General features: G+C 40.6%; 40 protein-coding genes, 1 tRNA gene, 1 rRNA gene, 2 pseudogenes and 2 riboswitches (1 of these 46 cut by a window edge). Of the genes and pseudogenes, 35 read left to right on the top strand and 9 right to left on the bottom strand.

Translation table 11 applies throughout. The annotated features are described in order from the left end of the window. Nucleotides 1-196: 196 nt before the first annotated feature. The 9 genes from rrf (at nucleotide 197) to M3180_RS18340 (ending at nucleotide 9,219) form a co-directional block, all read left to right on the top strand. A 5S ribosomal RNA gene (gene rrf, locus M3180_RS18380) occupies nucleotides 197-313 on the top strand. A 242-nt stretch (nucleotides 314-555) separates the two neighbouring features. After that, nucleotides 556-1,749, top strand: coding sequence for a GNAT family N-acetyltransferase (locus tag M3180_RS18375; RefSeq protein WP_251670190.1), 1,194 nt, complete (start codon nucleotides 556-558; stop codon nucleotides 1,747-1,749). Between the two features lie 142 nt (nucleotides 1,750-1,891). Then, nucleotides 1,892-3,349: an IMP dehydrogenase gene (gene guaB, locus M3180_RS18370; protein ID WP_251670188.1), complete on the top strand. Its 1,458-nt coding sequence runs from the start codon at nucleotides 1,892-1,894 to the stop codon at nucleotides 3,347-3,349. Between the two features lie 118 nt (nucleotides 3,350-3,467). Continuing rightward, the gene (locus M3180_RS18365) at nucleotides 3,468-4,841 is read left to right on the top strand and encodes a D-alanyl-D-alanine carboxypeptidase family protein (RefSeq protein WP_251670186.1); all 1,374 of its coding nucleotides are present in this window, start codon (nucleotides 3,468-3,470) and stop codon (nucleotides 4,839-4,841) included. Between the two features lie 121 nt (nucleotides 4,842-4,962). Continuing rightward, nucleotides 4,963-5,844, top strand: coding sequence for a pyridoxal 5'-phosphate synthase lyase subunit PdxS (gene pdxS, locus M3180_RS18360; protein WP_251670184.1), 882 nt, complete (start codon nucleotides 4,963-4,965; stop codon nucleotides 5,842-5,844). Between the two features lie 87 nt (nucleotides 5,845-5,931). After that, on the top strand, nucleotides 5,932-6,516 hold the full coding sequence (pdxT, locus tag M3180_RS18355; protein ID WP_251670181.1) for a pyridoxal 5'-phosphate synthase glutaminase subunit PdxT: 585 nt from the start codon (nucleotides 5,932-5,934) through the stop codon (nucleotides 6,514-6,516). A 51-nt stretch (nucleotides 6,517-6,567) separates the two neighbouring features. Further along, nucleotides 6,568-7,848 carry a serine--tRNA ligase gene (gene serS, locus M3180_RS18350; RefSeq protein WP_251670179.1) on the top strand — a complete coding sequence of 427 codons (1,281 nt, stop codon included), beginning with the start codon at nucleotides 6,568-6,570 and terminating at the stop codon, nucleotides 7,846-7,848. A gap of 86 nt (nucleotides 7,849-7,934) precedes the next feature. Then, nucleotides 7,935-8,023: transfer RNA gene (locus tag M3180_RS18345), tRNA-Ser, on the top strand. A 134-nt stretch (nucleotides 8,024-8,157) separates the two neighbouring features. Beyond that, nucleotides 8,158-9,219 carry a tyrosine-type recombinase/integrase gene (locus M3180_RS18340; RefSeq protein ID WP_251670177.1) on the top strand — a complete coding sequence of 354 codons (1,062 nt, stop codon included), beginning with the start codon at nucleotides 8,158-8,160 and terminating at the stop codon, nucleotides 9,217-9,219. Nucleotides 9,220-9,445: 226 nt separating this feature from the next. On the opposite strand, the gene M3180_RS18335 is transcribed toward M3180_RS18340, so the two are convergent. The 3 genes from M3180_RS18335 to M3180_RS18325 form a co-directional block, all read right to left on the bottom strand. Next, nucleotides 9,446-9,943, bottom strand: a complete 498-nt coding sequence (locus tag M3180_RS18335; protein ID WP_251670175.1) for a hypothetical protein — start codon at nucleotides 9,941-9,943, stop codon at nucleotides 9,446-9,448. A gap of 110 nt (nucleotides 9,944-10,053) precedes the next feature. Then, nucleotides 10,054-10,587: a hypothetical protein gene (locus M3180_RS18330; RefSeq protein ID WP_251670173.1), complete on the bottom strand. Its 534-nt coding sequence runs from the start codon at nucleotides 10,585-10,587 to the stop codon at nucleotides 10,054-10,056. A 417-nt stretch (nucleotides 10,588-11,004) separates the two neighbouring features. Continuing rightward, nucleotides 11,005-12,297 carry a hypothetical protein gene (locus M3180_RS18325; protein WP_251670171.1) on the bottom strand — a complete coding sequence of 431 codons (1,293 nt, stop codon included), beginning with the start codon at nucleotides 12,295-12,297 and terminating at the stop codon, nucleotides 11,005-11,007. Nucleotides 12,298-13,015: 718 nt separating this feature from the next. Here M3180_RS18325 and M3180_RS18320 point away from each other — a divergent pair. Continuing rightward, nucleotides 13,016-13,600, top strand: coding sequence for a recombinase family protein (locus M3180_RS18320; RefSeq protein ID WP_251670170.1), 585 nt, complete (start codon nucleotides 13,016-13,018; stop codon nucleotides 13,598-13,600). 122 nt (nucleotides 13,601-13,722) lie between these two features. Here M3180_RS18320 and M3180_RS18315 read toward each other — a convergent pair whose 3' ends face one another. Further along, nucleotides 13,723-15,435 (bottom strand): ATP-dependent nuclease, encoded by a 1,713-nt coding sequence (locus M3180_RS18315; protein WP_251670168.1) that lies wholly within the window; start codon nucleotides 15,433-15,435, stop codon nucleotides 13,723-13,725. Between the two features lie 169 nt (nucleotides 15,436-15,604). On the opposite strand from M3180_RS18315, the pseudogene M3180_RS22960 reads away from it, so the two are divergent. The 4 genes and pseudogenes from M3180_RS22960 to M3180_RS18300 all read left to right on the top strand — a co-directional run. After that, nucleotides 15,605-15,711, top strand: a pseudogene (locus tag M3180_RS22960) (GMP synthase (glutamine-hydrolyzing)); the annotation flags it as partial. 319 nt (nucleotides 15,712-16,030) lie between these two features. Beyond that, nucleotides 16,031-17,206, top strand: a complete 1,176-nt coding sequence (locus M3180_RS18310) for a DUF262 domain-containing protein (RefSeq protein WP_251670166.1) — start codon at nucleotides 16,031-16,033, stop codon at nucleotides 17,204-17,206. A 430-nt stretch (nucleotides 17,207-17,636) separates the two neighbouring features. Next, the gene (locus tag M3180_RS18305) at nucleotides 17,637-18,443 is read left to right on the top strand and encodes a hypothetical protein (RefSeq protein ID WP_251670164.1); all 807 of its coding nucleotides are present in this window, start codon (nucleotides 17,637-17,639) and stop codon (nucleotides 18,441-18,443) included. A gap of 247 nt (nucleotides 18,444-18,690) precedes the next feature. Beyond that, nucleotides 18,691-18,786: pseudogene (locus M3180_RS18300) on the top strand (sporulation initiation factor Spo0A C-terminal domain-containing protein); the annotation flags it as partial. Between the two features lie 321 nt (nucleotides 18,787-19,107). Here M3180_RS18300 and M3180_RS18295 read toward each other — a convergent pair. Next, the gene (locus M3180_RS18295; protein WP_251670162.1) at nucleotides 19,108-19,461 is read right to left on the bottom strand and encodes a DUF4870 domain-containing protein; all 354 of its coding nucleotides are present in this window, start codon (nucleotides 19,459-19,461) and stop codon (nucleotides 19,108-19,110) included. Nucleotides 19,462-19,861: 400 nt separating this feature from the next. On the opposite strand from M3180_RS18295, the gene M3180_RS18290 reads away from it, so the two are divergent. Beyond that, complete coding sequence (locus M3180_RS18290; protein ID WP_251670159.1) at nucleotides 19,862-20,065, top strand: aspartyl-phosphate phosphatase Spo0E family protein; 204 nt, start codon at nucleotides 19,862-19,864, stop codon at nucleotides 20,063-20,065. On the opposite strand, the gene tadA is transcribed toward M3180_RS18290, so the two are convergent. Continuing rightward, on the bottom strand, nucleotides 20,062-20,541 hold the full coding sequence (gene tadA / locus M3180_RS18285) for a tRNA adenosine(34) deaminase TadA (protein ID WP_251670157.1): 480 nt from the start codon (nucleotides 20,539-20,541) through the stop codon (nucleotides 20,062-20,064). The two genes, M3180_RS18290 and tadA, sit on opposite strands and share 4 nt — an antisense overlap. Nucleotides 20,542-20,780: 239 nt before the next feature. Between tadA and M3180_RS18280 the strand changes: the two genes are divergently transcribed. The 3 genes from M3180_RS18280 to rluF are packed head-to-tail and all read left to right on the top strand — an operon-like array spanning nucleotide 20,781 to nucleotide 23,954. Then, the gene (locus tag M3180_RS18280) at nucleotides 20,781-22,541 is read left to right on the top strand and encodes an ATP-binding protein (RefSeq protein ID WP_251670156.1); all 1,761 of its coding nucleotides are present in this window, start codon (nucleotides 20,781-20,783) and stop codon (nucleotides 22,539-22,541) included. Nucleotides 22,542-22,563: 22 nt separating this feature from the next. Next, the gene (locus tag M3180_RS18275; protein ID WP_251670154.1) at nucleotides 22,564-23,232 is read left to right on the top strand and encodes an NAD(P)H-binding protein; all 669 of its coding nucleotides are present in this window, start codon (nucleotides 22,564-22,566) and stop codon (nucleotides 23,230-23,232) included. 17 nt (nucleotides 23,233-23,249) lie between these two features. Further along, nucleotides 23,250-23,954, top strand: a complete 705-nt coding sequence (rluF, locus tag M3180_RS18270) for a 23S rRNA pseudouridine(2604) synthase RluF (RefSeq protein ID WP_251670153.1) — start codon at nucleotides 23,250-23,252, stop codon at nucleotides 23,952-23,954. A gap of 100 nt (nucleotides 23,955-24,054) precedes the next feature. On the opposite strand, the gene motB is transcribed toward rluF, so the two are convergent. After that, nucleotides 24,055-24,888, bottom strand: coding sequence for a flagellar motor protein MotB (gene motB, locus M3180_RS18265; RefSeq protein ID WP_251670151.1), 834 nt, complete (start codon nucleotides 24,886-24,888; stop codon nucleotides 24,055-24,057). Beyond that, nucleotides 24,872-25,672: a flagellar motor stator protein MotA gene (gene motA, locus M3180_RS18260; RefSeq protein WP_251670149.1), complete on the bottom strand. Its 801-nt coding sequence runs from the start codon at nucleotides 25,670-25,672 to the stop codon at nucleotides 24,872-24,874. Before motA ends, motB begins: the two co-directional genes overlap by 17 nt. Nucleotides 25,673-25,923: 251 nt before the next feature. Here motA and M3180_RS18255 point away from each other — a divergent pair, with 251 nt between their 5' ends. Together M3180_RS18255 and M3180_RS18250 are read left to right on the top strand one after the other, a co-directional pair. After that, nucleotides 25,924-26,217 (top strand): hypothetical protein, encoded by a 294-nt coding sequence (locus M3180_RS18255; protein WP_251670147.1) that lies wholly within the window; start codon nucleotides 25,924-25,926, stop codon nucleotides 26,215-26,217. A gap of 52 nt (nucleotides 26,218-26,269) precedes the next feature. Then, complete coding sequence (locus M3180_RS18250) at nucleotides 26,270-27,475, top strand: MFS transporter (protein WP_251670145.1); 1,206 nt, start codon at nucleotides 26,270-26,272, stop codon at nucleotides 27,473-27,475. Nucleotides 27,476-27,734: 259 nt separating this feature from the next. Here M3180_RS18250 and M3180_RS18245 read toward each other — a convergent pair whose 3' ends face one another. Next, nucleotides 27,735-28,217 carry a C40 family peptidase gene (locus M3180_RS18245; protein WP_251670143.1) on the bottom strand — a complete coding sequence of 161 codons (483 nt, stop codon included), beginning with the start codon at nucleotides 28,215-28,217 and terminating at the stop codon, nucleotides 27,735-27,737. A gap of 7 nt (nucleotides 28,218-28,224) precedes the next feature. Next, nucleotides 28,225-28,380: riboswitch (cyclic di-AMP (ydaO/yuaA leader) on the bottom strand. Nucleotides 28,381-28,631: 251 nt separating this feature from the next. Between M3180_RS18245 and M3180_RS18240 the strand changes: the two genes are divergently transcribed. The 15 genes from M3180_RS18240 to M3180_RS18170 form a co-directional block, all read left to right on the top strand. After that, the gene (locus tag M3180_RS18240; RefSeq protein ID WP_251670141.1) at nucleotides 28,632-30,305 is read left to right on the top strand and encodes a glutamine--tRNA ligase/YqeY domain fusion protein; all 1,674 of its coding nucleotides are present in this window, start codon (nucleotides 28,632-28,634) and stop codon (nucleotides 30,303-30,305) included. Between the two features lie 78 nt (nucleotides 30,306-30,383). Then, nucleotides 30,384-31,442, top strand: coding sequence for a histidinol-phosphate transaminase (gene hisC / locus M3180_RS18235; RefSeq protein ID WP_251670139.1), 1,059 nt, complete (start codon nucleotides 30,384-30,386; stop codon nucleotides 31,440-31,442). 202 nt (nucleotides 31,443-31,644) lie between these two features. Beyond that, a complete protein-coding gene (locus tag M3180_RS18230; protein WP_251670137.1) occupies nucleotides 31,645-32,061 on the top strand; it encodes an RrF2 family transcriptional regulator in 417 nt (138 codons plus the stop codon). 67 nt (nucleotides 32,062-32,128) lie between these two features. Beyond that, complete coding sequence (gene trxA, locus M3180_RS18225) at nucleotides 32,129-32,437, top strand: thioredoxin (protein WP_251670135.1); 309 nt, start codon at nucleotides 32,129-32,131, stop codon at nucleotides 32,435-32,437. A 385-nt stretch (nucleotides 32,438-32,822) separates the two neighbouring features. Further along, nucleotides 32,823-33,923: a redox-regulated ATPase YchF gene (gene ychF, locus M3180_RS18220; protein WP_251670133.1), complete on the top strand. Its 1,101-nt coding sequence runs from the start codon at nucleotides 32,823-32,825 to the stop codon at nucleotides 33,921-33,923. Nucleotides 33,924-34,199: 276 nt separating this feature from the next. Further along, the gene (gene prfA / locus M3180_RS18215; RefSeq protein ID WP_251670204.1) at nucleotides 34,200-35,276 is read left to right on the top strand and encodes a peptide chain release factor 1; all 1,077 of its coding nucleotides are present in this window, start codon (nucleotides 34,200-34,202) and stop codon (nucleotides 35,274-35,276) included. Between the two features lie 133 nt (nucleotides 35,277-35,409). Then, a complete protein-coding gene (prmC, locus tag M3180_RS18210; RefSeq protein WP_251670131.1) occupies nucleotides 35,410-36,333 on the top strand; it encodes a peptide chain release factor N(5)-glutamine methyltransferase in 924 nt (307 codons plus the stop codon). Nucleotides 36,334-36,739: 406 nt separating this feature from the next. Continuing rightward, on the top strand, nucleotides 36,740-37,423 hold the full coding sequence (gene spoIIR / locus M3180_RS18205; protein WP_251670129.1) for a stage II sporulation protein R: 684 nt from the start codon (nucleotides 36,740-36,742) through the stop codon (nucleotides 37,421-37,423). Nucleotides 37,424-37,496: 73 nt separating this feature from the next. Then, the gene (locus tag M3180_RS18200) at nucleotides 37,497-38,561 is read left to right on the top strand and encodes an L-threonylcarbamoyladenylate synthase (RefSeq protein WP_349774494.1); all 1,065 of its coding nucleotides are present in this window, start codon (nucleotides 37,497-37,499) and stop codon (nucleotides 38,559-38,561) included. A gap of 365 nt (nucleotides 38,562-38,926) precedes the next feature. Next, the gene (locus M3180_RS18195; protein WP_251670127.1) at nucleotides 38,927-39,484 is read left to right on the top strand and encodes a manganese efflux pump MntP; all 558 of its coding nucleotides are present in this window, start codon (nucleotides 38,927-38,929) and stop codon (nucleotides 39,482-39,484) included. A gap of 23 nt (nucleotides 39,485-39,507) precedes the next feature. Continuing rightward, a complete protein-coding gene (locus M3180_RS18190) occupies nucleotides 39,508-40,098 on the top strand; it encodes a low molecular weight protein arginine phosphatase (protein WP_285855792.1) in 591 nt (196 codons plus the stop codon). Between the two features lie 98 nt (nucleotides 40,099-40,196). Then, a riboswitch (ZMP/ZTP riboswitch) is annotated at nucleotides 40,197-40,277 on the top strand. Nucleotides 40,278-40,472: 195 nt separating this feature from the next. Next, nucleotides 40,473-40,931 (top strand): ribose 5-phosphate isomerase B, encoded by a 459-nt coding sequence (gene rpiB / locus M3180_RS18185; RefSeq protein WP_251670125.1) that lies wholly within the window; start codon nucleotides 40,473-40,475, stop codon nucleotides 40,929-40,931. A 4-nt stretch (nucleotides 40,932-40,935) separates the two neighbouring features. Further along, nucleotides 40,936-41,484 (top strand): TIGR01440 family protein, encoded by a 549-nt coding sequence (locus tag M3180_RS18180; protein WP_251670123.1) that lies wholly within the window; start codon nucleotides 40,936-40,938, stop codon nucleotides 41,482-41,484. A 27-nt stretch (nucleotides 41,485-41,511) separates the two neighbouring features. After that, nucleotides 41,512-42,759 carry a serine hydroxymethyltransferase gene (gene glyA / locus M3180_RS18175; protein WP_251670121.1) on the top strand — a complete coding sequence of 416 codons (1,248 nt, stop codon included), beginning with the start codon at nucleotides 41,512-41,514 and terminating at the stop codon, nucleotides 42,757-42,759. Between the two features lie 555 nt (nucleotides 42,760-43,314). Beyond that, a protein-coding gene (locus tag M3180_RS18170) for a peptide ABC transporter substrate-binding protein (RefSeq protein ID WP_251670119.1) crosses the window boundary here: on the top strand, nucleotides 43,315-43,557 show its 5' end (the start). 1,404 nt of this gene lie beyond the right edge of the window; 243 of the gene's 1,647 nt are visible here — the first part of the coding sequence; it begins with the start codon at nucleotides 43,315-43,317; its stop codon lies off the right edge, out of view.

Here is a 43,557-nt window from a genome sequence, read left to right as displayed (position 1 = left end):
GTGGAAGTGCAGCAATGCATGGAGCTGACCAGTACTAATCGGTCGAGGGCTTATCCTACAGACTTTGAATACGGAGCGCAAGCGAAGGTTCACAAGTCACATCGGAAGCATATGCTTCTGCTTGATTCACTTTGGAGATTCACAACTTTCATATCCAGTTTTGAGGGTGCAAGCCACTTCGGAAGCATCTACAACGTTTGGTGACGATGGCGAAAGGGAACCACGCGTACCCATCTCGAACACGACCGTTAAGCCTTTCAGCGCCGATGGTACTTGGACCGCAGGGTCCTGGGAGAGTAGGACGTTGCCAAGCACGAAGGAAGCCTATTGCGTATGCAGTAGGCTTTTTTTGTTGTGCGGAGGAAGTCATTGCAGTAATTCAAGAGAGTATTTGAATCTGATTGAGTATATTCGATGATGAGGCAGCGATATGTATGCTGATGGTGAGAATTCAACAAGTATGGCTTTTTAGCATGCTATAAGAAGATTAGACAGTATTGCCAAGTCGTAATCGTTCTTGTATAATCTGCTAAACTATAATCAGGGGGTATTACGATGAACGGTCCGAATCTACGAACGCTAACGACAGCTGATTTTGAAGAGAGCATGAAGCTTTCGTCCTTTGCATTTCAATATCCACTTACAGCTGAGCAGCTAGAAGAAAGACGTGCAAGCTTTTTAACGGACGATGTATATCGAGTTGGCGTTTTTCAACATGAACAGTTGTGCGCACAGGCAACGCTATTGCATTTGAATGTGTATGTGAACGGGGAATTATTCAGCATGGGCGGAATCGCTGGTGTGTCTACTTGGCCGGAGCACCGGAGACATGGATATGTTGCACGTATACTTAAAGAGCTTTTAGTGAAGATGAAGGAGAATAGCCAATCCATTTCTATGCTTCATCCATTTTCGTTCTCGTTTTATCGTAAGTATGGCTGGGAAACCTATATTGAGTATAAACAATACGAAATGAGCGCTGACCACTTATCATCACTGCGTAATAAGCTCAGCGGCAAGCATCTTGGTACTGTGAAGCGAGTAGAGGATTGGCAGATGCTCCAAACTACATATGATCGTTATGCGAAACGTTATAACGGCATGCTCCAACGTGGTGATAAGTGGTGGAAGGAAAGCATTACGAAGAGAAAGCCTGGAACTTACGCTGGTGCATACAATGATCAAGGTGAGCTAGATGGATATATGATTTACGAGGTAGCTAACCGTATAATGACGATTCATGAATTTATAACATTAACAGCAGCAGCTCAGCAGCAGCTAATGCTGTATATCGCTCAGCATGATTCCATGATTGATCGCTTGAGATGGACAGCACCGTCAGATGATTGCTTTGCTTACGGACTTGACAATCCAAGGATCAAACAAGAGCTCATTCCATACTTTATGGCTCGGATCGTTGATGTTGAACCGTTTATCGCGCAATATCCATTTGAGCCTTCAGACCAGGAAGAAATATTCACTTTACAAATTAGCGATGAACATGCACCATGGAATAATGGACATTTTGAGCTACGAATAGCATCCAGTGGAAAGGCTACACTAACCAAAGTAGAGCTAGCATCACCTCAGGTCATCATCTCCATCGGTGCTTTAACATCATGGCTGCTTAATTACCAGAAGTGGCAAGTACTAAAGCACGTTGAACAGCTCGAAGGTAGTGAACAAGCTATGAAACGCTTACAATTACGAATTAGGGAACATACGACCTATTTGACTGATTTTTTCTAATTTATTGAACATTTCGCCTATTTACAAACTATGATTTTGCAGCAGTTATGCGCATTGACAGCCCCTAACTCAAGTGATAATATTGCAATAATATACGTTCAGAGAGAAGAAAACTAAGGGAAAATAAGGGAGGAACATACTCGTGTGGGAAAATAAATTCGCTAAAGAAGGGCTAACGTTTGACGACGTATTGCTTATTCCTCGCAAATCAGAAATTCTACCAAGATCTGTTGATGTATCTGTTCGATTGAGCGATACAGTCAAGCTAAACATTCCTTTGATTAGTGCAGGAATGGATACCGTAACGGAGTCTGCATTGGCGATCGCTATAGCTCGTGAAGGTGGAATGGGTATTATCCACAAAAACATGACTATTGCACAACAGGCAGAAGAAGTGGATCGTGTTAAGCGTTCGGAAAGTGGAGTTATTACGAATCCATTCTCATTGACGCCTGATCATCATGTATATGACGCGGAAGAATTGATGGGCAAGTACCGTATCTCTGGTGTGCCTATTGTTGATGAAAATAAAAAATTAGTCGGTATCCTAACAAACCGTGATCTACGCTTTGTTCATGACTATTCAATTAAAATTAAAGAAGTCATGACACATGAGCAGCTTGTAACTGCACCAGTTGGAACGACGCTGCAGCAAGCAGAAGGAATACTGCAGCAGCATAAAATTGAAAAGCTGCCAATCGTCGATGAAGATAACACATTAAAAGGTCTTATTACGATTAAGGATATTGAAAAAGCGATTCAATTCCCGAACGCAGCAAAAGACAGCCAAGGCCGACTATTATGTGGAGCTGCAATTGGTATCTCTAAAGATACACAAGAACGCGCAGCGGCACTAGTTGCTGCAGGTGCTGACGCTCTAGTTGTCGACTCTGCACACGGACATTCCTCTAACATCCTGAATGCGGTGAAGGAATTGCGCAATACCTTCCCTAACCTAACGATTATTGCTGGTAATGTTGCAACAGGCGAAGCAACACGTGATCTTATCGAGGCAGGTGCATCTGTCGTTAAGGTTGGTATTGGCCCGGGATCGATTTGTACAACCCGTGTTATTGCAGGGATTGGTGTACCTCAAATTACAGCAATTTACGATTGTGCATCAGTAGCTAGACAGTATAACGTTCCTATTATTGCTGACGGAGGAATTAAATACTCTGGTGACATCTCCAAATCCATCGCAGCAGGCGCAAGTGCAATTATGATCGGAAGCTTGTTTGCTGGAACAGCTGAAAGCCCAGGAGAAACTGAAATTTTCCAAGGCCGTAGCTATAAAGTATATCGCGGAATGGGTTCATTAGCTGCGATGAAGGCTGGTAGTAAGGATCGTTACTTCCAAGAGAATGAAAGCAAGCTTGTTCCAGAAGGTATTGAAGGACGAGTTGCCTATAAAGGACCACTTGCTGATACCGTTCACCAACTTATTGGTGGTTTGCGTTCAGGTATGGGGTACTGTGGTACTGCAACGCTTGAAGAGCTTAGAAACGATACACAATTTATTCGTATTACCGGTGCAGGTCTTCGTGAAAGTCATCCACATGATGTACAAATTACGAAAGAAGCGCCAAACTACTCTCTATAATTTAATATTAAACGCAAGTAAGCCGGAGCTCGGCGACCCTATAATGGATCGAGCTCTGGCTTTCTCTTTGTTGCGCCCGTATAATAGAAAATCCTAATCTAATTGGAACTGTGGCGCGATGTTAAAAGGTTTAACTCGTATGTTGAAGTATGTTACAATTAGAGCTGGACAATCCAAAGGGAAATGGGGAATAAAGGTGTTAAAAACGATGGGGAAAATTCGATTACTGTCGATGTTTGTGCTGTGCACGTTGCTAATTGTGTCTACATTGGCCTTAAGCGCACCACGTGCAGGAGCAGTTGGCTATAATAACAGACCAAGTACTGAAAATTCACTTGGTTTACAGGTGAAATCAGCGATATTAATTGAATTTGAAACGGGTCAAGTAATGTACGAGGTAAATCCCGACGAAACGCTGCCAATTGCAAGTATGACAAAATTGATGACAGAGTATATTGTAATGCAGGAAATTGGCAATGGTCGATTAAATTGGGATCAAGTCATTACAGTAACACCTGAAGCCGCAGATACACATGCGTCTGAATCTCAGATCTATCTTGCAGCTGGTGACCAGCATACGGTTGAAGATCTTTACATCGCAATGGCCGTTGGTTCAGCGAATGATGCGACAAAGGCGCTAGCTATAGCAGTAGAAGGAAGCATTCAAGCTTTTATTGATCGTATGAATGAGACAGCAGAGCAGCTTGGTTTAACATCTGCAGTTTTCACTAGTGTTACTGGGCTGGAAGATACAACGATGATGTCTGCAAGAGATGTTGCGTTACTCGCGCGTCATATTTTACAGGAGTATCCTGATTTCTTGAAATACTCTGGTCTTCAGGAATATAAATTCCGTGAACGCGATGACGCACCGATGATTAACTTTAACTATATGCTCGGTGCAAATGTGAATAGATCAGGTCTAAAGCATTTAGCATATGAAGGTGTTGACGGACTAAAAACAGGCTTTATTAGTGCAGCTGGTTATAACTTTGCTGGAACAGTTGAACGTAATGGCCTACGTTATATTAGTGTAGTCATGGATACACGCTCGAAGGATGCTAGATTCCAAGAGACTGCATCCCTATACAATTATGCTTATGCAACATTCGATAAACATACGGTGATCTCACCAAAAAGTGTAGTAGAAGGCTATGAAACGGTTAAAATAAAAAAAGGTGTAGATAAAGAAATCCCTGTTGTAACAAGTAAGGACATTACGGTGATGACAGAAAAGGGAAAAGAGGCTAGCCTGGAATTGATCGATGCTGAGATTCAGACAGAAGATCAATTGGTCGCACCGATTGCAGCAGGAACAAAGGTCGGTACGCTCACCTATAAATTTGTAGACCATAACAATGTAGAAACTCAGCATTATGTTGATTTAATTACGACAGCTGATGCGGAAAAAGCATCATGGTTTAAGTTGTTCTTTAGAGGAATTGGAGACTTTTTCTCCGGCCTGTTCGATAGCATCTTAAATATCTTTTAATCCGAGTGAGTTACAAGGAAATAAGGACTTGTCGAAGTGCCCTCATTCCTGTAAAATCAATGCTTAGAGTAATAACGGTGATCTATATTCGTAGATGCGTAATTTAGGAGGAGACGTAACAATGGAAACAGGTACTTTTCGAGTAAAAAGTGGCATGGCTGAAATGCAAAAGGGCGGCGTCATTATGGACGTTATGAATGCCGAGCAAGCGAAAATTGCCGAAGCTGCTGGCGCTACGGCAGTTATGGCACTTGAGCGTGTACCATCTGATATTCGTGCAGCTGGTGGAGTCGCTCGTATGGCCGACCCTACAATTGTAGAAGAGGTAATGAAGGTTGTTTCAATTCCAGTAATGGCGAAAGCTCGTATCGGTCATATTGTTGAAGCAAGAGTGCTCGAATCAATGGGCGTTGACTACATTGATGAAAGCGAAGTGCTAACACCAGCGGACGAAGTTTTCCATATTAGTAAGCATGAGTTTACAGTTCCTTTCGTATGTGGCGCTAAGGATCTTGGTGAGGCGCTTCGTCGAATCCAAGAAGGCGCGGCAATGCTTCGTACAAAGGGTGAGCCTGGAACAGGTAACATCGTTGAAGCTGTTCGTCATCTACGTCTAATTAACGGACAAATCCGTAAGGTTCAAAACCTTTCTAAGGACGAGCTTTATAATGAAGCTAAGCTGCTTGGCGTACCTTATGACTTGTTGCTTGGCGTTCACGAAACTGGTAAGCTTCCAGTTGTTAACTTTGCAGCTGGTGGAGTTGCAACGCCAGCGGATGCTGCATTAATGATGGAGCTAGGTGCGGACGGTGTATTTGTAGGCTCCGGTATTTTCAAATCCGATAGCCCAGAGAAATTTGCTCGTGCTATTGTTGAAGCAACTACGCATTATCAAGATTATAAGCTTATCGCAGAAGTATCCAAAAACCTTGGTACTCCTATGAAGGGCATTGAAATCTCTAAGCTGCATGCTGCTGAACGTATGCAAGATCGCGGAATCTAAGACAATACTATATAGATAAACCCTAAGAGCCGAGCTATCCAGTGACCTGGGTAGGTCGGCCTTTGCGAAAATGGGGAGGAACAGGATATGAAGATTGGAGTATTAGCGCTGCAAGGCGCTGTAGCAGAGCATATACGCAGCCTAGAAGCTGTCGGAGCAGAAGCTGTAGCGGTTAAGCGTATTGAGCAGCTAGAGCAATTGGACGGGCTCGTCATTCCTGGTGGCGAGAGCACAACCATTGGAAAGCTAATGCGCAAATATGGCTTTATGGAGGCGATTGCTGACTTTCATGAAGCAGGGAAGCCTTTGTTCGGTACTTGTGCAGGTCTAATCGTCTTGGCTGATCGTATTGAGGGACAAGAGGATGCACATTTGAAGCTGATGGATATGACCGTTGCTCGTAATGCGTTTGGTCGTCAGCGTGAAAGCTTTGAAACAGCACTTCCTGTCAAAGGAATCGATGAGCCGATCACAGCGGTGTTTATTCGTGCTCCATTAATTAAATCAGTAGGTAAACAGGTCGATGTATTGTCAGAGTATAACGGTGAGATTGTAACAGCGCGTCAAGGTTCGCTGCTAGCGTGCTCATTTCACCCGGAGCTGACAGATGATGTTCGACTGCACGCATATTTCGTTGAGATGGTAAAAGAGGCACAGGCTTTACGTGCCTAGCTAACAAGAGTTGATGGAATATCCACAACTCTGGCTAGAAAGGGGACAATCATGTTAGATGTCAAATTATTGCGTACGGACTTTGCTAAGGTAGAAGAAGCACTCCGTAATCGTCAAGCTTCCTTAGAGCTTATTGCAGCTTTTCCTGAGCTTGATCAAAAGCGCCGTGAGCTTATTCAGATGACAGAGCAATTGAAAAATCGTCGCAACACTGTATCACAAGAAGTGGCAACGATTAAAAAAAGCGGTGGTGATGCCCAGGCGCTCATTACTGAAATGCGTGAGGTCGGAGATCGTATTAAGGAGCTTGATGATGAGCTTCGCGTGCTAGACACGCAGGTCAATGATATGCTTCTTGCAATTCCTAACATTCCGCACTCTTCCGTTCCAGTGGGCAAGTCAGAGGAAGAGAATGTTGAGATCCGTAGAGTGGGCGAGCCTACCGAGTTCGCGTTTGAACCAAAGGCACACTATGATCTAGCGGCAGAGCTTGCGATTCTGGACTTTGAGCGTGCTGCTAAAGTAACAGGCTCCCGCTTTGTGTTCTACCGCGGCCTAGGCGCCCGTCTAGAGCGCGCATTGATGAGCTTTATGATGGATCTACATAGCGATGAGCATGGCTATGAGGAGATCCTGCCGCCTTACATCGTTAATCGCGATAGCTTGATCGGAACAGGACAGCTGCCTAAGTTTGAGGAAGATCTATTCAAACTAGCGGATACGGATTATTTCTTAATTCCGACAGCAGAGGTTCCTGTAACCAATATATTAAGAGATGAAATTCTAGATGCAGAGTCGCTCCCAGCTAAGTTTGTAGCCTTTAGTGCATGCTTCCGCTCTGAAGCAGGTGCTGCAGGTCGTGACACACGTGGCTTGATTCGTCAGCATCAATTCAACAAGGTAGAGCTTGTGAAAGTCGTTAAGCCTGAGCATTCCTATGAAGAGCTTGAAAGCTTGACCGCTAATGCAGAGAAAGTGTTGCAGCTACTGGAGCTTCCATACAGAGTCATTACACTATGCACAGGCGATATGGGCTTTGGATCGGCTAAAACCTATGATATTGAGGTTTGGCTTCCAAGCGCAGAAACGTACCGTGAAATCTCTTCTTGTACTAATTTTGAGGACTTCCAAGCACGACGTGCAGGTATTAAGTATCGTCCTGAGCCTAAGAGTAAGCCGGAGTTTGTTCATACGCTTAACGGATCTGGACTTGCAATTGGTCGTACGGTTGCAGCTATCCTTGAAAATTACCAGCAAGCCGACGGATCAATTGTTGTGCCGAAGGTGCTTCGTCCTTACATGGGCGGCGTTGAAGTTATTGCTCCAAAATAAATTTCAAAAAAAGTTGAAAAAGGGGTTGCATTCCCCTTTTCAACTATGGTATACTCTTTCTTGTCAGCAAAATAAAATACTTTCTTGGAGAGATACCGAAGCGGTCATAACGGGGCGGTCTTGAAAACCGTTAGGGTGCAAGCCCACGGGGGTTCGAATCCCTCTCTCTCCGCCAATTACTTAAATTACTTATCACGCAAGGAATTGCTGTGATGATGACTGAAACGCACTAGACTGTTGAACAGCGGTCTGATGCGTTTTTTTGTGTTCATGACCGTTAGAGATAAATCTAACGGGAGGCACTTAAATATGAGTACAAGTACAGGAAAAACAGCCCACAAAAGAGGGCAAAGAAAGAACACTTTGGATATACCACAGCGGTTATTAGACCGACTTACTCCTTCGGTTTTGGAAATCAACAACGCTGAACATCAAGAAGATGAGAATTCACGTCCTGAGACGATGACATTGAATAAGTTGTTTAATCGCTATTATACTGCAAGAAAAGCAGCAGGAGCGGCAGAGCGTACCTTAGAGGACTATAGGAAACACATGAACTGGTTTCGCCGATTCCTATCCTTAGAGTACAGCGGTCTGGATAACTTTGTACCTAATCGAGATGTAATTCGTTCATGGATTTCTCATATGCTGACGGTTCAGAAGTTAAAACCATCTACAATAAACATTAGATTAAGAACAGTTAAAGCAATGTTCAATTGGTCTATGAGCGAGGGCATCATTAGAGAATCTCCGTTTGATAATGTAGAGTTGCTAAGAGTACCAGAAGAAGACTTTCAAGTAATTTCAAAGGCACAGGAACGAAAACTATTCAACTGCTGTGAGCTAACTACCTTTACTGGACTGCGTGATGCACTTTTAATGTCATTTCTGCTTGATACAGGAGTACGTATTGGGGAATGTATGCGAATTTTTGTAGAGGAAATTGATTTACAGAATCGTTCAGCATCTGTTCGGGCTGAATCGGCTAAAACCAGAAAAGCACGAATGGTTTATTTCGGTGCTAGAACAAAAGAACTTTTGATTATTTATCTTGCCTGGCATGAAAAAAACGGGCAAGCCCCTAATTTATTTCTCAATGAGTTTGGACGCCCATTAGACAAGGATTGGGCAACGAGATGTATCAGCTTCATAGGTAAGCGGGCTAAAGTTACAGGAGTTCGTATTAGTCCTCACACGTTCCGACACACATTTGCGACTCGATATATAAAAGCAACGGGTGACCCGTTTTCATTACGTCGATTGCTTGGGCATTCTTCAATGGAAATGGTGAATCGTTATGTTAATCAAGACGTTGCTGATGTTCGAGAACAATATGAGAAGTTTATGAACGGGGGAACTGAGAAATGGTAACACGCTTGTTTTGATGTTTACTTGTTTGAGTACAAAGAAGCAACTGGTAAAGAGGATGTTGACTAAACGTCAGGTATTAACGATATTGTTGGATTAATATAAGGAAGGTAAAGCACCGAGCAGCTCTGTTCGGTGCTTTTTATTTCGGGTTACGAGTCACTTTCTAAATCGTTCAATAGTTTTTCGATTCTTCTAAGAAGCTTAGTTGAATCACTGTCGTAATACTTTACTCCGTAGTTAAAGGATTGTCTGAGCCACAATTGGAACATGTATCAAAGCTCGTCTCACCATCAGTCCCTAAGTCGCCATACTTTTCATTAATATATTCTGCCCTTGCCTCTTCTCTGATTTGTTGAAAAGACTTACCCTTTAGTTTTTCCTTTACTTCATCAGATACTGGTCCTAGTATTCCAAATACATCGCTTATCGGTTTCTTTATTTTTTTGGAAGTTTTTTGCACCTCACTTTTAACATTAAAATGTAATTCGTAATCATGTCCTGTAAGCTCTCTGAGTTTAGATTTCAACAAACTGAAATATCGAACCTCCAGATATTCCTTCTTTTCTTTGTCAGATGTACCGAAGATTATTCTATTGTCATTAGTTAGTTCCTCAATGTTCAGTTCGCTGAACCATTCCATAAACTCAGATTTAGTTAAAGACTGCTTTAACAAATTTAGTAATTGGTTCTGTAAAATAGAATTGTCGAGTGTGTTTTCTGACATTCAAAATTCCTCCGTATTAAGTCATTATTAATAACAGGAAAATTCCCGCTTCAAACTGTAAATAGAATTGAGATTTTATTGAATAAGAATATAGTTAACTTCAGAAGACTTTATTTATTAGCATCTGGATTCGGCTTTAATAATGCTTCTAATTCTTCAATGCTTTCGTTTACTTTGTTTTTTTTCTTTTTCTTCTTAACCTTGGAACCAACTGGTTTAGAGGAAGATTTATATGAATGAACTGTACTAGATTGTTTTTCTTCCTGCTGTATAGTTGTAGGAGTAGCAGAATTTTCTTCATTTATTTCATGTTCTATTTGAGATTCATATGTTTGAGGTTTAGGCACGAACCCTTCAATCTCTTGTAGCTCAACATGTTGCGGTTGGAATCCAGTAACAGCCTGTTGCGACTTACTAGCAAAGTGATTCGCAAGTAACTGTTTACAAAGACCGCTGAATGCGAATGGTTCAAGAAGTGCTAGTTTCAGCAATCCCATCTGGTAGGGGTCATCCTTGTTAAAGGATACCCCTTGATTAATATATTGACCTTTGGTGTCATGATATAAGTCGTTCAAGTAATCGTCTACATTGGATGCCGTAATGGAGACATTCTTCCATTTGACTTTACGACTGCTTCTACTCATTTTTTCAATCTCCTTTTACAAGTGTCAAATAAAGTACTGATAAAAAAAACAGAGTGGCTGATTAGCTACTCTGTTTTAGAAAAGATATAGTTATGATGTTGTCCAAACAGTAAGAATATACAAACATTTGAAATTCATCTCATTTCAATATTATGTAAAATACAAGGTTATTTTATCAAAAAGTTACAATAAATACAACCTACTACTTCATAATTTACTGAGTAAACTATTTTTCTGACGCGCCAAAAAGCCTTGCTTTTTGGCTTGTCTACGAGTCGAACGCTTCGCTTTTCGACTCGTCTGGGGTATAGGTTCGATGTAACTGTTTTTTTGTACTTCTTCTTTAAGGATATTGAAAAAAACACCTTGTTTTTACTGGCTTTTTCATATGTGCTTAGGCAGTCTTTTGCCTAAGAACTAAATATGCCAGTCGCTAGGCGGTTCATCAACAATAGCATTCTGTGGTGGAGTCTCAAAGTCATCCGAAGTCAGATAGTTACTGAACAATTTCCTCATTCTTCGACTTGGGATATAAATATGAATTGACTGACCTTCCCGAACACGACTTCTCCAAACCCACTGTATGAGTTCTGATAATGCCCATGCATCTTGGTCTACTTCGACTCCATACTGTTCAAAGAACTTCTTCTCAATAGGATTCATGAATCTATTAATCAGATAAGCAAGATGGTATTTTTCCTTGTACTGATTGGTTGCCCTAGAGGTCATAGGAATAAAGCATTTGGTAAAACTTTTTGGTTGAACTTTTATTCTATTTTTTTCTTTGCTACCCATTACAGTTGTCCATAATGCTGTATTATTGTTTGCCTTACAGATGTTGGTGAAAAAGTTGTACGTATTTCTCTTTAGTATCGGTATAAAATCTTTATTTTTCTGATTCTCAAACCAACTTGTAGACAGAGCGTTTCTTTTATCTCCGATGGCATTTAGCTGTCCCTCATAGATTGACACTAACTTATTTAGAGCAGTTTTATCATGAATTTGCCTGTTTTGATATGGAACAAGGCTGTATTCTTGTTGGTCTTTGACAACAGATAAATATCTATATTGTATTCCATGCAAGTCATAGTAATATCTCTGGAACTGTCCTTTGAAAAGGTAGGTAAGGATGAATACATCTTTGAACATCAAAAAAATATCGCATGGCAAATTCCAAATTAAAGCTGAATTGTCGCAGTACATGAGGTTATTTGCCAGTGCCATTTGTTTAATATGATTATATTCGGTGTCATATTCGACCTTATCTTCATTCCATTTGATATATGTTAATCCGTTGTCAACAACATAATCAATTACGCGTGCTTCGATTAGTAAGTCCAAGTCATTTTTCTTTAGTGGAACTTGTTCGATAACATTCATAACTTCATCAAGAATCAAAGTGTAGTTATTAATTCGTATAAGTTCCTTTGTTTCAGCATTTGCCATCTGAAATAGTGCATGAGTCGTGGCAATATCCTTGCCTTGTCCTAACAGTCGATGTAAGTCGTCTAGTTTAGTTTCTCCTTTAATCGACTCTGGCTCATAAAACTTTCTTGAATATACTGATTCCTGTACTCTTGTGACCTCATTAAGAAACGGTGTAACATAAATAAATTTATGAGTTTCAATACTCATTTCATTCATGTATTGTATAGCCCAAGATGTTTTGCCATACCCACAAGGTGCATCTACTACGTTTACGTTGGTCATTTTATATTTCTCCTTTAATTAATTTCATTTTTTTTCTTTAATCTCTGACGAAATAATGTAAGTGTTATTATTAAGCCATCTACTAAGATGTTCTCTAGAAACTCCACACTTATTGCAAAAAAAGTTATTGAAGTTCCGTATTTTCTCTGAAATTGTAATAGAGCAGAACGTAACTCAGTATCGGTCACTCTCGATGCCTCCTTTCACATAAATGTGATGTATAAACTAAAAAAACTCTCCGAATGTGTCGGAGAGTAGGTCATATAATACTGTACATCTACGGTAAAAAAACACACAGATTCAAAAAAAATTTAGTCGACTTTACTATCTTATGGCAGTTAGAAAAACATTAAGAGGTTACTAAATTTGATAAGAAGAGCTTTCGTAACGTGAAATTTTACCACTGGGTTTATATTTAGAAGTATTATAGCCACATGAATTAATATTGATTTGATAAGATACTGTAAAGTATCCCCCATATGAATTTCTCTACTGTAATTTATATAAAGATTTAGTTTACTAATAATTAAAGGAATGAGTTATTTAAACGGATAATTCGAATAGTGGAAATTCGTCAATAAGTTAGTCAAAGATAAACATTTTATAGGACTGGTGTCATAACTATTAAGTATTGACACCGAAAGTTATGTCCAGTAATATCAAGGTGTTTGATGGTTTCATATATTAGTGTCAAAAGTTAATTGAAAAGGAGGATAATATGACTATATATGCTTATGCGAGAGTCTCTACAAATTCTCAAGACCTTGAAGCACAAATTCACGTATTAAACAATGAAAATGTTGAAGTCATATATCAAGAAAAATTCACAGGTTCTTCTACTGATAGACCTGAGCTTAATAAGTTATTAGACAAGCTAAGAGAAGGTGACAAGCTCGTTGTAACCAAGCTAGACCGTCTAGCACGTAACACTAAGGAAGGCATAGAACTCATTGAGAAGTTGTTTGAAAAGGGTGTAAAAGTTCATGTTCTTAATGTAGGACTATTAGAGAATACAAGTATGGGAAGGTTCTTCTTAACGACTTTGCTTGCTGTTGCTGAGATGGAACGAAACATGATTGTTGAGCGTACACAAGAAGGAAAAGCTATTGCCAAACAAAATGCTGGCTATAAAGAAGGCAGACCTAAGAAGTATACACAGTATCAATTAGATGAGGCTATGAAGCTATTGGAGACAATGTCATTTGCGCAGGTAGAAAGAGAAATGAATCGAAGAGGTACGATGATAAGTATGAGTACATTGAAGCGAGAGAGTAAGATTCGTAAAAGAAAAGAGCTTTGTTAGTGGTTATAGTTAATTGTTTATAAATAATAGGAGATTCTTCTAGGCTCAACTGAAATAGTTTAAGGAATCTGAATTATTTCAGATTCCTTAAACTTTATCCTGTAAGTACTATTTAATAATGATTACACTTTCTGCTTTTTACTTTCTTCTTCATCTTCAGTTTTTTGAGCAATCAAACCAACGAATAATTTTTCATAGTCTTCTGAGCTAGATATTAATTTAAATCCTCCCTTTAGTTGAGTACTATTGTTACGGTTAATTATTTGGTCATATATATTTTCAATTAAGCTAAGAGCTGAAGTAAATAAATCTTTACTTTGTCCTTGCTGTTCTTTCTTATGTAATATTTGATAAATATTTTTGGTCTTATTACTATTTGAAATATCCTCTAAACCAATAGCTTTTTCAAAATGAGATATAGAACAAAAAACTCTAATGTTATCACTTTTTTTAAGTTCCAATATTTTTTTGCAATTCGTTAACTGTGCTTTAAGAGTAGTAGCCGAATGTTTTTCGTGATTGTCTACATCATGTAGTACATCGTAAGATGAATGGAACTGATTTAGAATTTTCATGAGAGTAGCTATAGTTCCTTTCCCTCTTGCACGGATAATATGAATATTATCCCCTCTCTCTTTTGATAGATGCTTAAAGGCAATATATTCAGTATCTCCCTCTACAATCACAACTTTTTCTGCAAAGAAAAATTCGTTAACATAGGAATCTACATAATTTAGAATTTTCATATTTGCAATATCATCTTCATCAAACTGTTCATTTACTGATTGATATAGCTGAATAGCTTCTTTTTCCCCTACTCTGAAAACCTGTATAGATGTATGTTTTTCTGATAAGTCAATAAGTATTGGAGAATGAGTTGAAATCATTAAGGGCATTGTTTTACCTATTGTATACAGTGACCGACTTAAAGCACGAACAGCTTCAGGATGTAAGAATGCTTCGGGTTCATCGATAAGCAACAGTTTATTTTCATTTTCTCCTAATAGTTTTTTTTCTATCATATTCTGTATGAGATATATGAGACTCATTCTCTGAAGACCAGTACCTTGGTTGGATAAAGGCATGTTTGATTGTTTATTACTATCAATATGGACACTTGAATTTGTGGATTTAAGTAAGTCGGTTGCAGAAAATCCAGAGCTTTCACCACCAATAACATTCAGTGAAAGATGTTGATTGGAAAAAAGTGTTTTTAGATTCATAGATACATCATTACTAACTTTTAGTAAAATACTATCAGTATTTTGTTTGATTTTTCGAAGAAATGAAGGATATGCTGCCTTTAAGTTTTTATATTCTTCAGCTAATTCTAAAAGTTCTTTACTATCATTTGATTCACTGTTAAAGTTTTCAAGTTTTAAGAGGTCATTTTTTATTATTTCTGAGTAAATATTTTGAATTAAATCGTTTATATCGTCAGGTAACATGGAGGGAGTTATGTAAAAAGGTTTATTATTTAAGATTTCTTCTAGTGTATTGAATAAGCCATGAGTTTTTTTTATCTCTACTCCCTTATCATCATTAAAAGTTGGTGTACTCTCTTCTTTATACTTTTTAATAATTGTCACACTATCGTCGGTTGTTTCAAAAACAGCTTCTAGTACTATATCTATTCCTCGTACAGAGAAGCAATCATTTGGGATAGTTTTAGCTTTGGTTTCCTTTTGGAAAAAACAATTGATAGCTTCTAATATCGTTGATTTTCCAGTATTGTTTCTACCAGTAAGAATAACAATAGAGTCTTTGGAAAAATCTATTGAAAATCTATCTTTAAAGACTTTGTAATTCTTTACACTAAAACGAACTAATTTCATTTTTAGAAACTCCTTTATTAAGTGGTTTAAGATTGATTCGTTGTATAAAAATAAAAGGTGGTTACTTTTAGTAATATTACAACATATTACAATTAATTTCTACAAATTACGACTAATTCAAATAATAACTAAAATTTGCAATGTCTATATGTTAAGTTTTAATATAGGCATAGAGAAAATCTCTGTACGTATCGTTAACGAAGTAGATAACGTAACGTAAACCGTATCGTTTACGATGTGACTTCTAAGCCGCCAGCGACGATTGAGTGGGAGTAATCGAGTAATCTCATATAATATTAGAAAACATTGAAGAGCCTGTGTTTATACAGGCTCTTCAATGTTTTGATACTAGATTTTATACCAATGATAAGGAGATTTGTTGAATACAAAACTTGAAATTCAATTAGCAGCTACAATAATTGAGTTAAAAAATAACTCATTTTATTAAATTATAGGTAGCAGCTACGTATAATTTTACTGAATATTCGTATTTAATCGGTAAAATTAAGTAGCTGCTAAAATTAGCTGCTTGACAAAATAAATTAATTGGAATATATTGTGTTTAAGATAAATTATTAGAAAGAGGGGATTAATTATGAGAATAAGTTTGAAAATCGAAAATGCAACTGGATTTAATCCAACAAAGAAAACTCATCAGATGGATATTGCAACAATGTGTGAGAAGATAAAAGCAAATAAAATTACTTTGCCATTGTACCAAAGAGATTTGAGTTGGACATTCCAAAAGGCAATTGATTTGTTTAATTTTCAGCTCTTTGGAAAAGCACCAGTTGCTCCTATATCGATTAATGAAATAAGTAACTCATCAGAAGAAGACGTGCCGCAAATTTCCTTTCTAAATCGAGAATTAATTCCACATACTCAAATAAGAGGAGACCATCAGTCTGTTGTTGACGGACAGCAACGTTTAACAACAAATTTTAAGGCTTATGTGAATCATGAAAGTTTTAGAAATATCGTGTTGGATTTTTCGAGAGGTACTTTCCGAGTAGTAGAGGGTGCAATAACAAAATCTCAAATACCAGTAGGCATTCTATTAAATGAGAAAGAAAAAGTACTAATGGATTATCTGCAGCAAAAAGGAACGTTTAATGCTTTGTTTGCAACTGCAATTCGTGTTAGAACAAAAATAAGAAGTTATAACTATACTATTAATATTGCAGAAAATCTAACAGAAGAGGAACAAATCGAATGGTTTGAGGTGTTAAATAATGCTGGAAGTAGAGTAACAGCACTTCAAATGAGTTTTTCAAAGTTAAAAGTTCATAATTTGGATATTTATGTTGATTATACAGAACCGTTTAGACAAAAGATTTATGAATTTGGTTACGAAGAGCTGTTTTCTCCTTTTACTACTAATGTATCATACCCGATAGCTGCACTAAATCCTGCATATGAAGTTATTGAGAAACAAGGAATTCATAATACTAATTATGCACCTATTCCTTCAGATACTAAAGAAGCTGTTTTGACAAAGTTAGACATGGATAAGTTTAGGTCAATAATTCAGTTGACTTTGGACTCACTTGAGAAAGCCTTATCCTTCATTGAACAGAATGAATTAAAAGAAAAGATTACTCGTATGGATTATATCTTATATTTAGTAGGTTACTTTTCTTTTATGGAATCTAATGAATTTACGAGTGATGTAGAGACAAAACTTATAGAGTGGGTAAATACGGTTGATTTTGTTAATAAATCTAATAGTGCACGACGTGAAATATTCACAGAGTTATTAGAAATATCATAGTAAATAAAAGAGTTAGCAGCATATTTTGTGTTGCTAACTTTTTTATTAGAAATTTTATTAGATTCAATATAATGAAAGATGATATTGATAAATTAACTGCTGAATTATCCAATAAGATTAACCGATACCAGTATTAATCACCACTTCACAACCCGCTACTACTGCTTTATAATGAAAAATATTGAACATTATTGGGAAGTAGTAGTTGCCTAATAATTGTGAATGAAACTTAGATATAGCAAGAGTTTTGAGCAACGACACTTTTAGCGAAAATGGAATCATCCTGACTACTGAAGTAATGATAAGAATATATAGCACACTTATTACAAAATTTAATGTATTAGGTGTGTTTTTTATTATGGTTGTGTGACTGGATGTAACAAGATGATAATCTTTGTTGATAAAAGGAATGTTAAGAGAGGGAGCGTAAATGGAAAATAGAAATGAAGGTATTGAACAGATTCGCGAAATAATCAAACAATACCTATTAAGAGTAAATCAACAGATGAAACCAGTAGAAGAGGCACTTGCTAACTTTCAGTCTAAGATAAAAGAATCTTTAGGAACAATTGATTTTTCTAAACTGACAAAAAATTATGAGTCATTTAGAGATACAATAATTAAATATGGGGATAGTTCACAAAGATTTAAGACGTATATAATTGAAATAGGTTATCCACCAAGTAATTATTTACTTCCGTATGAAATAATTGAGATTGTTGAATTATTCGAGAAAGATAAAGAACAGGCAATTTTGTTTGTAAATAAATTGATGTTGAAGAAATTTAATTCAGAGACATTGCGAGTAATGCTCGAATTATGGGGAGAATCAAGTTTCTTTCAAAATAGAAAAAGTATTTTTCAAGATATTATTAAGGCACATGAGTTGGAATTATATAATGTCTCAATTCCTACCACAATAGCACAAATTGAGGGGGTAATAGCACAAGGTTTCAATCATAGTGGCATGATGGGTAGTAAATTGATGAAAGAATATATGACGAAATTATTATCTGATAAAGATAATTATTCATTTGACGAAGCTGTAAAGGCATTTTATTTTGAAATAGTATTAGGGAACTTTGAACATGGGAAACCAATTGACTCATTCTTGAATAGAAATGCTATTCTACATGGTGGCGATGTTTCATATGGTACTATTGAAAATTCATTAAAAAGCATATTATTGTTAGATTATGTTCTAGAAAAAATTACTGAGTACAGACAAGCTGGTTAATTGTACTTTGTCTTGTTTTACGATTTCCGCCAGTCACGATTGAGTAGTATCGACAACATAATAAGTCGTTACTGAGCTTCTATTTATCCAACGTGGTAAATAGGAGCTTTTTGTTTGTTATTATTATTAATATGATTGACAATCTTCCCATCAAAAGTTACCCTTGCAAATTAACCAACTAATATTTCAATCAAAACCCTATAAAGTCATGGGAAAATATCATATTAGAAGTAACTCAGTTATCCAAAACATCGACAGCATCAGTCACCTGTTCGGCTATACGGTCAACATAAGCAAATCTAAGCCAACGAATAGCGAATTTATAGCGATTGTTGAGGATTGACTCATATATACAAAACTAATATGATGAAGTTATCTAACGGTCATGTACTAAAATGGACGTTATAACTCAGACCGCTGTAGCGGTTCAACAATAAAGTGCCATAAACTCAGATAGTGTAAGGATTGGTGGATTTTTATAACGAGGGGCGGTCTTGAAAACCGTTAGGGTGCAAGCCCACGGGGGTTCGAATCCCTCTCTCTCCGCCAATTATGAATTGACACGCTCAAGCTTATGCTTGAGCGTTTTTGATTTATTAACTGTCCAATGAGTTGAAAATAATAAACGCCGAGCAACGTTGCTCGGCGTTTTTGTTGTGCATTCCTATCGAATAAAGCGGAATATGAATGGATAACGATAATACTGACCTTGATTCGTTTTCACAGTAGCGATGATGGCAAAAACAAGCCATACGACATAGACGATAGGGACGAGAAGAAAACCAACTAATAAAAATACGAGCATAACTGCGATGAGTGAATAGATGGTATACGAAATGTTAAAGTTTAGTGCTTCCTTGGCATTTTCTGCAACAATGTGGGATTGATCTTTTTTAAGCAGCCATATGATGAGCGGACCGATAAAACCACAAATAAAACCAAGCCCTGTAAATAACAACGCTGCTAATGATGATAGATGTGCAAGCATACTCCATGTTCTTTCTTCTTGAGTATTCAATAGCATTACCCTCCATCTAATAATTTACAACCAATAGTCTCTATACTATATCGATTGTCTACCATAAATATACTATAAAATAAGCTCGTTGTTACAATGAATGGCTAAACATTCATTTGAGAAGCTACTTAACATAAAGGTAACTTATGATAATAGCAATGATTTAGCCGCGCAAAAGCGTTTCGACAAAAAAAATGTCGAATAAAGGTTAGGTCTTATTATGTATTGTAAATATTAGTGAATAAACTGTATAATTTGAAAGATAAACACTATATTTGTCGTAAAATAACTTTTATTCGCAATTATGTATCGACAGTATCTAACACACATCATCATATAAACTCGCTATAATTAAACATAAGCTATACCGCATAAAGAGGAGAGTGAATCGAAGCGAGCTATGGAAAAAAAACTTATTGAACTTCAACTGCAATCGCTTCGGGACAAGCTCTACGAGGTGGTAGAGGAGAAAGGCAGCTTTACTCACCCAGCCGTCCTTGCTATTAGCGAAGAAGCTGACCAGCTTATTGTTGCTTTGCAAACGATGAAACGACAATCTGTATGCGAACATAACAAGACTAAAGAAAGATCTCTGAAATACTAATCTGATGCATTTTTGCGTTTTAAGCGAAGCTGCTTGAAAAAGTTTGTTAACAAAGAAGCGCAATCTTCCTGTAAAACAAATCTAGTGAGTTCCGTCTCATGATTGAACCGGGGCTCCTGCAATAAATTCATTAGTGTCCCTGCGCAGCCTGCCTTTGGGTCGCCGGTACCGTATACGACACGCTTCACACGTGATTGGACGATGGCGCCCGCACACATTGGACAAGGCTCAAGGGTTACATAGAGTGTACAATCTAACAAACGCCAAGCATCTAATGCTTGGCTAGCCTGTTGAATGGCCATAATTTCGGCATGAGCGATAGGATTATGCTGCGTCTCCCTTAGATTATGACCGCGACCGATAATAACACCTTCCCTGACGACGACAGCTCCAATAGGTACTTCTCCTAAGTTCTCTGCCTTCTTGGCTTCTGCGATGGCTTCTTTCATCCACATTTCATCTTGATTAGGATACATAGGATTCTCCTTATCTACAGATTTTTATATTTATACATCGAACAAACATTCTTTTGTTAACATACTGTGCACAACTTTGTGTATAACTTTTATTTATTCACAGTTTAATCCACATACTATCCACGATATTCACAATACATTGTGGAGTATGTTAGTAATTTGTTGATAAGTTAAACGAATAAGGGTGTGAGTCCGTGTCACTTAAGTATAAACTAAGTATAACTATAGCAGGTTTGCTAATGCTTGTAATTGTAGTGTTCCAAATTCTATGGGAATACAATCATCAGCAAAGTAACGCTGATCTTTTAGGTCAATCTTCTCAAACCTTGTCTGAACGATTGATTCAACATATCCACATTGAAGCTCCGCAGGCTGACACCCAGCTATCGGAGCTATTTCGATTTATTCAGGCAGACAAGCCTTATTTGATTGATCTAGCCTATATTGATGAGGGAGAAGGGAAGCAGCTGCTGGCAGCAGGGGAGAAGGATCAGGTGAATGCGGCACTTTTACAGCTTAACAAAGCTTATGACATACAGCAGTCGCATCAATTCAGAGAGGTCCATGCGCTAAGTAAGGAATATTACATAAGTGATTATCGTACGCAATTAAATAGTGGTCAGCGAATGGTTCTGCTGTACGATAAAAAGTTATACGATAAAATGTATAGCAATGACAACAATCTGTTCTATGCTGTACTTATCTATTTAGTGTTCTTTACGAGTATCGCAAGCTATTGGTTCGTTTCACGAATGCTAAGGCCATTGAAAGATATATTATGGAAGGTAAATGAGGTTTCCTCTGTTCGCTTTCAGCGACCTATCCCAATCACGACAAAGGATGAGTTTGGACTATTAGCATTCAAAATTAATGCAATGAGTCAGAACTTAAGCATATATATGAATAAGCTTAGACATGCATTTGATGAAAACAGACGAATGCGTCTGTACATGGAGTCCTTTATCAATCACTCCTCGGATGCGATTTACATTATGGATGTAGAAGGGCGAGTTATACAAGCGAATAAAGCCTTCGAGGAGCTGTTCGGCTTCTCAGCAGCTGAAGCGATTGGCAATCGTTATCGCGTAGTACCAGAGCATCTGATCAAGGAGAAGGAAGAGCTGCTTAGACTTGTGCAAAAGGGTGAAGTTATTAAGCCTATTGAAACCTATCGACAAACCAAGGATGGTGAAACGATACCAGTCAGCATCACCATTAGTCCAATTCGAGATATTAATAACGAAATTACTGGATTTGCTAACATCTGTAGAGATATGCGTCACCGCCACCGGATGGAAGAGCTTATGCGTCGTTCTGAGAAGCTGAACACAGTAGGTCAGCTCGCAGCGGGGGTTGCGCATGAAATTCGTAATCCGTTGACGACATTGCGAGGCTTTCTGCAGCTACAAGTACAGAGCAAGAAGCTGAATTTAGATCACGTTAGAGTAATGCTCTCTGAGCTCGAACGAATCAATCTCATTGTCGGTGAGTTTTTAATTCTCTCGAAGCCGCAAGCCGTTAAATTTAAGTATCGAGATATTCGAGATATTATAGCTGAAGTAAGCGTGTTCATGAGCAGCGAGGCGTTAATGCACAATGTTGTCATTAAGGAAAACTACACGAATGATGATTGCAGCATACCGTGTGAAGATAATCAGCTTAAGCAAGTCTTTATCAATGTATTAAAGAATGCAATTGAAGCGATGCCTAACGGCGGACAAGTACATATAGCTATTCAACGTTTGGCTAATCATGTCAGTGTGCAGGTTACAGATGAAGGAATCGGTATGGATGAAGAGACGCTTAAACGGATCGGTGATCCATTCTTTACCGTTAAAGAAAATGGTACAGGCCTTGGTATTATGGTCAGTCAAAAAATTATTCAATCTCATCAAGGCTTGATGGAGCTAAGCAGTCAGGTTAATGTTGGGACGACAGTAAGGATATTGCTACCACTTTCTGAGGAAAGAAATCAATATGCTGAGGCAAGCAATCTATAAGTCCAGGAGGGTGTGAGAGAACTTGAAAGCTGTTATCGTTGGTGCGACAGGTCTAGTAGGTAAGGATCTGGTTCGTTTGTTGCTCAGTAGCAAGAAGTATAGTAAAGTGACAGTTATTGCACGGAAACGATTAAGCGTTGTACATCCGAGATTAGAGCAGCAATTGATCTCATTCAATGATCTTCACGAATGCCCAAGCGATTGGTTTGAGGACGCAGATGTGTTCTGTGCACTTGGTACAACGATGAAAAAAGCAAAAACAAAAGAGCAGTTTAAGCAGGTCGATTATCATTATGTCGTGGAGCTTGCAAAGCTTGCCAGCAAGCATCATGCTAGAAAGTTTGTTTACATATCCGCCATTGGCGCAAATGAAGACTCAATATTCTTCTATAGTAAAGTAAAGGGCTTAGCTGAACGGGCACTCCAGGAGCTCAAGCTGCCACAGTTAATCATTGTAAGGCCGTCCCTTATAATGGGAGATCGCAATGAGTTTCGCTTTGGAGAAGCACTAGCTGCAAAGCTTAGCAGCTGGCTATCGTTTGTATTTAAAGGTAAAATGAGAAAATACAAACCGAATCAAGCGAAGGAAATCGCTCAAGCGATGTTCAAGCTGGCACAGCTATGTACAGAGCAATTTCTAATTGTAACTGCTGAAGAAATTGCCTATTGGTCAAAGCGGAAGGTATATTAAATCATGAGGTGGCATCTTTGAGAATCAATAAATTCATTAGTGAGACAGGCTATTGCTCGCGAAGAGAAGCTGACAAGCTTGTAGCAGAAGGTCGAGTGACGATTAATGGTATAAAGGCAGAGCTCGGGTCTCAGGCAGAGCTGGGCGATGATGTGCGTATTAACGGTCGTCCACTCGGTGCTCAGAAGAAGCATGTTTATATCGCTTTACATAAGCCGGTAGGGATTACGAGTACAACAGAGCGTCATATTAAAGGAAATATTGTTGACTTTGTGAATCATCGCGAACGAATATTTCCGATTGGTCGCTTGGATAAAGACTCCGAGGGACTCATTCTATTGACGAACGACGGAGATGTGGTTAATCCTATTCTTCGCTCAGAAGGCAGACATGAAAAGGAGTATATCGTAACGGTTGATAAGCCGCTTACCCCTAGCTTTCTGAAGGGGATGTCAGAGGGCGTGCATATTCTTGGGAGTATGACGCTGCCATGCAAGCTAAAGCAAGTAGGGACGAGCACCTTTCACATTATTTTGACAGAGGGGCGAAACCGACAGATTCGCCGCATGTGTGAAGCATTAGGATATCAAGTACTACGGTTAAAACGTATTCGTATTATGAATATCCTGCTGGCAGATCTTCCGAAAGGGAAATGGAGAGATCTTACGGAGGACGAAAAGCATATCTTGTTCGAAGAAATTCACTATCAACCAAATGAGTAGCTTGTTTCATTCATTGGAGCTTGGTGCTTATCACTACTACACGACGATATATAGAAAAGGCGTATCCTGACGCGTGTAAGCGGTCGGATACGCCTTTTTATTATTCGATTTCCTTGGCGGATATAATTTGCTGCTTGTTTGGATCAAAATAATTGTGAACGATCGAGATTTCTACACGTCTATTTTTAGCACGGCCTTCACTCGTATCGTTCGTTTCAACCGGATGATACTCCCCGTACCCAACTGGACTGAATCGCTTTGGATCTAGGTTTGTGTTCAGCAATATAATATCTAGAAACCGTACAGCACGCATAACGCTTAGATCCCAGTTAGATCGATAGGTTGCGTTTCGAATCGGTGCGTTGTCTGTATGGCCAGCGATTACGACGTTAAAGTCAGGATAGTTTTCAAGCATTTTAGCAATGCTGACAGCCAACTCACGCCCGTCCTCTTTAACTGAAGCTTCCGCTGAATCGAATAGGGCATTGTCACGAATCGTAATGAGCAGCTGTGACATATTCAGTGATGTCTCAAGGCTGCTTGTGAGACCGTTATCGGCAATATACTCATCAATTTCTTGCTTGAGTGTATTTAAATCATGTTCGCTTTGCTCAAGAAGCTGTTCGATCTCTTGCTCCGATAATGGTTCTTCATCAGTCATTCCTTCTAAGTCGGAATTCTCATTCCCGCCGTTCTCTGCATCGGCATCTGGGCCGCGCTCTATAATAGAAGGCATATCCAATACCCCTTGTCCATTACTGAACGCAACACTGAATGCTTGGGATAGATCTTGAAACTTTTTTGCATCGACTTGGCTCATTGAATATAAAACAATGAACAGGGCAAGCAGCAATGTCAGGATGTCGGCATAAGGGACTAGCCAGGATTCATCGACATGCTCTTCGTGTTCCTCATGTCTACGCTTTTTGCTCAACGTCTCCTTCCTCCTTCGCTTTCATTGCTTGACGTTCAGTTGGTGTTAAGAATACAGACAGCTTTTGTTCAATCGCAATAGTAGATACACCAGATTGAATAGAAAGCAATCCTTCTAGCATCATCAGACGAATTTGAATTTCTGCTTTAGATAGGCGTTTTAATTTGTTGGCCATCGGATGCCATAAAACATAACCTGTAAAAATACCTAGCAGCGTTGCCATAAAAGCAGCTGAAATTGCGTGTGCCAGTGACTCCATGTCGCTCATATCGGCAAGAGCAGCGATCAGACCGATAACAGCGCCTAGAACCCCGAGTGTTGGCGCATATGTACCTGCTTGCGTAAAGATTAAAGCACCGGCTTTGTGGCGCTCTTCTGTAGCGGAAATATCCTCTAGCAGTACATCTCGTACAAGATCCTGATCATTTCCATCAATAATCATACGCATACCATTTTTAAGGAACGGATCCTCGATATCATCGACTCTCGCTTCGAGTGCAAGCAAACCTTCACGACGCGTAATTCCAGCCCATTCAACAAACTGCTTTATCAGATCTTCGCGTTTCACAAGCGGACGCTCTGTGAATAGAAGCTTGAATAGTGTGCCAACCTTTTTTAGCTCTCCTAGTGGGAAGGCAATGGTAACGGCGGCAATCGTACCTACGATAATAATCATGAATGCTGCTGGATTAAGGAAGGCGCTTAAGCTTGCACCTTTCAGTACCATACCGATAATTACAGCTGCAAAACCTAAAATTAGACCAATAATTGTTGAATTCTTCATTATACACCTCTATTAATCCATTTTCGACAAAGAACTACTATTTCTATTATCGTCAAATAGGCATTCTGACATTAGAGTAAATGGTAACGATATTTAGAAGATTTAGATTTGTAGTGAGGAAATTAAGGAAATACTGTGAACAGTAGCGCAATTTTCGTTCATGCTTGCTCGAAACGGTGAGCATATATCGAGGACAATTTATGCTGCTTATGTCATAATAGACAAAAATACATAAAATAGGAGGATCACTTATGGGTGTGCGCCACGCGCGTGAATATCGTGATATTTTACAAGAGCTAACAGATGCAATAAGTAATATTGAGGATTGCTATCTGTTTTTTGAGATGGATGTAGAAGCATGGAACGAGCTGCAGGGGGAAGAAAAGCATGAGGTGCTTGAGGCTCTAGCAGATGATGTATTCTATGGACTTGGCGAGCATCCGGAGATTGAGGTCGGAAGCGGGCAAGTGATATATAACTCAAAGCTGTATCACATCGTAGTGAAAACGAATGATCAAGTGTATCACACCGTTCGGTTAATCTAACAACAGGGGCATGCGGAGCATACCTGCATGCCTGATTTAAAGGAGTTTAGACGTGAAAAAAATATTGTGGCTTGGCTGCCTTTCATATCTTGTTATCGGAATTGCTCATATTATCGGTGGATCGATTCTAGAGCAGATCGTCACGCATTATGAGATCTCATATGCCGATGGCGGCCAATGGATTATGAATCAATTTTTAGGCTTTTTAGTGGGGGTATTATTAGGACCTTCTCTATCGACAAGACTAGGGAAAAGAATTACCATCGTCATTGCTTTTAGCGCTTTAACACTGGCAGAAGGGATATATAGTCTGCTTCCAGCGTGGGAATGGATGCTAATCATTGCGCCTTTTGCTGGATTTGGCTTCGGTATGATTGAATCAGTAATCGGAGCATTGATCATCGACTTGTTCAAGGATCAAACCGCGACAGCGATGAGTAAAATTGAAACATTTTTTGGATTAGGTGCATTATTTATTCCGCTAACAGCGGCTGTACTTATTCGATATCATATATGGGAATGGTCATTCCCGATCTTAACAGCAATAAGCGGTATAACCTTGTTGCTTTGGCTTTGTCTTTCATTCGGTAAAGACCTCGATGATAAAATTTCACAGCCTTCGAAGCAGGAGCGTGCCGCAGTGCTGCATAAACCGAAGTATCAGCAGCGAGCGTTGCCGTTTCTCATTCTGGCTATGATGTTCTTCTTCCTGTATGTTGGCGTCGAGATGAGTGTATCGAACTATTTACCATCGATTATGATTGAGCGAAGCGGACTCTCTGAGTCAAGCGCTGCAAGCATGCTTAGCTTGTTCTGGGCATTTATGGTAGTTGGTCGTGTGTTCTGCGGCGTGTTGGCTGACCGTTACGGCTATATCAAATACTTAATCGTGTCGATGGCCGTTGCTGTCATTGCCTTTATAGGTATGGTGTTCATTGAACAGGCATGGGCACAATTTGTGATGATTGCATTAAGTGGTTTAGGGTTTGCAGGAGTATTTGGCATTGGTCTTGTGTATGTGAATGCATGTCTACAGGGCATGACAGATCGCACAACGAGCTTGCTTGTCGCGTGTGGAGGCGTAGGGGGCGCATTGTTCCCTAAGCTGACGGGATGGTCTATGGACCAATATAATGCGGCAACTACGATCACCATTGTTGCGGCGTTAGTAGCTATTATGCTAACGTTCATGATTGTCATGATGGTCTACGGTGGCAATCGTAATTTACAGGAAGCTTTACCAGCTACTCATAAATAAATATTAGTCATCATGCAACAAAGGAACGATGCTTATCGTCTATAAGGGTGTTCAATCAATGATCATGACTAAGCTTAAAATAAGCTTATAGGATTGAACAGACAAGACAAAGCATCGTTCCTTTTTCTTGAGAGTGAATAGGTACAGGCAGTCATATTTGTACAGGTCATACATACAATAATAATACAGCTATCCTAAGATCGGAAAATAAAAAAGAGATACGACGTGCTCTAGTAGAGCCATCCTATCTCTTTGTCACTTATTTACTTGCTTCTACGTAATTTTCGTACTGTTCATCGGATAGTACACGTCTAGCCGTTACATAACGCGGCTTGTAGTAAGAAGAGTCTAGAGAGTCAATAGTAACGCCTTTGCTTGTAGAAGCGTGAGCGAATTTACCATCGCCTATGTAGATTCCTACGTGCGTAATACCTCCGTTGTTAGAGCCGCTTGTATCAAAGAATACAAGATCGCCAGATTTCAAGTTGTCTTTAGCAACTTTAGTTCCTTCAGATGCTTGATCTGCAGAACGGCGAGGTAGCTCAACATCCATCTTTTCGAAAATATAACGAACAAATCCAGAACAATCAAACCCGCTAGTAGTATTACCGCCGTACTTGTACTTTGTTCCTTTTACATCCTCAATATTGGTAAGCATTGAAGACGAGCTAGCAGAAACGCTTCCTGCTGAGAACGCTAACAGTAAGGTGATCGCTAATACCATTATGCTAAGCTTTTTCACAATTTAAGTCTCCTTCCAGATGTGCCGACGAGGTTAGCTGACGGGTTCGGTTGAAGGTTCCCTATGAATCTACCGTCACGAGCACTCGCAACGCAGTTCAATTCACCCCAAATGGATCCCCCGTTTCTCATGATTTCTCATAAGAATTTGGCAATAGGCTTACTTGTTACTTGTCAGATGTTACAAGCAATATAATAAACTGAAAATCTAATTCTGTGTAAAATGTGAGAAGATTCTAATCGTTTTCATATTTCTCTCAGAATTGATAGGATAGAGAAATAAGATACGTATCCGTCATAAACGCTAAAACAGGTTGATGAAACGGATGATTTGGTGTGTAAAATGGGTGTATTTTCATGAAAAGTTGTGTATCATAGAGGGATAAATACTCGCTTACGTGAAAGGTTGGTATAGATGGAAAACAGTAACGAAACGAAATCAGTTGCTTCTAATTTTATAAAACATATAGTTATAGATGATTTGCAGGAAGGAAGAGTAAATGAGGTCATCACTCGTTTTCCACCAGAGCCTAATGGATATCTACACATTGGTCATGCGAAATCTATCTGCCTTAACTTTGAACTGGCAGATGAGTTTAAAGGGAAAACAAATCTTCGCTTTGATGATACGAACCCAGTAAAAGAGGATACTGAATATGTAAACTCGATTAAAGAAGATGTTCAGTGGCTTGGATTTGATTGGGACAATCTGTACTATGCCTCTGATTATTTTGAAGAGTTATACAATCGCGCGGTGCTACTTATTAAGAAGGGCAAGGCCTATGTATGTGACTTATCTGCTGAAGAGATGCGTACGACGAGAGGGACGTTAACTGAGCCTGGGCAAAACAGTCCTTACCGTGATCGCTCCGTGGAGGAGAATCTTGATCTGTTTGCACGCATGAGATCAGGAGAATTTAAGGACGGAGAACGTGTGCTTCGTGCAAAAATTGATATGGCTTCATCTAATATAACGATGCGCGATCCTGTCTTGTACCGTATCGCTCACGCTCATCATCACCGCACAGGCGATGCATGGTGCATTTATCCGATGTATGACTTTGCTCATCCGCTAAGTGATGCAATTGAAGGCATTACACATTCGATCTGTACACTTGAGTTTGAGGATCACAGACCGCTATATGACTGGGTTGTTGCAGAGTGTGAGATGGACGCTCAGCCGCGTCAGTATGAGTTCGCTCGTCTTAACATTACAAATACGATTATGAGTAAGCGATATCTGAAATCTCTCGTCGATGAGGGTGTTGTAGAGGGCTGGGATGATCCTCGTATGCCGACGATTAGTGGGATGCGTCGCAAAGGCTATACAGCGGAAGCGATCCGCAACTTCTGTCGTGAGATTGGCGTAGCGAAAGCGAACAGTACGATTGAGGAAAGCTACCTGGAATATTTCATTCGCGAGGATCTAAAGCTGAAGGCTCCGCGTACGATGGCTGTACTAGATCCGATTAAAGTCGTAATTACAAACTATCCAGAGGGTCAAGTGGAATGGCTGGATGCAGAAATTAATGCTGAAAATCCAGAGATGGGCATCCGTCAAATTCCGTTTTCTCGTGAGATTTATATTGAACGCGAGGACTTTATGGAAAATCCGCCGAGCAAATACTTCCGTTTGTTCCCTGGCAACGAGGTTCGTCTTAAGCATGCTTACTTCATCGTGTGCAATGAAGTTGTAAAAAATGAACAAGGCGAAATTATCGAGCTACGCTGCACCTATGACCCTGAGACGAAGTCTGGCAGTGGGTTTACAGGTCGTAAAGTAAAGGGCACGATTCATTGGGTAGAAGCATCGATGGCAGTTCCAGCACAGCTGCGTTTGTTCGAACCACTAATTGAAGATGCGCCGGAATTGAAGGATGTACCGTTTCTTGAGCGGATTAACCCTAACTCTATGCGCATCGTTAACGGATATATTGAGCCTAACATGAAGGATGCTCAAACAGGCGACAAGTTCCAATTTTTCCGCCATGGCTATTTCTGTGTGGATCCTGCTAGAGGCGAAGACAATCAGCTTGTATTTAACCGAGTTGTCTCTTTAAAAAGCTCATTTGATCCAAAGAAGGCTTAAGGTGAACGATAAGAGATGTATCTTCAACTAGGCGGGGATATTTAATGAAGCATGAAATGATTGAGGAGTGAAGCAAGCGTGAGTAAATATTGGAGTCCCCTTACTGCCTCGCTAGAGCCGTATGTGCCTGGCGAGCAGCCTAAGGATAAAAAATATATAAAGCTGAATACAAACGAAAACCCATATCCTCCTTCACCGCTTGCCATTGCAGCGATGACAGATACGATAAATGAGGATTTGAGATTGTATCCTGATCCTAATTGTGATGTGCTTGTCCAAACGCTTGCTCAGCATGCTGGTCTATCACCGAAGCAAGTATTTGTAGGAAACGGCTCAGATGAAATACTAGCATTTGCTTTTGCGTCATTCTTTGACCCAAGCAAGCCAGTGCTATTTCCTGATGTGACGTATAGCTTCTATAAGGTTTATTCGAAGTTTTACGGCATTACGCCTAGGCTTATACCACTAGATGATCAGTATAACATCAATGTAGAGCAATATACTGGCGACCATGGCGGTATCATTATTCCTAATCCGAACGCCCCTACAGCGATGCCACTGTCGCTGGAGGATGTGAAACAACTATTGAAGAATAATGCAGACCAAGTCGTTATTATTGATGAGGCTTATGTTGATTTTGGAGCGGAGTCGGCTGTCACGCTTGTTAACTCCTATTCCAATTTACTCGTCATTCAGACATTGTCTAAGTCACGTTCGCTTGCTGGCCTGCGAGTAGGATATGCGTTTGGCTCTGAGGAGCTAATCGAAGGTCTTAATCGTACGAAGAACTCATTCAATTCTTATACCATCGATCGCGTTGCACTAGCCGGTGCTGTTGCCTCGATAGAGGATGAAGCGTATTTTAGAGAAATGACAGCGAAGGTCGTTGCGACGCGTGAACGAGTTGCTGAAAAGCTAGAATCTCTCGGTTTCATTGTAACGCCGTCAAAAGCCAATTTCTTATTTATTTCGCATCCTTCCTTTGCAGCAAAACAGCTATTTGAGCAGCTGCGCGAGCAAGGTGTGCTTGTACGTTACTTTGCTTCTCCGCGTATTGATAACTTTTTACGTGTTAGTATTGGAACAGATGGGGAAATGGATGTATTCCTTCAATTAGTGAAGCAGCTTACTCATTAATTTGTTTTGTTAGTGCGTAACTACGACCATAAATTAAGCACAAAACGATCTCTTGCACTCAGATGCAGGAGATCGTTTTGTATGGATAACGATGTATATTTGATTATCAACTGTTGAATCTTAATAGGCAGGAGTGGGGCGATATTGACAACTATAACTGTAACGTTTATTATTACAGTATAAAGCAGGGAGGCCCACTGAAGTGAATAGTGAATTTACAATTGCAGTGCATAGTTTAGTTTATTTGGCTAACCTACCGGATAGGATGGCCAGTAGCGAAATGATTGCTGAAAACGTAGGTACTCACTCAGCGCGAATTCGGAAAGTAATGAGTGGTATGCGACGCAGTGGCTTCGTTAATACTAGGGAGGGCTCTGGTGGCGGGTATCGTCTTACCATCGATCCAGATACGGTGACATTAGCTGATGTGTATCGTGTTATGGCACAAGGCTCTTTAATACCGAGCTGGTGCTCTGGAAATCCAGAAACGGATTGTATGGTAGGTTCGAATATGAATACTGTCATGTATGGTATCTTCTGTACTGCTGAGAAAAAACTGGAGGAGCATTTCAGCCATATTACAATTAGTGATGTGCTGAAGCAAATCCATGAATGTTAAACACCTGTCGGTGTGTAGGGTTAAGCCCTTAATCATATTACATTAGTGATCAGAGAGGATGATTGTAATGGCAATCGTATTAACGAAAGATAACTTTAATCAATCTATCGAGAACGGTGTTTCTCTTGTAGATTTTTGGGCTCCATGGTGCGGACCTTGTAAAATGCAGCTTCCTATCGTTGAAGAGCTTGCTACTGAGCTAGAGGGTCAAGCAACTATCGGTAAAATCAACGTTGATGAGCAGCCAGAGCTTGCAGCACAATTTGGAGTAATGAGTATTCCAACGCTTATTTTGTTCAAAGACGGTCAACCCGTTGATAAAATGGTAGGTCTTCAAAGCAAGGATGCACTAAAAACGAAAATCGCCAACGTTTAATATTGTAGTTTTTATAATGAGCTGTCCTTACAGTGTTTCACTGCAGGGGCAGCTTTAATTATGCATATCGATCATGAAACGGTGCCATTATACTTATAAATTCATAATCTACGTCTAACTTTTGAACATCGTAACGAATCTGGTTATGGTCTTTCTTTGTCGCCTAACCTAAGGTATAATGACGAAAGTTATGTTCTAAACGGGAATTTAGTGATGCTCAAGAAGTTATCATGAAAAGTTAAGCATATGCTTACGTAGTACTTTTCATGAACAAAAAGTATATCAAGAAGTTATCATGAAAAGTTAAGCGTATGCTTACGAAGTACTTTTCATGAACAAGAAGTATATCAAGAAGTTATCATGAAAAGTTTTAGGAGTTGAAATTATGGGTCTTTCATGTGGGGTTGTTGGTTTGCCAAACGTGGGTAAATCAACCTTATTTAATGCTATTACGCAAGCAGGTGCGGAATCTGCAAACTATCCATTCTGTACTATTGATCCAAACGTAGGCGTTGTTGAAGTACCTGATACACGCTTGGATAAATTAGTGGAATTAGTAAAGCCTAACAATACTGTGCCGACAGCGTTTGAGTTCGTTGATATTGCTGGACTTGTAGCGGGTGCGAGTAAAGGTGAAGGTCTAGGCAACAAGTTCCTAGCACATATCCGCGAGGTGGATGCGATTGTTCATGTCGTTCGTTGCTTCCAGGATGAAAATATTACGCATGTATCCGGTAAGGTAGATCCGCTTAGTGACATTCAGACAATTAATCTTGAGCTGATTCTAGCTGATATCGACTCTGTGGATCGTCGCATCGAGCGCTCACGTAAAAACATGAAGGGCGGCGACAAAAAAGTTGCACAAGAGGTTGAGGTGCTGGAGAAGGTTAAAGAGGCATTGTACAATGACAAGCCAGCACGCAGCATAGAGCTATCAGAAGATGAGCTTACCCTTATTAAGGAATTACATCTGCTTACATTAAAGCCTGTGCTTTACGCAGCGAATGTTAGTGAAGATGATGTAGCTAATCCTGAGGATAATGAGTATGTGAAGATCGTTCGCGAATTCGCTGCTAACGAAGGCGCGGAAGTTGTTCCGATTAGCGCGAAGGTTGAATCCGAGATCGCTGAGCTTGATGGCGAGGATAAGGAAATGTTTCTTGAGGAGCTCGGACTTGAGGAATCAGGCCTGAATCGTTTGATTCGAGCTGCATATAAGCTACTTGGTTTATATACGTACTTTACAGCGGGTGTGCAGGAAGTGCGCGCTTGGACGATTCGTAAAGGAATGAAGGCCCCGCAGGCAGCAGGAGTTATTCACACCGATTTTGAACGTGGTTTTATACGAGCGGAGGTTGTCTCTTTCGAGGATCTTGCCGCAGCGGGTTCTATGGCTACTGTTCGCGAGCGCGGTCAGTTGCGTCTTGAAGGTAAAGAGTATGTCGTGCAGGATGGCGATGTCATGCACTTCCGATTCAACGTGTAACAAAATAATTGTGCTTCGTCTCCAAACTGTGGATGGACGGAGCACTTTTTTATATTTATGTGTATATTATAGTAGGAAATAAACTAAACTGTGGATAACTTTATTAATTCATGTGTATATTTACCCAGAGTCTGTGGATGAATATGTGAATAGTGTTGATAACTTGTTGGTAAATGATTATTTTATAACTTCCAAAAAGCTATGAGTTCTAAGCTGCCTTTGGATATGTTATAATAAAAATTATTTTATTTTGAGGAAATGACAGAGGTGAATAACGTGTTAGATCGTTTACAGGCACTAGCTGATCGGTATGAAAAGTTAAGCGAATTGCTGTGTGATCCAGATGTAGCTAGCGATCCAAAACGATTGCGTGAGCTTTCAAAGGAGCAATCGGATCTTCAAGCTGCCTATGATGCCTATACTGAATATAAACAGGTAAGTCAGCAGCTCGATGACGCTAAGGAAATGCTAGCCGAAAAGCTTGATGATGATATGCGCGAGATGGTCAAGATGGAAGTTGATGAGCTATCTGAACGCAAAGTGGAGCTTGAGGAGAAGGTACGCATATTGCTTCTTCCGAAAGATCCGAATGATGACAAAAACGTCATTGTGGAAATTCGCGGAGCTGCGGGCGGAGATGAAGCCGCTTTGTTTGCTTATGAGCTTTATCGTATGTATACGAAGTATGCTGACGCTCAAGGCTGGAAAACAGAGCTGATGGAATATACAGAAAATGACTTGGGCGGATTTAAAGAAGTTATCTTTATGATTAATGGTAAAGGCGCATACAGCAAGATGAAATACGAAAGTGGTGCGCATCGTGTTCAGCGTATTCCTGTGACGGAGTCTGGAGGCCGTATCCATACCTCTACCTCTACTGTTGCAGTGATGCCTGAGGTTGAGGACGTTGAAGTTGAAATTCTTGACAAAGATATTCGAATCGATACCTTCTGCTCCAGCGGTGCTGGCGGACAGTCCGTTAACACGACGAAATCCGCTGTTCGTGTACTGCACGTACCTACAGGTATTATGGCAACGTGCCAAGACGGCAAATCGCAAAATGATAATAAAGCGAAGGCGCTACAAGTGCTTCGTGCCCGTATCTATGATATTCGCCGTCAAGAAGAGGAAGCGAAATATGCTGGCGAGCGTAAAAGCAAGGTTGGTACAGGGGATCGAAGCGAACGTATTCGCACATATAACTTCCCGCAAAGTCGTGTAACAGACCATCGCATTGGTCTAACTCTTCATAAGCTTGATTCTGTCATGAACGGTGATATGGACGAGATTATCAATCAGCTTACTGTAGCAGAGCAAGCAGAATTGTTAGAGAACGAAACAATGGGTGCATAATAAAGTAATGCGTAAGCGTGAGCCGGAGGCAGCTTGTTGTGAGAGGCTGCTGCAGGCTTGCGCTTTTTTACTACCATGGCATGTATTTCGATCTAATAGTTATTGAATTAATTCTTAGAAGGAGGTGGACCTATTGACACAGCAACCTTCACTTATTGCAGCTTGCCAATCGGAAGGACATACCATTTTTGAGAAGCTTCAGCTAGCGACTGCTTTTTTACGTGACCAAGGTGTAGGTGAGGCGAAGGAAAATGCCGAGCTGCTGCTGTTGCATGTGCTTAAGCTTGAGCGCGCACAGCTGCTCCTTCAATGGCAGGAGCTATTCCCGGCTAATCGCTTAGAGGAGTGGGGAGCGTGTCTAGAACGTAAAGGTAATGGCGAGCCGATCCAATATATTACGTCAGAGGCATGGTTTTACGGCCGCCGTTTTGCTGTATCGCCTGCTGTACTCATTCCACGTCCTGAGACAGAGCTGCTCGTAGAAGCGGTGCTAAAGCGTACGTCACAGTGGGCAGAAGCTTCACTCCACGTGCTTGATGTTGGTACAGGCAGTGGAGCAATAGCGGTTACGCTGCAGGCCGAGCGTCCTTCTTGGAACGTAATCGCCTCTGACCTGTCCCACGATGCGTTAGCGCAAGCGAAGCTCAATGCAAAGCAGCACGGGGTATTGGACAAGATGAGCTGGGTTCAAGGCGATCTGCTACAGCCCTTTCGCACGGCTGATGCATTAAAGCATAACGAAAATATCATCGATGTGCTTATCTCCAATCCGCCATATATACCAGAGTCGGATATGGAAGGTCTGCAGCGTGAAGTAAAAGATTATGAGCCACATTTAGCGTTAGTTGGCGGTAAAGATGGCTTGGATCCTTATCGAGCAATGATTGATACGATAGCAGAGCTTCCGAATAAGCCAAGGCTCGTAGCTTTCGAGTTAGGCATTCACCAGCCAGCAATCGTTGCAGATCTGCTGCGTTCACTCCAGGCATGGGACGAAGTGAGCATCATAACGGACTATGCAGGCATTGACCGTCACGTGCTTGCTATACGCTCGTAAATAAAAAAAGCATGACTTAGATACTGGTTAGGCACCACGTGCTACGCCGTATCTAAGTCGTGCTTTTTTGTTTTTATTTTGTAATAGGAGTTAAAAAGTTTTGCTTTCAAGACCAAGAAGATGGAGTGCTACTAGATATTAAGGAGCGCAGTGTACGTGGTGGGTACGTGAGCACCTAAAATGTTTTCGAAGAAAACATACGTCGTAAGCATCACATCGGTAGCATGACATATTCGATGTCGACTAAACTCCAACGTATTACCTCGTAATCAAAGTCATACTTTTTCTACTACAATTAATAGATTGATAGGTTTATAGTGTGTTAATTTTGGACAAGATAACTGTAGAGACGTTCCGGGACGCAAGCGGTACATTTTAGCGGGTGTACGAAAGGGGCTTGTGTAGAATGATGCATTTATCTTCTTCTTTTTCATATCGTAAGGTTTATGGGTATGTTGCACTTATTTTAATGGTTTTAGTGATGAGCTGGGAATATCAAAAGGTTGATGCTGCGCTTCACACGAATGCAATTCCTGAGGAAGCGATCAGACTACGTATTTTGGCTAACTCTGATTCTGCTTCTGATCAATTTATTAAAGCAAAGGTCCGTGATGCTGTCGTTGAAATGATGAATGGCTGGGTTGATGAGCCAATGTCCATTGACGAGGCACGGGTGCTGCTTGCAAGTCGCGAGCAGCAGCTGCAGCAGGTTGTTGCAGATACACTCTCTAGCAATGGCTACCAATATGGATTTGATACAGAGATTGGACAAGTAGAGTTTCCTACTAAGATGTATGGACAGGTTGTATATCCTGCTGGGGAATACGAGGCGTTGCTCATTACGCTCGGTAAAGGCGAAGGCCGTAACTGGTGGTGTGTACTATTTCCTCCGCTTTGCTTTACGGATGCAGTAGCGGGTGAGGCTACAAGTGTTGCTAAGGTGTCCGCAGCTGAGGAGGCTGAAGCTGAAACAGTAGAACTGCAAGCTGACGCTGAGGCATCTGAGGAATCAGCTGAGATCGAAGTAAAGTTCTTTATCGTTGAGCTGCTAGAGGATCTTGGAGCTTGGTTTAGCTCGTTGTTTGCTTAACTAATAAGAAACACAAATGCCAGTCCTATTCCAACTATGCTATAATAGCGTGGCAAACGATGAAGAGGGATGGATGGACGTGATGATTCATACAAAGGTATGGAAGATCGATCAAATAAAATCCGATTGGCACGTACAGCTGGCTCAGCCGGCAGCACTGCTTTCAGCAGGAAAGCAAATCGCTTTTCCTACGGAAACCGTGTACGGACTCGGTGCCGACGCGCGAAGTGAAGAAGCAGTAAGGGGGATATTTTCTGCCAAAGGGAGACCTTCAGATAATCCGCTTATTGTACATATATATGATCGCAGTCAAGTTCATGAGCTTACAAACTGCACAAATGAGCTTGCTGAACGGTTAATGGATCAATTTTGGCCGGGGCCATTAACATTAATATTACCTGTAAGGCAGGGTGTGTTGTCTAATCAAGTGACGGCTGGTCTTCAAACAGTCGGACTAAGAATGCCAGATCATCCGATCGCGTTAGAGCTGATGCGGCAAGCAGCAGTACCTATTGCAGCGCCTAGCGCTAATACATCAGGTAGACCAAGTCCTACGCTGGCCTCTCATGTCCTTGACGACTTGCAAGGTAAAATCGAGGGGATTGTCGATGGGGGCGCTACAGGTGTTGGTTTGGAATCTACAGTCGTAGAGGTATCCGGTCAACATATTCAAATTTTGCGACCAGGTGGTGTAACTGTTGAGCAGCTGCAAGCCTGCTGTCCAGAAGCTAGCGTAACCTTAGAGACTGAGCTGGAGACCAAGGAAGCTCCGCGTTCTCCAGGGATGAAGTATACGCACTATGCCCCGCAAGGAAAGCTGGTTATCGTGAAGGGTGAGTCAGCAGCCGTATCGCAATATATCGTACAGCAAGTTACAATGCATGCAGCCGAGAATAAATGTGGTGTGTTGTGCTTCAAAGAAAATGCACACCACTACGAACAGGCCGATCTTGTCCTTAGCTTAGGTAGTGTCAATCAGCTAGAGCAGGCAGCCTCGCGGTTATACGAAGCGCTTCGTAAGTTTGATGAATATGGCGTTACACGCATATGGTCGGAGGCTAGTACGACAGAAGGCATTGGAGCGGCGTTTATGAATAGGTTGATGAAGGCGGCAGGTCACAACGTTATTAACCTTTAGAAGATGAAGTCAAAAAGTTCAGGCTTGATGACGAAGTAACTCGTGGAGATTAGTCGACGTCGAATATGAAGCTCTACCGAAAGCTCCGTTGCTCACGTACCAACACCGTACGCTGCGCTACTCGCTTTCTAGTATTGCTTCATCTTCTTGGTCCTGAAACCCGAACTTTTTGAACCCTTATTTGAAGAGGACGTTCAAAAAGTCCAGGCTTGATGACGAAGTAACTCGATGTAGCTTATTCGGCATCGAATCTTGAATTCAGCGGGCCTTCCGGTGCTCACGTACCCATTACATAATAAGTTGTCAACTTTTCCTACTTGTTCGCATATGCTTGTACGAGTATATCGGACAAGGAGATAGGGAATATGGAGATGAATGTTTGGCTAGGACAGCTCATGACGATTACGATGATAGCACTCGCACTAGGCTTTGATGCTTTTTCTCTCGGCATTGGGATTGGGTTAAAAGGGATACGTTATCTGCATATATTGAAGCTCGGTATAGTGATCGGCTTGTTCCACATTCTGATGCCGATTGGCGGTATGTTGATGGGTAAGATGATGAGCGTTGTTCTTGGGGAATGGGCGACGATAGCTGCTGGAGTTTTACTTATTATACTTGGACTGCATATGATTATTCACTCCTTAAAGGAAGAGGAAGCACAGCTCTTTGATCATCGAACGATATGGGGCTTGTTGCTATTATCCTTTAGTGTAAGTGTCGATTCCTTCTCCGTAGGCATCACGCTTGGTATGTTTCAACTACCGCTATGGCTGACGGTATTGCTGTTTGGATGCTTTGGTGCTGTGATGGCAATGCTAGGCTTGACATTAGGGAAGAGAGTTAGTCATTCACTTGGAGACTATGGTGAAACGCTAGGTGGTGTCATTCTAGTCGTTTTTGGAATTTACTTTATTGTATAATAGAGAACGTAAAGGAGTTGGCGATGATGAAACAAATATTGTTCTTATGCACCGGCAATACATGTCGATCTCCAATGGCCGAAGCGTTTTTTAGAAGCTTGGCTCAAAAGAAAGGGCTGGCAGTTACCGTTCGATCCGCTGGCATCTCAACCGTTGATGGCATACCTGTATCAGCGAACTCTGTTCATGCTTTGCAGCAGCACGGCATTCAGCATCATGGTCATTCTACGGCATTGAATGATGAGGTGCTGCAATGGGCTGATCTGATCTTAACGATGACAGCTGGTCATAAGCGCGAAATTATTCGGCGCTATCCCGCAGTGATGGATCATATCTACACGGTCAAGGAATTCGCATATATGGACGATCAGCTTCAGGCTAAGCTTACAGAGCTAGAAGGGATTTATTCTGATCTTCAAATGCAGCAAGCGTTAGGCCAGCCACTAGATGAGATGAAGCGTCAACGCGCAATGGAGCTTGAGCACAGCATTCCAAGCTTTGATGTGGCCGATCCGTTTGGAGGTTCTCAATTCGTATATGACGAGTGTGCGAAGGAGCTAGAGGAAGCAATTCAAAAGGTAGTGGACAGGCTTATATCGATGAAGACTTCTTAATTAGATGTGAATAATCATATCCGATAAAGTTAGCGTACATTTTCATCTTAGGTGATTGATATTTCAACAAAGATCGGATATTATAAATATAACATAACGGTCTTCGATGTAACTGGCGACTTCAGTGGGTAACCACAATGGAGCATCGAAGTATACGGCCGGTCGCCTGGGCAAAGAGCAGCGTGCTGTCATTCAGCATGTCTTGCTCTTTTTTCATTTTTTTCGAAAAAGCGTTATACTACTACTATAAATATAAGTTCAAAGTTCGACTTTCAGTATTACTTCGTGATCAAAGTTGGATTCTTTGAACAACCATAAGTATGACGTAACTGCATCTAGTTCCTTATCCTAACAGAACGAAAGGGTGTTTTACCTTGAAAATTGCAATAAGCGCTGACCATGGCGGCTTTCGCTTAAAAAATGAAATCGTACCGTTCATCCAGTCATTAGGACATGAAATTGTTGATTTTGGCTGTGACTGCGATACATCAGTTGACTATCCAGACTATGCACTTCCTGTATGCGACCTTGTTGCAGAAGGCAAAGCAGATCGTGGAATTTTAATTTGCGGAACTGGCATTGGGATGTCGATCGCAGCTAACAAGCGTGCGGGCATTCGTTGTGCACTCGTTTCTGATACATTTTCTGCCCATGCAACGCGTGATCATAACGATACGAATGTATTGGCACTTGGCGAGCGTGTACTTGGCCCTGGCCTTGCCCTTGATATCGTTAAAATCTGGTTGGAAACTCCGTTCTCAAAAGGTGAGCGCCATGTCAATCGCATCGGTAAAGTGATGGAGATCGAAAAGCGCTACATTAAAGGGGAGTAGTTGTATGTCCTATTCACTAGATACAATTACTGCCGAGGTAGCTAAAGTAACGAGTGAATTAATGGAAAGATGCCAGTGGACCAAGGCGAAGCTTTTCATCATTGGTGCCAGCACAAGTGAGGTAGCAGGAGCGCATATTGGCTCAGCTGGCGCAGAAGATATTGCGGAAGCGATCTACTCTGGCATTCAGCAAGTAGCTAGCAGCTATCCCCTTATACCTGTGTTCCAATGCTGTGAGCATTTGAACCGCGCGATCGTTATCGAGCAGGAGCTGGCTGAAAACCTAGGACTCACCATTGTACAGGCACGGCCTATCCCCAAGGCAGGCGGCTCTATGGCTGCATATGCTTACAATCAACTGAAGCAGCCTTGTCTTGTAGAAAGCATAGCTGCTGACGCTGGAATTGATATTGGAGATACCTTTATTGGTATGCATTTGAAGCAGGTTGTTGTACCGTTCAGAGCATCGATTCAATCGATTGGATCAGCACATGTTACGCTGGCTTTTACACGCCCGAAGCTAATTGGCGGCGAGCGAGCAGTATATGAATAAATTGAAATTATTTAGGGAGGCATTTTAATGGAGCATTTACGTAAGCAAGACCCACAGGTTTTAGAAGCACTTGGATTAGAGCTTCAGCGTCAACGCGATAATATTGAACTAATCGCATCGGAGAACATCGTAAGTCCAGCAGTATTGGAAGCAATGGGATCTGTTCTAACGAACAAATATGCAGAAGGATACCCTAGCAAGCGTTACTATGGCGGCTGTGAGCATGTTGATATCGTAGAAGATATTGCTCGCGATCGTGCGAAAGAGCTATTTGGTGCAGAGCATGCTAACGTACAGCCACACTCTGGCGCTCAAGCGAATATGGCTGTGTATCTGGCGGCATTAAAGCCTGGCGATACTGTGCTTGGTATGAACCTTGCGCATGGTGGTCACTTAACGCATGGTAGCCCTGTTAATGCTTCCGGGCTTCTATACAATTTCGTAGCTTATGGTGTGCAAGAGGATTCCTTCACGATTGATTATGAAGAAGTTCGCAAGCTTGCCTTCAAGCACCGTCCACGTCTAATCGTAGCGGGTGCTAGTGCATATCCACGTATTATTGATTTTGAAAAGCTTGGTCAAATTGCTAATGAGGTTGGCGCATTGTTCATGGTTGACATGGCTCATATCGCAGGTCTTGTTGCTGCTGGCTTGCATCCAAACCCAGTACCACATGCTCACTTTGTTACGACAACAACGCACAAAACACTTCGCGGACCACGCGGTGGTATGATCCTTTGTCGTAAAGCTTGGGCTCCAGCAATTGATAAAGCAGTATTCCCTGGCTCACAAGGCGGCCCGCTTATGCATATCATTGCTGCAAAAGCTGTTGCATTCGGCGAAGCATTGCAGGATGAGTTTAAGCAATATGCTACTAATGTAGTGAACAACGCGAAGGTGCTAGCTGAAGCGTTAAGCGCACAAGGCATTAATCTAGTATCAGGTGGAACGGACAACCACTTAATGCTTATCGATACTCGTAACCTAAACATTACTGGTAAAGATGCTGAGCACGTACTAGATGAGGTTGGTATTACGGTTAATAAAAATGCGATTCCATTCGATCCTACTAGCCCATTTGTAACAAGCGGTATCCGTATCGGTACGCCAGCTGCTACAGCGCGTGGTATGGACGCAGCTGCGATGAGTGTCATTGCAGAAGTAATCGCATCAGTGTTGAAGAATCCACAGGATGAAGCAGTTAAAGACGCAGCTCGTAAAAAAGTACGCGATCTAACAGCAAAATTCCCTATCTACCCTGGATTAACTTACTAATATTCATAACGATTAACGGAAACCATAAAAAGGTAAACCTATACCTTTTTATGGTTTTTTTATTTGCAAAAATAGCTGTAAATCATTGAAAAATTGTGTATATCTAAACGCATAAAATGCATGATTATGACAATTAAAGTGTATAGAGCAGTGTAATTATGCAAATAGTAAAATAGAAAACGTGGCAAAATAGGTAAATTAATTTATCATGTATTGCCAATGCAGTTAAATTAACACATCCATAAACTGTATTCGAAAGTTGTTCACAAAGTCTAAATAGCTGCTTCAATTTCAGTAATAACAATTGGTTCACAAATTTGACCTTGTAGGGAGTCGCTTTCATAGGCCGGCTGCTGTCTTGACAGAGGTGTTGAATTAGAGTTATATTCATCTCCGTCTTTTTATTAAGGAATTGTAACCTTGCATTACAAGTAGGAATATTAAGGCGATTGAATATTCATGCATGCATGATGGCTATCGTCAATTTCTTTACTGATGCATTCACTCGATTCCACACCAAGTGCTTTATACATCAAGAAAAAGGGGAGTATCAGCATGAAGAAGAACAAATTGGTTTTCATGCTCTCGTTGGTGCTAGTGCTAGCGCTTGTTGTTACAGGCTGCGCATCTGGCTCAAAAAATGAGAGCGGAGCAAACAACAATGAGTTTCGCATCAATTTAGCAAGTGAACCACCAACTCTGGATCCTGCTCAGGCAACAGATCAGGTGTCATTCACAGTCATTAATGCGATCTACGAGGGCTTGACGATCATTGATGAGAATGGAAACGTACAGCCA

Origin of the sequence: Paenibacillus camelliae (assembly GCF_023715345.1) — a bacterium.
GTDB lineage: Bacteria > Bacillota > Bacilli > Paenibacillales > Paenibacillaceae > Pristimantibacillus > Pristimantibacillus camelliae.
The sequence above is the reverse complement of the archived record's forward strand: the minus strand, read 5'-3'. Positions and strand labels throughout refer to the sequence as shown.

Excerpts from the sequence above, each read along its gene's own strand:
- M3180_RS18280 (WP_251670156.1), top strand. The coding sequence starts at position 20,781 with ATGCTTGTAATTGTAGTGTTCCAAATTCTATGGGAATACAATCATCAG.
- trxA (WP_251670135.1), top strand. The coding sequence starts at position 32,129 with ATGGCAATCGTATTAACGAAAGATAACTTTAATCAATCTATCGAGAAC.
- pdxS (WP_251670184.1), top strand. The coding sequence starts at position 4,963 with ATGGAAACAGGTACTTTTCGAGTAAAAAGTGGCATGGCTGAAATGCAA.
- M3180_RS18305 (WP_251670164.1), top strand. The coding sequence starts at position 17,637 with ATGGAAAATAGAAATGAAGGTATTGAACAGATTCGCGAAATAATCAAA.
- ychF (WP_251670133.1), top strand. The coding sequence starts at position 32,823 with ATGGGTCTTTCATGTGGGGTTGTTGGTTTGCCAAACGTGGGTAAATCA.
- tadA (WP_251670157.1), bottom strand. The coding sequence starts at position 20,541 with ATGTATCCTAATCAAGATGAAATGTGGATGAAAGAAGCCATCGCAGAA.
- spoIIR (WP_251670129.1), top strand. The coding sequence starts at position 36,740 with ATGATGCATTTATCTTCTTCTTTTTCATATCGTAAGGTTTATGGGTAT.
- M3180_RS18310 (WP_251670166.1), top strand. The coding sequence starts at position 16,031 with ATGAGAATAAGTTTGAAAATCGAAAATGCAACTGGATTTAATCCAACA.
- M3180_RS18315 (WP_251670168.1), bottom strand. The coding sequence starts at position 15,435 with ATGAAATTAGTTCGTTTTAGTGTAAAGAATTACAAAGTCTTTAAAGAT.
- M3180_RS18320 (WP_251670170.1), top strand. The coding sequence starts at position 13,016 with ATGACTATATATGCTTATGCGAGAGTCTCTACAAATTCTCAAGACCTT.
- M3180_RS18195 (WP_251670127.1), top strand. The coding sequence starts at position 38,927 with ATGGAGATGAATGTTTGGCTAGGACAGCTCATGACGATTACGATGATA.
- M3180_RS18325 (WP_251670171.1), bottom strand. The coding sequence starts at position 12,297 with ATGACCAACGTAAACGTAGTAGATGCACCTTGTGGGTATGGCAAAACA.
- M3180_RS18190 (WP_285855792.1), top strand. The coding sequence starts at position 39,508 with ATGATGAAACAAATATTGTTCTTATGCACCGGCAATACATGTCGATCT.
- M3180_RS18180 (WP_251670123.1), top strand. The coding sequence starts at position 40,936 with ATGTCCTATTCACTAGATACAATTACTGCCGAGGTAGCTAAAGTAACG.
- M3180_RS18335 (WP_251670175.1), bottom strand. The coding sequence starts at position 9,943 with ATGTCAGAAAACACACTCGACAATTCTATTTTACAGAACCAATTACTA.
- M3180_RS18365 (WP_251670186.1), top strand. The coding sequence starts at position 3,468 with ATGTTAAAAGGTTTAACTCGTATGTTGAAGTATGTTACAATTAGAGCT.
- M3180_RS18200 (WP_349774494.1), top strand. The coding sequence starts at position 37,497 with ATGGACGTGATGATTCATACAAAGGTATGGAAGATCGATCAAATAAAA.
- M3180_RS18255 (WP_251670147.1), top strand. The coding sequence starts at position 25,924 with ATGGGTGTGCGCCACGCGCGTGAATATCGTGATATTTTACAAGAGCTA.
- glyA (WP_251670121.1), top strand. The coding sequence starts at position 41,512 with ATGGAGCATTTACGTAAGCAAGACCCACAGGTTTTAGAAGCACTTGGA.
- M3180_RS18290 (WP_251670159.1), top strand. The coding sequence starts at position 19,862 with ATGGAAAAAAAACTTATTGAACTTCAACTGCAATCGCTTCGGGACAAG.
- pdxT (WP_251670181.1), top strand. The coding sequence starts at position 5,932 with ATGAAGATTGGAGTATTAGCGCTGCAAGGCGCTGTAGCAGAGCATATA.
- serS (WP_251670179.1), top strand. The coding sequence starts at position 6,568 with ATGTTAGATGTCAAATTATTGCGTACGGACTTTGCTAAGGTAGAAGAA.
- M3180_RS18375 (WP_251670190.1), top strand. The coding sequence starts at position 556 with ATGAACGGTCCGAATCTACGAACGCTAACGACAGCTGATTTTGAAGAG.
- M3180_RS18240 (WP_251670141.1), top strand. The coding sequence starts at position 28,632 with ATGGAAAACAGTAACGAAACGAAATCAGTTGCTTCTAATTTTATAAAA.
- M3180_RS18340 (WP_251670177.1), top strand. The coding sequence starts at position 8,158 with ATGAGTACAAGTACAGGAAAAACAGCCCACAAAAGAGGGCAAAGAAAG.
- motA (WP_251670149.1), bottom strand. The coding sequence starts at position 25,672 with ATGAAGAATTCAACAATTATTGGTCTAATTTTAGGTTTTGCAGCTGTA.
- M3180_RS18330 (WP_251670173.1), bottom strand. The coding sequence starts at position 10,587 with ATGAGTAGAAGCAGTCGTAAAGTCAAATGGAAGAATGTCTCCATTACG.